The sequence below is a fragment of the Natrinema sp. CBA1119 genome (assembly GCF_002572525.1).
GTDB lineage: Archaea > Halobacteriota > Halobacteria > Halobacteriales > Natrialbaceae > Natrinema.
Map to the genome: position 1 here is coordinate 115,104 of NZ_PDBS01000002.1, position 53,791 is coordinate 168,894.

Below are 53,791 nucleotides of genomic sequence, written 5' to 3' on the forward strand. Positions count from 1 at the left end.
ATCGTAGTAGTTGGTCCGGCGATCCAGTTGCCCTTTCTCCACTAACTCCTTGTTGACGATGGTGTCAAGATTCGGGTAGAGCCGGCCATGGTTGATTTCTGAACTATAGTACTGCTCTACTTCATCTTTCACATCTTGGCCTGATGGCTGTTCGTTGCCTGCGATCACGTACAGCAGGTCGCGTTGAAACCCTGTCAGATCGTCCATAATCCGTTCTCACTGGCTAGAGTATTTGTTATCACCCTTGTACATGCCAGTGTATGACTTATAGATAGAACGTACTTCCCAAGGCTAATTACTGGTGTTCTCCCAATTTTGGGATTGCAGACTTTCTTGCTATTTCACTGTTTTTTCGACAAGAAAGCTTATACTGAGCTGCTCGAGTTCCTGGTGTATGTCCCATACCATTACGGAAAAGGATCAGACCGATGCTTCTGAGGATAGACAACTCCCAAATCTTGTAACGGTTGTTGGACGCGGTGTCCCCTCGAATTTTGAGATCTCGGTTTCTGGTGAGATCGAAATGGCTGCTGATAATCCTATTGCAGAAGCTATAGTTGTTTCTGGTGGGGTAGCAGAAGGCTTGATTGATGTCGGGGTCCAACGATTCCGGTTCTCCGGTGAGTGTGCAAATATCCGAGCCGTGGATTGGAATGGTGTTGAAGTCCCTGAGTCAGCGAGTACGCCGACCATTCACGTCAATTACGGCGTCCCTGACCGGTAGATAGGTAGAGAGTCGGTCCTTGAATCGTCAATAGCAACAGCTATGGAATTCCTTCAACTTATCACCTGTACAGGCCTTTAGCTTAGTCTGGTGAGAGCCCTCGGCTCATAACACATCCTGATAAAACTGAGGATGTGTAAGATACTGAGTGGTCCCGGTTTAAATCCGATAAGGCTCATCCACCACTCTTCTCTCTCATATTTCTCGCGACGGCTACCAGCAGCATCGCCTATTTTCTTCTTTCTGTCTCTTACCTACTGCACCCGGTTGTATAAATCGATAATATTATAATAGGCCGAGTAATGAGGGGGAATTGCATGATGGAGAATGTCACCCATGAAGATGAAGATAATCAACTTTCCAACGACGTTCTATTTGATGTTCTATCGCATGAACGGCGGCGATTCGCCCTGTATTGTCTTAAGCGATACCAAACCCCGATTTCACTCGTCGATCTGGCGGACGAAGTAGCACGGTTAGAGTATGATGCTGAAACACCCCTTCAGGTCTCAGGTGAAGACGTTAAGGAGATCTACTTGCACCTCTATCATTCGCATATCCCGAGGATGGAGGAAGCGAATCTCCTCAAATACTCCCAAGAAAATGACACGGTGTATCTCAAGAGTGATATCTCCGACCTAAAGCCGGGAAAATTCATATAGACTACTCATAGTGATCATGTCGTTCGACGACTTCGCCGAAGGCCACATTCGGGCTGACGTCTTGATCTCGATCGTCACTCTTTCATGGACTTCGGTATCAGGGACGATGACAATGTATCCTCGTTCGACGCGGGCGATGCCGTCTCCCTGTTCACCGATATCTTCGATCTCAACTGTTTGCTGTTCACCTACTTCGACTGGCGGCCCAGGATCAGTATGGTCCTGCTTCCGGGACTGCTCTTTATTCTCGGCCTGCTCTTCTGGCGGAGAAGTGTCGGACTGAATTAATGCCGCATGATACATCTCGTTTGTTTGTATCGAGGCAGTGGAACTGGACTGTTCGACCAGCTACGAGTGTGAACCCGGGTACGAATCGGCCAAGATCACTATTGCCTAAGTGACGGGGGAGGATGCCATCGATCTCTGGCTTTGCGTTCAGCTGTTCCAGTTGCTGTGTGTGGTCTGGTGACTTCCTCTCCACCCTACTCGCACACGGCTGACGCCGTTCGCTCCTTGAGGATGGGGCTTCCTGTTTCCACGACGCGCTTTGCAGGAACCGAACAGGTTCCCGTAGGGAGCGCAGTCTCCGCAGGCGTTGATTCGGGACAGCCCGTCCCTACTTGCTTCAGACCGCGTACCAAGATGTTGTAGGCCGCATTCCAGTCCCTGTCCGCCGTGAAGCCACAGGAGGGACAGGAGTGTTCGCGAACCCACAGCGGTTTGTCGGTCGAGACACCGCAGGCCGCACATTCTTTGGTCGTTCCGGCCGGATCGACGGCCACGAAGTGCGTGCCTTCGCGCTCGCACTTGCACTCGAGCATCCGCAGGAACGTTCCCCACGCTGCTCCGGCACGGTTCCGGCTGTTCGACGGGAGTTCCATCAGACCCTTCGCGTCGAGGTCTTCGACGGCGACGAGATCGTACTCTCGAGCGTAGTAGTTCGAGAGTTTGTGCAAGAAGTCGCGGCGCTTTCGTTGTCCTCGATTCCGATGGGTGGGGAAACCATTGGTTCCTGACAGGGAGGAAGAAGTCTTGAAAGCATCGCCGATAACAGAGAAAGCCATCACGCTACGGTTTTGATAGCCTTTCTAAGAAAGTAGCTTTCAGAACCATCTTTCATAATTAGAGAGTGCTAGTTTGATACTGGTCCGCTAGAGATACCTTTACAACATGACTGAACCAGTAGAGACTATTGAAATTCAGAACGTTGTTGCATCGACGGGTATCGAGCAAGAGCTGAATCTTGAACAGTTAGGGCTTGATCTTGGGGAAGCTGACTATGACCCTGAGAATTTTCCTGGACTTGTATACCGGACACAGGACCCGAAAGCTGCTGCCCTCATTTTTCGGTCGGGAAAGATTGTCTGTACAGGAGCAAACAGCGAAGAGACAGCACGCGGATCACTTAGCATAGTCTTCGATGAATTACGTGATCTCGGAATTGATGTCGCTGAGTCACCACCAATCGAGGTGCAGAATATTGTTGCAAGCGTCGACTTCGGTCACCGTCTCAACCTGACTGCGATCGCCATCGGTCTTGGACTCGAGAATATTGAGTATGAACCGGAACAGTTCCCTGGACTGGTGTACCGTCTTGATGAGCCATCAGTCGTCGTGCTGCTCTTTGGAAGTGGGAAAGCCGTCGTCACTGGGGCTAAGACCACTGACGATGTGACCGAGGCAACTAAGGCTGTTGAGACAAGGCTCACGGACTTAGGCCTATTTGAGTGATGTCAGCCGGAGACTGGGTTAGAAAACAGATTCTCCTTGTTTCACGACAGTATCACTCTGTCCCATCAATCAATTCCGTGGTGATATTAGCATTGCTATCAACATGTACGTTGTATCCGCAATAGGTGAAAGAAATACTCCCTTCACGTTCGAGACTTGCCGAAGCCGTCGACTGAAAAAGTGAATTCAATGCATCAGGATCAATTACAGAATGCAGAGGTGGCGATAGTTGAGTGGGACTTGTTCCTTCGCGATTAGCAATTTCTTCAACGATTTTCGTACCCAGATTCGGTGTAGACTGCTCTTGGTGATACGTCGCTTGAGGCATTAACAGGTGATATTTCGGCATCGTCACTCTCAAATCTACCGCAGCATTATGCGGTCGATTAAATAGGGGTAAAAAGAGAAGAAGTTCTACCAACTACTTACCATGAATTAAAGTGTTGCTTGAACATCTTTGCCTTAATTGTTCTCAGGTGCGAGGACAGGGTTGATGGTGTAATGCCAAGCTCCTCGGCAACCTCTTCAGCGTCGGCCCCCTCCGGGTCAAAATAACCCATCTCCGTTGCAGTTTGACCGACTTCGTGCTGACGGTCAGTTAGTTGAATATGAACACCTGTTCCTGCAGTTTTACTCTGATCATCGTCACCGTATATTTTATTTATTTCACACTCCACATCTTCTTGTTCACAATACGTCTGAAAGTTCGCAAGTTGGCTCCTATCTGCCGCATGTAATCGAAGCCGCCATCCGCTATCAGCATTTACAACATCAAGAATACGCAAACCACGTTCAGCCATTTCCGGCGTGATAACTTTCACCTCAGAACTAAGACGTACACGATAGATACGATGGTCATTGAATTTGGAGATAGATTCCCAATCAGTTACTGTAGAATCCGAGTCAAGCTCTGATTCAAATGTTTGATATGAGGGTGTCTTTACTGAGTAGAATAACACTGGCGAATCAGAGAATGTTGCTGGCTGAGATTCGATTTCGATATGGAGGTCTGGTACGGCATCAAGTGTCGAAGTTAATGTAAGGTCTGGATGTTTAACCGTAATTTCAGCGATATAACTTGCCACCATGCGTGTGACACGGCAACAAGGATCAGGAAAAGTATTTTGAAGTCGTATTGCTCTCGTATCTATCGGGAACAAAATACCGTGGAGGAAGATGATAACTCATGAGTTGTATTTTGTCTAGTTTGACACGAATATAACTGTGGCAGTTAATCTCATCACGTTATACAAGGGCCGACGCGGAAGGATAACATATGCCTCATTGTAGTGACTGTGACGCGTTTATCACCCGGGACTTTATCCGAGTATTCGGTATTGATGGCGAGGTCCACGGCTGTCCGAACTGTATGACTTATCGAGAGCTACAGGTTGGAAGTGGTGTGTCGTCAGAGCAGACGTAACCTTGTCTAATCACGAATCGATCACGCCATCTTATGCAAGTCGAAATAAGCAGCGTCGTACTGAACGAGGCCTCTCAGGGCTGTCGGATCCACGCTACATGTTCTTCTCTGGGTCGCGGCCAAGCACACTGGCCACAGATTTAACGCGATCCTCGGCGTGCTGATCACTTCCTTGGTCGTCAACTTCAACGGATGTGATAATTCGATCGGCCTCAACTGCATTGTGTGCCGCTTGGATTGCTTCGAATACCTCATCGACGTCGTTGGCTTCGATGACCGTGTCTGTTGCGGTCATTTTGTATGAGATATCGAACTCGTCTAGTGCGTCGATAGCCTGTGCGATGTCTTCGGACAGACTTCCGTCGTGGACTGGGATGACCTCGAATCTGGCGATGATAGTCATGAGTTTTCACCTCTAAATGTGCATGGTGGGGTCGACTACCCACGTAGCACGGTTGTAGTACGAGAACAGTGTCAATAGAGATTCGGAGCCATCAAAACTTCTGTCTGTATATTTGATTTAAGCCCTTTTAGAAACCTTGTTAAAAAACCGCATAGCTGTAGAGATACCCCGTCCACCGGCCGTGTTAGAGACATATTTTCCTATCTACCGTCCTCCCAGAACCTCTAAGCTCGAAAATTGAAGAGGATAGTCAGGAAATGGTCATTAGATCTAGCGGTTTGATGTATTTCAAGTACTCTATACGGGCTGCATCCCGGTCGACACGGGTGTAGAGATCCATCGTCTCTTGTTCAGCATCTCCACGAATATATTGCAGGAAGTGATTCTTCATACCCTGATTTCGCATCAGTGAGGTGAACACGGTTCGGAAGGTATGCGGTGTGAACCTCTTCTGGAACCGGGTTTCACCTTCCTCCATTACATCTGCTTTGACAGCTGCACGGCGGATGCTTCGCCGCATCCACTTCTTCCCCAGTTTGTTCCCATAGATCGATGGGAAGAGATACTCACCGTCTCGAGAGGATACGAACTGGTAGCGTTCGATCGCTTGCTTGAGTTCCTCATCGATCGGTATTACGGTCTGTTTCCCGCCTTTCCGTACACGGAGCCGGATGAATCCGTCCTCTAAGAGCAAGTCATCGTACTTGATTGAGATGGCTTCATCGATTCGACACCCGGTTTTCGCCAGTATTGTTGAGACCAGTTTGTCCCGCGGATCATCGATAGCGTGAATGATCTTTTTCGCGTTCTCCCATGTCGCACAGTCCGCTGGTCTTTGATCTGTTTCGACAGCTCCTCCAGAAGCACACCGGCAGGGTTTCCGGTGATGTCGTATCTGGGTCGTTTCATCACCCAGGAGAAGAACGCACTGAGGGATTCCAGGTATCGGCGTTTTGGATCTTGTTTCCGCGTATAGACGGTCGTGAAATCCGGCAGCTGATCCACAGAAAGTCCGAGTTTCGCGGCGATTCCGGGCATCTCGTACAGAATGTCAAGCAACCGGCGGTAAGGCTGGTTCAGATACTCTCGGAGGCAGTGGATCGAGATAATCACCCAGTCAGCATAGCCGCCGTCACTCTTCTTGATCGCCGGCGCTGGCTTGCCGATGACAGCGTTTTGGGACAAATCGACACATCGGTCGGTGAAGCGGGCGAGTTGAGACGGCATACTCGCCGCTTCCTCGCTCAACTCTACATAATCCCGGTGGAGGCGTCTACTGAGCGGCGTCTAAACACGGCCTGACTTTGTTTTGAATATCCGACCTAGGTGGTCAGTAAACTGATTGCTTTGATCAGCATTTTTGCCCAGTCGTGATCCGTTTTTGGTGCGACTATCTGTTTCCCGTGAACGCTTTCGACGGCATTCGCAACTACACGCCAGATTTAGATATAGCAGAATAGGGTTTACTCTTGAATCGCGTTATTTGCTGACTTCCATCGGCATTCACACAGACTCCAGCGGTCAGTAAGAACCCAAAACCTATATCATAACTGGGAGAAACTAGCTACTGCCCGAAGATGCCGGACTTAGAATCGGAAACACACTCAGCGAGGCCTCTACGCAGCTTCCCAGCGCACCGAATACTGGAAACGGTGGGGTGTCCCCTGTGAGTGACGCGACGACGCCGGCGTCACACGCCGACTGGGAGGAGGTCGACGACGTCTCCTGGACGCTGCTTGACCGCGAGGAACTCGTCGACGCCTACTGGGCGGTCATCGCCCCCGCAATGGAAGCTGACGGGCTCGATCCCGACCAGGAGAAGCCGACGCACAGTTGGCTCCGCGACCACGACTTCCGCCCGCTCCTCTACGCGCTGCGGGAGTACCACGACACGACGTTCGGGGAGTTCTGGTCGACCGACCTCGGGCTCGAACCCGAAGCGACGGGCTACGACTGGGCGACCGACCACGACCGAACCATCGAGGCGCTCGAATCGTTCCTTACCTCCCGTCGAGAGCGAAAGGGCCTCGCGGACTCGTCGATCGACACGCTCCGCTACCGATTGAACCGCTACGCCGCCGCCTACTGCGATGAGAACGACACGGACGACCTCGTGACAGCCGTCGCTCGCGATAGCGATGTTCCCGCTTATGAGACCGTTGATGCGTGCTGGGCAGCGTTCGACCGCCTGCACGAGGATCTCAATGGCGGGCAAACCAAACGCCGCATTCATCTTGCCGTTTCGAACTGGTACGCCCATCTCGTCCGGCGCAAATGGGCCGCCGTCAACCCGGCTGACGGCCTCGAGGAAGAATTCGACTGGTCGAACGACACCGATGACGATGCCGATACGCCATGTCTCGCCACCGAGCACGTCAGTTCACTCTACCAGGCGGCTGACGGACCGGAAGACCGCCTCCTGGTCCTCGCACTGTGTGCGTGGGGCCTTCGTCCGAACGAGGTCGCCCGCCTCCACACGCGCCAGTTCGTCCTCGACGTTTCCACCGACGAAGTCCCGTATATTGCGTTCGAGGAGCGAAAGAACGGTCCCGGACAGGTGTCGCTGCTCTACGGTCGGGATGTCCTCGAGGACCGACTCGCGACGTTCGCCGATCACGACGATTGGGACGGCTACCTGTTTCCGTCACCCCATGCCTCGGGCGATTCTATCTCACGATGGACGGTCTGGAATCGATTTACACAGCTCGCTGACCGGGCGGGCCTTCCCGACGAGATCGACGGAGTGACACCGGCGCCGAAGATGGGACGGCGGTACTGGTACGACGTGTACTCTGCGTCGCTCGACGTCGTCCTCGGCAGTCTCGATGAAATCGCTGCCGAACAGGGAAGCGCGAGCGCCGACATCGTCCTACAGAACTATCTCTCGGATACACGCGCCCGGACGCTCCGCCGGAAGTATATGCGCGACCAGCTGGCTGCTGCCTTCGAACCAAGCGAAGAGTGATACTTGGACACCTCCGACTTCGGTCACAACCCAAGTGTTATTACTCAGTACACGAATCATGTATTGTATGTCGAAAGCGACGGGGGACCCCGAACGCGCCATTAATGGCCTAATGTCAGTGGCACAGCTACTTGAAGAGCCACGGCTCGCTCGCCTCTACACGTATATTCTCCGTGAAGGCGAAGTGACGATTGATAAAATCGTCGCCGACATCGACACACCCCGCACGACCGCGTACGCGGATACGGGAACGCTCGTCGATCTCGGGGTACTCACGCGGGATGAAGCGCAGAAAACCCACACCTACACGGGCATCCCGATCACGCTCACTGCGAACCTCGATGGCGATACGTACACGATCACGCCCACGCTCGTCGAGGCAATCGGCCGGTCGCCCCAGGATCAGGATCTCGACCTGCTGATCGAGAAACATGGCATGGGCAAGCTCGCTGCAGCGCTCACGTACGCGATTCCGTATGTTGAGGGCGGCATGACCGAACGCCTCGCAGCACGCGAACTCAACCTTCAACCTGCGTTCGGGATTGCGGTACTCCAGGCACTCCGCGAGGTGATTCTCGATATGCGGGAGTGCGATCCATATTTCGACCAAATTCGGAATGCGCGTGACAAGCCGGTCGACGAGGAAGCGTAGGAATTTTCTCATACATGAAAGAGACGACCGAGTCGATACCTGAGAACGCGGTATGGATTGCTGATTCAGGCGTTTTCATTGCCTGTGGCCGCCAACAGCGGAACAAGTATACAGCGCTGGAACGGTTCGCCCAGCGGAACGAGATTACGTTCGTGATTCCACAGCGGGTGTATGAGGAACTTGGCGGTGCGCCAGACCGCAGTACGCCCGGTCAGACACCGATTAACAGTGCGATTGATACTGGATGGGTGACCGTCGCTGATGAATTAGATTACACGAATCCGACGGTATCTAGCGTTATGGACGGTGTGCGTGGCTTCATTGCACGTGAGTCGAATCGCTCCGAGGACAACATCGAGAAAGCGGATACCGCACTTGGTGGCGTCGCAGCCCACCTCTTAGAGAGCGGGAAGGCCGCGTCTATCTGTGTTCTCACGACGGATGACGATGCAGGGAACGGCGTCGTCACTGCAATCGAAGCTCATGGATTCGACGGGCAAATCACATTCAAAGATGGCTTTGAGCTGATTGCAGAGATCACGTAATATCGAGTCTCTTGACCGTCAGTGACGCCGTCTATTGAGTGAGGATGTATACATAGCTGAAGCACTAGATTAACCGACAAAAGGCATCATATAATCGGTTATGAGTTGGTCAAAATAAAGCCCATACTGCCTTAATCTACGCCAATTCAGATACATGTGCCCGGAAGCTCCGCCGGGAGTATATGCACGAGCAACTGGCTGCCGCCTTCGAAACGAATGAGGGGTAACACCAGGGCATCTACCCACCTCTAGCCCCTACGGTCCCCATGGCCCGCGTGTACACGTTCGGACACTCCTCGCGTTCGATCGAAGAGTTCGTCTCAGTGCTCCACAGCTACGACGTCACCATCGTAGTCGACGTCCGCCGGTTTCCCGGCTCGCGGCGGAACCCCCAGTTCGGTGCTGACGCGCTGGCCACGGCCCTCGACGAGCACGGGATCGGATACCGCCACTTCGAGGCGCTTGGGGGCCGGCGTTCGAGCCCCGAGGCGGACTCACCGAACGACGAGTGGGACAACGACTCGTTCCAGGCGTACGCCGACTACGCGCTCACCGACGAATTTCAAACTGCGCTCGACGAGCTGGTCGCGCTCGCCGAGACCGACGTGCCGGCGATTGTCTGCGCCGAAGCCGTCTATTGGCGCTGTCATCGGCGGATCATCGCCGACTGGCTCCTCGCCCGCGGCTGCGACATCGTCAATATCTATGACGTCGACCACGCTGACGAGCACGAATTGACTCGATTCGCGGAGGTGGCAAACGGGCGGGTTACCTATCCTGCGGGTGGAAAGTAGTGTCATCGAGCAATCCGACGCGCTGTCTCTCGCCAGTTCAGCGGAGTAATATTGATTATGTGAGGTAACCAGAGTTACCTTAGCATGGCAGACGAACGCCGACACGACCGGGACGAGAACGAAACCGACGAGCGGACGGCGTCGTCCGCCGGCGAGGCCCGGCTTCGGGACGACTTCTTTACGGGCCCGCGCATCGCCACGTTCGAGGATTACCTCGAACAGCTCGACGCGATCGCCAATTCGACCCGTTTCGTGATTTGCTACCTCCTCTACGAAGACGGCGACACGACGTACAAAGAGCTGAGCAACGCGACTGACAAGGCTGGCAACGCGCTCAATCACCACCTCGATACGCTCCAGTCCGCGGGGCTCATCACGCAGTCGAAGCAACGAGTCGACGGGCAAGAGCGGTCAGTCTATACACTCTCGATCCTCGGCCAGAAACTCATCGACCCCATGATCGATTTAATCGCCGAGGAAGGCGACCTCGCTGAACAGTACACGTAACCGCTCGTCCGTTCTCCGACAGGGCTTCGAGTATCTCCCTCCTCCTGGTGGGCGTTTTCGATACACAAATAGCCACACCAAGCCTCTAATCCGCTCTTCGATGATGTTTCCGATGTAACATCGCAATCGAGTACGTCAGATTAACCAACACATCCAGCACGATCGGCGTTGATGTTGGTTAATATTGAACGCTCTTATGTAGAATTGCGGAAGGCCCCGATAACGAGACAATCAATGGTTGACTCGACGGATTCGACAGCCAGAGAGAGTGGCCGAACGATGCCGAAGGTGTGAGCGGCCTGTTCCAAGCCCTGCTTGGACAGGCCGCGAAACTTCCGCAGCCACGGCTGGACAAGCGAAAACAGGCACTCAGCCTGGTTAATGTGGACACCGTCGGGCGAGACGTATCTTTCCTTGTGCACGACCGTTCGATGGTCACGCTCCATCTCTCGGTAGGCTTGGAGGCCGTCGGTCCAGACCTCTCCCAGCGACTGGAAGAGGTCTTCAGCCTCCTGTATCACTGGCTCAAGATCGCCGCTGTAGTCGATGCCGAGTTGGCCGCGGATCACGCGAAGCGAGTCGCGGCATGCCGCGACGAGCGTCAGTTGATCACCGTGACGCCCTCGCCAGCGTGAGCGTCCTCTCTGGGACGAGCCGCCGCGAGAACGACTGTTCCGCGGCGGCTCTTGCCCTTTGTAGCCCGAACAGACTTTGCCAGATTCGTCGACTTGCGTCGGGCCATCGATGGTCTGGTTGAGGAGGCTCCAGACGACGGGGAAGCCGCGATGGATCGCGACTTCCACCTCCCGAATCGCCGTGTGAACGGTTTTGTAGGCTCGACCGAGCAACGGCGCGATCTGGTTGATACTGAACAACGTATCGGCGTAGAGCGTGAACGTGAGAAGTACCTCGCCACAGGTGAGGTGCTTCTCGTGAAAGGGTGTTCCGTAGGTGCAAACCGGCTTGAAGTTGCAGTCTCGGCACCACACGCGGTCGAGATGCGGCCACGTTTGAACGGCGTTGTGCCCGCAGCGAGGACAGGACGTGTTCTCCCAGAAGTCCTTGAGTCGCCGCTCGATGCGGGCATCGAGCGGCTCCGTGTCGATCTCGACGACGCCCAGCTCGATCAGCTCTTGAAACATCGCGCCGAACGCCGGCTGAGCAGACGACATACTCCCAAATTAGCACCGGCTCAGTGTAACAACAGGGCCTTTCCGTAGCTCTACACAAGAGCGATATTGAAGGAGATCTCCGCTCCCCAGATCAGCAACGTTGCCACCATTTCTAATATTAGGAACGTGGATTATATCTCCACTGTTACTAACATCCCCAGCATAGAAAATATTTCTAATGGTGGAGATGCAAGTGATAGATGAAATTGAGTAAGCGTGTACTGTGTTTCTAATATTAGAATTATTATTTCTATAAGTACCATTAGAAACACCAGAAAGGATTTGCTTGTCAGTGCTAGAATTGCAGTATATGGGCAGTATCATGCGACGGAGCCTCATTTCTAACGTTAGAAACGCTGCCAATCGTCTGACGTGGATTTTTAACGTTAGAAACAGCAGTACTGTTCGAGGCGTTAGTAATGGCGTATTCAATCCCAGAGGTGATCGCGGTGTCGTTTCAGAAAGGAGGGACCGGAAAGACGTTTACAGCGATGAATCTCGCAGGCGGTCTCGCTGCCAGAGGTTTTGAGGTTCTCCTGGTCGATATGGACCCCCAGGGAACGCTTACTGCAAACCTCGGACATCGTGAGCTGTTTGATGATCTCGACAAGCTCTCACTCGACGAAGTGCTGCTTGACGTTAACAAGTGGGACCAGATCACCGATCTCGTAATCGAACACGACGAGTTCGATGTGATCCCCGCGAACTCGACATATACAGGTAACAAGACCCCACTAGATTCTGCTGACGCTGGAGAAAAGCGACTCGGGAAGATACTCACGCGACTGGAAACTGACTATCACTACGTAGTATGTGACTGTCCACCCGATTTCTCCGCCTTTGCAAAGAATGCCGTCACTGCCGGTGAAAACGTGGTCGTCCCGATGGTGCCACGGTCGGAGATGGTTCACTCGACGAACCTCCTGTTCGACATGTACGACACCCTCGGGATGATGCACGATCTCGACATCGAGTATCTCGCCTTCACGATGACGTACACCTCGACAAAGGAAACGAAGCAAATGCGCGAGGTACTGGACTGGTTCGACGATACCTTCGGTGAGAAAGGAGTGAAAATCGACGACCGCGCCGCGTTCGATCGCGCAAAATGGGAAGCTGGCTCCATCTATGTCCACGACGAATCACTCCAAAACGACCAGTTCCCACAGTTCGATACGGTGGTCAAGCGCGTGTTAGATCAAACGTCACCGCCTGATTTCAACGGCGACGTCGAGGCGATGCGTCAGAAATCCACCGATGAAATCCGATCACGAGAGATCGAAGCATGAGCGACCTCGAAGACGAAATGGAGCGAACAAAAGAGCGAGCAGCTGCGTTCGGCGTGGGTGGCGAGACGGACGACCAAGACGAGGAAGACGTTGATACCGAGGAAGACGCGAGCGAAAGCGTCGCCGAGCAATCCACTACCGAAGAAGGGGATGAGAGATCAGAAGCAGATGAAGCATTAGAAACGTCAGAAACATCCCCAACAGTAGAAGGAGACCGTACGCCAGAAATAGAAGAGAGAGACGGGTCAGCGGAACCAGAGCAGACTGGCGAAGATGTACCGGCAGATACTGAAGGGGAGTCCGAGTCAACTGAGGACAACGCTACCACGAGTAGCGAGGATTCGTCTCGTGGGCGTCTCGTCGACGAATACGACAATGTGAATATCTACATCCCGCCTGAACTGAAGCGAGATCTCAACGATCTCTTCAAACTCATGGACCTCGAGTACTCCCGATCGAAAAGCGATGATTTAGAGAAGCACTGGGATTTCTATCCGGCGGTCGTTCGAACAGTGCTTGAGAATGAAGAGGACCTCCGGGCTGAACTCGGAATTGACGAGTGAGTTATATTCCGATGCCTGGCCTACTTCAACATCGAAGTCCTATTCGCTCGATTGGACTGGTCCTTTATACTCCGATTTGATCGAATCTCCTTCACGCCACTGCCAGTAATAGTAGCGGTTGTCGTTGATCTCCTTCACTGTGATCGTGGCTTTAGAGGGGACATCGTCTGGGAGGTCCTCAAGTCGCTCCTCAACCTGGTCCTCCCCGTCCTCGTATTCAGCAAGGCGTGCTTCGCGCTCCCGATACTCGGCAAGTTCCTCGGCGTAACGTCCGATGTGCCGGAGTAGGTCGGGTGAATACTCATCTAGCGCCTCGACGACGTCGACGGGGAGTTCCTCCGGCGGGGTCGGTGGAGAGTAGGACATGGAACACGACCGTATTAACCAACACCGACGTTAATTACCATAGTGCTGTTGGTTAAGCCAGTAGAACGGAGCACACTCATAGGAAATCCTGCGGAAAACGGAGAATTCCTCGGCCTACATCGTGGCGAATTCTTCACCGGAATCGGGAAGATAGTCGACAATACTCCGGTGAGCACCGAATTCACTAATTGTAGTCTGGAGAGCGTCGACAACGGTCGCGATGTCGCGGTTGATCTCGTGTTCGCGGTACGTACCGCCGTCTTGGCCACGATGTTCCTTGTGGGAGAGTGTGAGATTGAGCATCTCGAAGTCGGAAAGGAAGCTCCGCATCCGACGGGCTGTACGGGGATCCCGAGCCTGAAACTCGCAGAGTTCCTTGTATCGCTGGTAGACGACACGTGACCGCGCCGGAGTTTCGTCCTCGGCGGCGAGCGTTGTGAGCGCGTACAGTGTAAGTTGTTCGTGTTCGGTGAGATCACGCATGATATCCATGCTTTGCTGGGCCTCAAGTTTCTCTTGGGCGCGTTCGACGAGATCAGTCGTGACTGTGGATGCGTTCTCTGTTCGGGCGAGATCGCCAGCTTTCCGGAGAAGCGTGATTGCCCGTCGAGCATCACCGCCATCCTGTCGGCCGAGTGCAGCACAGAGTGGAATTACATCTTCCTCAAGTGCGTTTTGGTGGAACGCGATTTCGGCCCGCTGTTCAAGCACCTTCTGGAGTTCTTCTGTTCCATATGGCGGGAACGAAATCTCGGTTTCACAGAGCGATGACTGAACCTTCGCATCGAGCTGCTCTCGGAATGTCGAATCATTGCTAATGCCGATGAGACCAAGCTGGATGTTGTCGATGTATCCGTTGTTGTCGGCACGCGTGATCTGATAGAGAAACGTATCGTCAGAGATGTGGTCGATCTCGTCGAGGACGATGATGACTGTCCCGGAGAGTTTGTTGAGTTCGTCCCAAAGAAGACGATAGACTTTGGACTGGGGATGCCCGGTCTCGGCGATGTGGTTTTCGGGGTCACGGAGATTGTTGACGAGATTGATTGCGGCCTGGTAACTCGTGCTGAGGCCGTCACAGTTGACGGTAACGAAGGCAGTGTCGACAGCGAAGTGTTCCGCGGAGTCCCGAAGTTCATTGAGAAGGAAGTTCGTGACGGCAGTTTTCCCGACACCAGTCTTCCCGTAGATGAAAATATTGTCGGGGTACTCCCCATTGATGATTGGCTGAAGGGCGGCTTCGTACTCTTCGATCTCGTTATCCCGGCCAACGATGTCATCCGGGATGTACTCTACCTTGAGCGTGTTGCGTCGTTTATAGAGCGTATCGTCGGGTTGGAACCGAGGACCCATGATGTCCTCAATGATTCATTGTGGCATGATAATGGTTACGACCATCGTTTCCGCTATTTCCAGTATAACCACCATGGGGGACGCGTCCCGGTATCGGATCAAGGCCCCGCTGTTTCCGATAAAGGAGGGCTATCACTGGGTTTGGCATTGAAGGGAAGGAGCGAAATGATCCAGATTCTGTTCTCGTGAAGAGACACACCCCACCGTTTCCACTAAACGACTAACAGAATAGAATCGGGGAAAGCGGATAGCAATAATGAAGAAGAGTATCGGAACACCCCCTCCCCACTATTTCCAGTAATAGGATGTAGAGGTATCCGACCAATTCAGAAAATAACACTAAACTAGTGGAAAAGTGGAAAGTTTTATCATCCTTATCTTCTAATTGGTCCGTAGCCTCGAAAACACAACAATTTACTAGAGGAGGAATCTAGTGAAATCAGCTTTAGCGGGTACCGCTTCCGCTCTAATTCTAGGTTTACTGGAAACGATGGGGGGAGAGTGTCGGGCCGTAACTCTTCATCCGAATCTTATCAGTGTATTAGTGGAAATGCTGGGGTCAGACGTGCGTCCGACCCAACTCTGTACTCCCAATGATGATTAACCAACATCCCTCGGGTATAATCACTTTCGTTGGTTAACCGCGTTTCTCCGTTCCTTAGTTCGAATACTCTTCGAGAACCTGCATTGCTGTCTGGAGCTCTCGACGTTTCGCTTCCCGCTCTTCTATCTCTCGGTCAAGATCGTGAACTGCTTCTGCGAGTTGTTCCGCCACGCCTACTCTCGCCGGAAGCCTACCATCTGGCCGTGGGACGCTTCCTCTCCGAATCTCGATGTCGACCCGACGCAGATGTTTACAGCCACCGCTCGGCTGGCGCTTCGTGAAGTCTGGACACGTACACGTCTTGCTCGCGACGTCGACCTCGTAGGTGTTCCCCGACGCCGACTGCACCTCGTACACACCACCTTTCCTGAGCAATGAGACGTCCATCTCCTCAGTTCGAGCACGCTCGGTACGGGGATCGCTATCCTCCTGGTGGTCTTCATCGCCAACCGACGGCTGTTGGATATCTCCACGGGGAGTCGCGGTCGTGGAGGTGGCAGCGACAACGCCGCCATCGGCGGCGAATCCATCTCGTTCGTCTCGATCCATCGCTTCAGTCTCGCTTGTCTCGTTTCGTCCGGACATGGATTATTCTGGGTCTATCCGACGTGACGAGTGCAGTCACGCCGCCGCCATTCGCGGCGAGAAAAACAACTCCTGAAATGCACTACCGCAGAAACCTCCGCTACTTCGTCTGCCGGAGAGACACAGACTCGTTACCCATCGACGGTTTCGATGAGTTCCTTAGCAGTCGATCCGATTCGACCAAGCCGTTCTTGAACTGCGTCTGCGTCGTCGTTCTGCCACGCGGCCAGGTAGAACGCGGACCTGCTCGTATCTAGCTCGAAATACCGCCCGACGATGTAGGCGACTGCCTCGGCCTCAACCTCGCGTTTCGCCCGCTCGGTCTCGTCGGTGACGTCTGCGTGGAGGAGCGCGTGAGCGTACTCGTGGATGAGTGTCACGGCGAGATCAGCCTGATTCGTACGGGCTTTCGCCTCGACGACTGGTTGGAGATCACGCTTACTCCGGTATTTGCAGACGCCCTTGGCGTCGCCATGCTCCCAGTCGACAGCGTCGACGATGCGGACCGTCACACCGATATCAGCGGCTGCATCCTCGAGTGCGGGTACTAGGTCGTCGGCGTCGCCAGTCGCCTCAGTCTCCAACTCGGGGAGCGGCTCACCCTCAGTCTGAGACACGTCGAAGACAGCAGTTGGCTTGAAGCCGACAAGCCCTTTCGACCACTCGTCGGGCGATGTCTCGTCGTACTCACAGTCGCTTTGTTCATGGTAGCTAGGCGAGTTCTCGCACTCGGGACACTGCTTGGTAATGATCGGGGCCCAAATCCAGATGGCTGACTCGCCTTCCTTGACGTGCCGGTCAAACTCATTCCGCCAGGTGTTGTAGCCGGCGACCTTCGTCGCCTCGGGACACTGGAGATTGATGAGGAGCGTGTTTCGATGGGAATAGTCGTGGAAGCGACTCTGGACGTCGAGCCACTCCTGGAACTCCTCGCTCGCCTGCGCATCATCAACGTGGTCGACGAGCTCGTCGATCCAGTCTTCGATGGTACTGTGCATCTCGTCATGTCGGGTGTCGGTCTTCTCGAATGAGACCGACGGGTCACTGGTCGTAGCCATAGTGTTCACCGAATCGAATTCACGGCGATTGCGTCAGTTCAGGACGCGCCGCACCCCTTGGGGGCGCACAAAAACTCGCGGCGGCGGTCACCGCAAGGCTGCTTTCTCGTCAGCGAAGCCGACCGCCACGAGGTACTCGAGGAACTCATCGAACTGTTCCACGTCGCTGGGGTGTCGGTCGCGAGGTGTCGCGCCCACTCGATAGCCCATCGGAACGCAGGGTCGGTCCCGCCCTTCCCGTGGATGTACCACCACCGAGCCGCTTTTAGGACGACGAGCGGATTCGTCGGCGGCTGGTCGCCGGCGAGCCCACGAGTAATCGACCGGATTTCCTCGGGCACCTCGTCGGGGGTAACCTCACCGGATTGCGTATTCGCGATATCGACTGGAATCTCATCAATCGAGACGTCGTTCGTACTCTGTTGTTGACTCACGAAGGTCACCTGTGTATGAAGGCTCTCCATCGAGCCCTCGCCCACTCCGGGGGCACGAAAAACCGTTCGTGGCGTCACGCGGGCGGGAGGTACACGCTCTGCTCGCCGGCGACCTCCTCAAGGTTGTTCCGGTGCCGGTGCGCGAAGTAGCAATCATAGCTGCAGTAGCCATAGATCTCGCCCGTATCGTACTCGACGATGTAGGGACCGCGCTCGGTTGTCCAGACGTTTTCCTCAGACTCAGTACACGCAGCACTCCCGAGATCGCCGAGTGACGGGCCGCGATATGTGAGTTCGGGCCCGTCCTCCTGGGGCGTCGACTCGGGCCAGACACCGTGTGCCTGCCAGAATTCACGAATCCGGGCAAGACCGTGGCGAACGGTCTTCCGAACTGTCATGTGCTCGGCGTCGCGACCGCTGTCGTCCCAGCCGTCCGGCGTCCAGAACTCGCCGAACTGCGCCCCACGATGGACACCGTTCCAATCAACGCCGACGATATCCGCGGGTGGGTCACCCGTCAGCGTCGGGCGGGTGAGCTGGTCGATCACGTCGAGCTGCTTGGGTGGACTACCGCCGAGAATGTGGACACGTCGCCCGCGCCAATCAGCAGGATCAGAGAACTCGTGCGCGAGTCGATCAGCGTAGCCGCGGGAGTACCCGACGACGATGTCATCGGGGATAGCTTGGATTGCTGCACGGCACTTCGGGACGATCACGAGGTCCGCGTCCGGGTAACTCCCCTGAATCTCGCGCGCAGCGGCAACGTACTCGTCGACCTCGTCGACGTCGTAGGCGTCACCGATCACGACGACCTGCGGTTTGTACTCGAAAAAGCGCTCGACATACCGATTCAGATCGGGATTACGAAAATCATTATCCAGCATTCCGACTGGTGACTCCAAGTCTGTGTACTGTTGCTGTTGGTATGTACAGTCCTCGCGAAAGCCCGTGAGAAAGCCGAGTCGGAATGCGTCAAGCGCAAATGGAACGCGGTGGAGGAACGCAATCTGGTCGGCCTGCCGGGCGTCCGTAATCTCGCCGGCGATGCTGCTGGTTGGACGTGCTGAAAGCGCCATCTTGAATCACCCAGAAAACGCGGGAGTGACCGCCCCGCGGCCGCTCTCGGGGCGAGAAAAAACCAGCAGCGGACGCCAATCTTAACCAACAACAGCACCTAGCCGCTCCTGATGTTGGTTAACTCACCGTTGATATCGTGCCTCGAGTGGTTCGATCTGACCTGCCCGGACGAGACTCGCTTGTGAGTCTGCCTCTTCGTGAAGGAGATCGACGAGTGCGAACTGCGCACAGGCTGTAAATGAACACTCCTCGTTTGAACACCAGACATCGGCGTAGGCGATATCGGTCTGCTCGCCTGCATAGACGGATTCCCCGATACCAAGCTGCGAGTCACAGTCGCCGCGAGGGCAGATCGGTTCGATACGCGTGAACGTGGGCGTGTCTTCCATTGAATTCATCAGTACGGGTCGTAACTCGGCGTGATATCGCCGGTCAGGACGCTGCTCTCGATGGCGTTGCTCTCGCCGCCTTCGAGATCGATGATGCGATAGACGGCGTCGCCGCTCCACTCGCAGTCCTCATCAGAACACCTCGCGCTCGCGTATGCACCGTTCTCGTTGTCCAGATGGACGCTCAGGAGGTCGAGTCGCTCGCCGCAGAGCGGACACTCCGCCGCGACCTGCACGTATCGGTAGCCCGTCGCGACGGTGACGTCGTCCTGGTCCACCTCGACACCGTGGTTCTTCACGAGCAGATCTCGGAACTCTGTGCGGAGATTCTCGAGGAGTACCTGGCGTACGTCCTCGTCGACGGGGAGGTCGACGCCGTCGACGGTGATTGTGAGCCGATGCGCTGCTGTTTCGTCTGTATTTTCCATCGTGGTCACCTCTAGGGGGCACGTTCGCTCGCGCCCGCGCCCCTCTCAGGGGCTCACAAAACGATCGTTGCTCGACGGCTCTCGAATCACGCTGTTACGCGTCACCCCAACGACTTATCTGGTGGCTCGGACCAGTATACAGATGTGACTGACACGAACGCCGACGGCTTCGACCATGACTCACATCTGCGCAAAACCTTCGACCTCGCTCGTGAGGCCGCCGATCGCGGCGACAAGCCGTTCGGCAGCGTGCTCGTCCGCGGCGATACGATCGTCATGACCGACTCGAACCGTGAGGTCACGGAGAACGACATCCGCCGGCATCCCGAACTGCATCTCGCCTACCGCGCGTGTCGCGAACTCGACCCGGACGAACGTTCCGAGACGGTGATGTACACGAGCACGGAGCCGTGCCCGATGTGTGCCGGGGGAATGGCCAAGGCCGGATTCGACCGCGTCGTCTACAGCGTCGGCAGCGACGAGATCGCGGAGTTCACGGGTGACGAGCCGTCGGTTCGGTCGGCAGAAATCCTCGACGGCGTCAGCGACGTCGTCGGGCCTGTTCTGAACGACGAGGGACGGCAGATCCACGAGGAATTCGACTGGTGACCCAGCGACGACCTGAGCCGCGACGGGGAAACATCTCTAGTTCGTCACCAGTGCGGTCGAAGACGAGTTAGCAGGTGTCGTTAGCCTCACCGTCCTCGAAGAGACATTGTCCGGCAGCCTGCTCGCCGGCGAGCGTCTGCAGATCCTTATCTGTATCGGCGAAGAGGGTCGACTGGTCGCCCTCGGCTGACCGTTCTACTTCGGGCCGGTCGTCGACGCCGAACTCACTTGCCGCTGGCCGATCGAGCCGTGAATCGCGGTCGCGGTGATCTACGTCCGCACCGAAGTCCTCGAGGGACGTTTCGACGCTCGCTTCGGTGACTTCGAGCTGGCCATCCTCGCCGAATGCAGTCTGCTGTTGAATCTCGATGTCCGGTCGATCGCTCATGTGAATCGAGCCTCCACCCATTGGAGGCTCCAAAAAACTGCCCTACGAGCATCGTCTCAATCCTCCTCAGCGCGGATTTCGTTGGCCCGGTGTTCGAGCCGCCGAAGGATCTGGACTCGCTTCAGATTCGCGTTCTCGTAGGCGACGCAGGCTCGCAACGTCTCCATATCGTTGATCGTCACGATACCGGCGTTGAGAAGCCCCGTATTTGGTGGCTCAAGCCGCTGCTCTGGTGATAGGCCGCTCGATACCGTGGATTGCTCTGACGAGTTACTCACTGAGTGTCGCCTCCGCTCCTGCTAAGGCGACGAAAAAACAGCGCCGAGTTACTCGTCTTCTTCCTCGGGTTGAATTTGGCGGGCGTCCTCGGCGAGGTCGTGGATATATGCTCGAAGTGTTTCCATGTCCTCGCGGGCGTCCTCGAGGGTCTTGCCCTTCGACTTCGCGACGATCTTGTCTTGGTCACGGGTGCCGGTTCCGCGAGTGAGCGTCACGGTGAGCGAGACACCGACGTCGCTGCGCTCGACGTACTCGGTTTCTGAAGTGTGTTCCGTGTTTTCCGACGATTCACCTTCCGAATGCGATTTTTGGTTGTGTCCCGACATATGGTACTCACGAGGACCTTCTTGAACGCCCTCGAACCCATCCCGAGGGTGGACAAAATCACCAACTCAGTAATGGTATTGAATGGGGTGGTCTAGCCTGCGAATTCATCCATGCGGATTATTCCAGAACTAGGGGAACAAGGCCAAATACACCAACTCATACAAACCCCTACAAACTCACCCAAAGTTATTAGTAGACATATGATAACGTGATGGGTACGAGGGAATCCAAGGTGAAAGTCGTCATCGAGGTGCCCGACTCGCTCGTGGAGCAGATCCGTCTCGCTGTTGAGAGCGGCGAGTACGACGATGCCCGCGAGTTCGTAACAACAGCCGTCGAGAACCAACTTGAGTCAGAAGAGGCCAGCCAACAGGAGGCCCAAACGCTTGAGGAAGCTATCGCTACAGTAGCAGAGGACCAGAGTCGTGAGATAGCTGTCGAGAACAACATTGAGGATAGTTCCGATAACGACTCCGGTCAAAAGCCACAGGTAGACGCCCAGAAGGAAGAACGAGAATCCAATCCAACAGATACCCCGATTGGACGCCGTCAGTACGACGAGATCGAGACGGTCTCTCAACCGAATACGGCTCAACTCGACGAGGGGCCGCTTTGGGGACAGTACAACCGTCTATTCCCGGTAAAACTAGTCGTACGTTGCCTGGCCAACGAACTCGAGCGTATCAAAGATGAGCGTGCGGAATCGTCCCAGTGGATCAATTTACCCCAGTTCGATAATCACACTGCGGACATCGCTCGAACTGTCGGCAAAAAGGTCGCATCTCACGATGAACGACAAGGCCGTAAACGGGGAGAGAAACTCGCGGCGGGGCTCCCTACCGGAGAAGATGCCGAGAAATCGATGGACCGGTTCCAGACGCATTTCGTTGGACGGGCAGAACACGGGGGCAACCTAACTGGGGCACCTCCTCATCTGCTGCTCGTCAATATGCAGCAAGAGGATGGTGGAACGATCGGGCTTACTGAAGCCGGCCGTGAATTCGCCTCACTGGAAAATCCACTGCTCGACGGAGGGTTCGATGCAAGTAATTCACTCTCGCGTGCGGAACGGCGTTTCTACGTCTCGCACGTCCGGGACGTTCGGCCCGAAGAGCACGAAGCGATGGAGAAGGTTGCTCAAGCCATCGAAGAGGGCGATGATCGTCCTACTTCGTTGACGGAGCGCGTGGCGTATCTGAACCCGAACTGGTCGAACTCCCAGGCCAAGACCATTCGATCTGGGCTTACCAGCCGGATGTACGAACTCGGGCTGGTCGATCGGCGCCGTGTTGGTCAACGAGGTACCGCCTACGAACTAACAGCCGAAGGTGACGCGTTCCTCAATAAGGGGGCCGCGTTTGCGACCGACAACTAGTAACCCCAACACTAATGTCAGGAAACGAGAATCTCACGAACGAATCGATGACAAGTAGTCTCTCTCCTGGAGACGAGTGGCCCTTCCACTACCGGGGCTATGGACTGAGTGCGAATCAAGACGGAGAGGTGTGGTGGCAGGTCTATAACGGCACTGATCGGCTGAAACTTGATCCCACTCCGACCGACTTCGTCGAGAATCTCCTCAGGGTCAAGCGCAATGGGGGTGCCGTGAGAGTCACGGAAGCTGGCACCGTCATTGCTCAACTCGAGATCGAGACGGATGGTCGTTCGAACGACTACGAAACCGTCTACATCGGAGAGCTGGATCTCGACGGAGAACTCGTCCCCCCAGAGAAACCGGAGCGCTCCGTGCCGATCAGCCCGAATGGCCTGGACCCCGGCGATCTGTGGACGAGCATCTACGATGGTGCCAAATACTCGTTCAGCGGCGACCGGTTTTGGTGGCAAAATGGTGAGACCAAGCTTCGGCACTCGTTCGCCGACACCCTCCCCCGCGGGATTGTCAATGAGCTAAAGCAACTCCGTCCGGAAGGCGGGTCGTTTCAGATAACGCCGGTAGGGGATGTGCTCACACAACTTCCTACGGCAAAGTCACCGCCGGACGTACGAGAACAGTTCCGGGATCTCCCCCGTCCGGTGAAGCGGATTCTCCAGCTCCGCCGTGACCGTGGAAACGTCGATAAGCTACCGGTCTACGTCGGCCATCTCGAGCCAAACGACCGTCCGATAGAGGTCGAAGAGCCGACCCGACTCACGGATCCGCTTAATGAGCAGGAAGAAGCATCTCTCGAAGCTTGGGCCGCTCACATGGGGTCGTACGAGGAGAGCGACCTCTCGGAAGAGGACCACCAGCTCGATGATACCGAGGAGGGACGCTAATGAGTACGCAAAGTACACAAGCGGCTCTCGAACGTGAGTCCACCGAAGTCCCCATGGACGGTGGCCGGCAGGTAACAGTCATGCCTGGGAACCCGTGGCCATCAGCGTATCGCGGCTCGGAGTACAGCATCGTCTCCTCGCGAAAGCACGGCGATGTCGCGCAGTGGAGCCATATGGGCGACATCCAGGCAATGACGGGAGTGCCACGCGGACTCAAAGACGCTCTGCAGAACCTCGAGAAAGCCGATGGTCGGGGGAGCTTCCGGTTGACGGCCTCGGGCGAGGTTCTCACAAAAGTCCCCGCCGACAAGTACCGGAAGGTCAGTGAAGCACCTGTCAGCCGTGGCCACATCCCGGTCTACGTCGGAAAGATCGACGGGACGTTTGACTTCCAGGCCTTCTCGAATGATCCAACGCCTCCTAGCGGTATCGGTGAGGTAAGCGTCTGGACGGGTTTGCCGTTTAAACACGGCGAGACGTGGGCAGTGTGCTCTGACGACGTCCTCCGATGGAGCTGGCAGGACTACTACTTCGAGTCAGCGTTTGACCATCCGGAATTAGCTGAGACCTACAAGCGATTCCGACCAGCGGGCGGGCTGATCTACCTCAACGAGCATGGCCACGTGTGGGGGAACATCAACCGTGAAGACGTCCCGGCAAGCGAACGGGATCGGATTGGAAACGCCTACGGAGAGTGGCAACAGACTGCCTCAAATGCAGAGCAACGACTCGTCACTCGGCGTCTGAAACGGATGGAAAGCGAGTCTGCGCCCGACGGTCTGCTCCCCGTATACTTCGGCCATCTCAGCCAGTATGATAGCGGTCTCGTGCCGAAGGCTGTCGTCAAAGACAAGACGTACTTTACTGACACTGCGATGGAGCTGGATTAACACCCCTTCGAAATGATCAGCCATAACCAAATTCGCTAATGGGACGACGCTTTACCACCCCGGTATTCGGCATTGAACGAGGCCCCGAATGGGTGCCAACACTCGTAGAGATAGCCAGACGACACGACGGAGAGCTAACACGCGACCAGTTTGAGGATCTCTGCCGCGAGGAGTGTCGGAAACCCGATGGAAGCCGCTACTCTTCAAGTTACATCGAACGGGCTCTCTCGACCTTCATCCAGCTTGGCGTCGTGCGTGAGAAGGACGGAACGATCACTGTGTGGGAGTTTGCCAAGGAATTTGACGACGACGAAATCGAATATTCAGAATTTCTCTGGCGTGGGATCAAACAGAGTTGGGTTCTTGCAGGGAACTTCCCGGAGGGAATCGAGGGACTGCGACAAACACACTATGTCGTGACTCACGCTGAGGCTCCGCTTTCGAGTACAGAGATTCGCGAGCAATTGACCGAACAGTTCGATTACGAATACAATGACGCCGGTATTCGGGGCTACCCGGAATTACTCACTCAACTCGAAGCCCTCCGTCAAACTGAGGATGGATACGTTCCCGGTCCTCGTTCGAGTACGTTCGAGGGTCGATGGCGAGGGCGTGCCAATGTTTTCTTCAAGCTTGAACGGTGGCTCCACCATCGTGGACCGACTGTTGACGTTCCCCGAGATACGATCAAGAAAGCCTTGATGAAGTACTACATGTATCGAGAGTCCGGTGGGTGGGGACGTCATCGGCGGCTCTATAACCGATTCCTCGAGGATTACATCCGGGAGACCTCTCGGAAGAGCGATGTTGCTAACCCCCAGATACATCTTTCGGAGGAATATCATAAGGACGAGGACCCCCGTGAAGACTTGAGAGACGATATTAAGGAGAAATTCCCTGGGATTGATGGGCAAGAACTTGGGGGTCTGTATCCGGACACACTCGAAGACATTCTGGCAGCTGATACTGAGCAAGAAGCCCGCGAAATTCGTGCAACAGCGAGTCCGGGTATATCTAGACGCGACCTCCAAAGCCTTGTAGATGAAACTCGCGATCCCTATACGCCGCCAGCTGATTTTTCGCTGTTTGACTGGCAGCAAGAGGCTATCGACCAGTGGTTCAATGATGACGATTCTACGGCTGAAAGTGGAATCGCACAGGTAGTTACCGGAGCGGGGAAGACTGTTATGGCACTCGGTGCCATCAATGAATGGCTCGAGAAGCATCCTGATGGGGCAGTTACCATCGTTGTTCCGACGAAGGTACTGATGCATCAGTGGCTTCGAGAATTTATTGAGAAGCTGAATGTTCCGCCCTCAGACATTGGGTGGGCAGGTAACGGGCATAAGGACTCTCACGGTGAATGTCGGATCATCGTCAGTATCGTTAACTCCGCCGTCAAAGACGACTATCTTAGGACATCACTCAGGGAAGCTAATACCGACGAACACCTCCTTGTCGCCGACGAGTGCCATCGCTACACCGGCGACGTACATTCTCAGGTGCTCAAGTATCCGAACTCGGCGACGATGGGACTGTCTGCAACCCCTCTCTCGACAATTAACCCTGAAGAGGACGAGCTCACAGAAGACGACGAACTACTACTTGACAATCTGGGAGCGCTGTTCTATCACCTGAACTACGAGGAGGGTGTCGAACGAGGGCTTGTCTCCGAGTTCACCATTAATTACGTCGGGTTCGAACTGACTCCAGCCGAACAACACACCTACGAACAGTTCTCGAAGAAGGTTTCCTCAGCCGTTCAGGACATCGAAGCCCGGTATAGCCACCGTTTAGGGGAACTCCATGGAAGTTATCCGCAAAAACTCCAGACAATCCTGCAGACCTCTGACACGCCTACGCCTGCAATCTCGGACTTCTTCGAGTACACGCAGCGCCGCCGTGAGTTGATCGCCGAGGCCGTCTCTCGGCAGGCGATCACGCATCGCCTCCTCGAATCCGCCATTGAGCAGGACAAGAAGTCGATTGTCTTCCAGGAGCGCATCAAGCAGCTTGAACAGATGGTCGCTCCGTACGATCACCGGGATGAAGAAACTCAAACTGGGAAGTACGGTTCTAAGGAAAGTGGACGCGCAGACCTCTACCGACAGTACGAAAACGAACTTGATGAGGTAAACCGAGATCTTGAGGATCTCTTCTTCAAGGGAAGTTACGCGCCTGTGATGTACCATTCCGGCCATCAGAATGACGAATGGAACGACTGGGCCATTGAGTGGTTCCGAGACGACGGATTCGCGAACGTCATGTTGAGCGTGCAAGCACTGAAAGAGGGGGTTGACGTCCCCTCAGCAGATGTTGGAATCATCCGCGTCTCGTCAGGCAACGTTCGGGAGCGAATCCAGACACTCGGGCGTATCCTTCGGACGGGTAATGATCCCGATATGCCCTCGACGCTCCATGTTCTCTATGCTCGGGATACAGTAGATGAACGAATCTTTGAAGAAGTTGACTGGGAAGCTGAAATCGGCGGCACTCACGAGTACTACAAATGGGAAACCGGCGAGGAAGTGATTAAGGGTGAACTCGTTGGGCCAAGCCCTGAATTCGAACCTGACGTCTCGCCATATCAGCCCCCTGAAATCCCCGATGTCTCTGACCTTGAGCGAGGCGATCCATATGAGGGCCCCCGACGTGGCCAAACTATTAGTGTCAACGCCGAGGGACGGCCATTCCGAGATACGGAAGATGGACGCAAATTCATCACAACTCCAAAAATTGAATCAGTGGCCGAGTATGTGTACCGGCTCCGAGGCGGAGGTCGCATCATAATCAACGATGCCGATCACATGATTACGGTCACCGAGGAGGGGCCTGTCTTCCTCGGGGTTCTGGAATCGAATTCATTCGAATATGAGGAACAGGAGGACGATGAAGTTCCAGAGAGCTTTGAGGATTTCGTGAGTTGAGTATCAATCCATTGATTAGGTCAAATGATCGACCTTAGGCAATAGCCACAACTTCCTCGTCGGTACTGGCGAGGAGAGTGGCTTCGATGTCGCTCCCGGAGAGTCGCCAGCACTCGTCGGAACTATCACAGTCCAGTTGGCTCACGACCTCGTTTTTGAACTCGGTGTAATGCGCCAGTGCGACCTCTTCATCATCCGTGTAGTCCAGTAGGAGCGCGAGTGCGAGCTGCGCTGGACCACTTCCACCGTATCCCCATTCGAAGCCCGAGGGACTGTGGTTCGCCAGTTCGAGACTCCGCTCTGGCGTGAGCTGTTCCTGGTCCGATTGTTTCTCGACGATGGCGCGGCCTCGACGACGGTAACCGACGTAGACGACGTCGCCGTCACCCGAGGCCCGTGACTGTACGTGCGAGTGTGGGTCGCTGATTCCACTCATAGGTCAGTTCGCGGGAGGCTTGTTCGATCACCCCCGCACCCCTCAGGGGGCGACAAACAGCTACCAGGACTCACTTACTACGAGGATGTCGTCGAACTGTCCCCGGGCTGGATTATCGTCGAAACTCGATGCATTATCAGCCGCCAAGGGGGCAGCAGGCCCTAGTAATCGACCCTTTGAGCTGGCGTAAGCGAAATAGACTCGATTGCCTCACGACGGACGTCTTTCTCAAGCCCGTTCTCACTCAATAGCCGTAATACCCCTTCAGGCCCACCACGAATCGCCTGGGCACTCGCCGCGAAGCACTTCGAGCGACCATCGTCACCCCATACTTCGACGCGCAACTCTGCGCCCTCAACGTCACTGTCCCACTGCCTTTTAACGTATGTCTCCCAGCACTCGCTACAGACTGCTTCGACCTGATCCTCTAGATTCCCGGTGAATGAGTCCGGTTCGAACGATAAAGAATGATGGAGTGCATCGCTGCAAACGCGCTCAGCCCACGTGATCTCTCCTCCCTCATCCCGTTCAACTCGAACCAGACAGCCGTTCACGCCAGCGATAGAATCGTCGTTGAGATCCACGTATGGCCGATCGAGTCGATCCCGACAGTGTCGACACGTAATGTCCTCTGCTGTCACGTCTTCATCTAGTTCGAAGTGCTCTCCCTCGATCGGTAAGCGCACGTCATCACAGAGACTCGACCATCCGAATCCGGTACTCGGGGGCATATGATTATTGTAGAAGACGTGTGTGAGCCCATCGTCAGTCGTCCAGCGGTAGGGCGTCGGGTACATAGAGTGAACCTCCTACCACAGAGACAATAAAACCGACTCTAAAGGAGGTTCGACAGCGCCACGATAGTGACAATCGGTTTCCCTACGCGAGGTGGGAGACGTCTGCAGGCTCGTCGACGTCGTCGAACTCGTCTCGCTCAACCGGCTCCCAATCGTCGCCAGGTTCCGGACTCCACCAATCGACGTCGAAGGCACCCGGCGCCCCGAGGATTTTCACCCGTGCCGAGCCATCGGGGAGGTCACGACGTAGCTTTGCGTCGACGTGAAGGTTCCAGGCCGTGTCCGTGTCGAAGCAGGCGAGCACAGCCTCCTCATGGCCTCGCTTCTCACGCGATTCCTGTAGTTCGACCTGCGTATTGCAGTGCTTGCAGAATACTCCCTCGAAGGGAATGTGGCTGAATACCTCGTGCCCGCAGACCGGACACCAGAGGAACTCGAACAACGCCTCGCTATGTCGGTCGATGACGTCAAGACTCATTGTCGAATCACGCCCGGTTGGACCGGGTCACTCTCTCCGGCCCAGAATAGACACCAGTACTAGCGCGCTCACCGGTCAGCGCTCGGCGCCGTAGACGATTTTCGACCGCCCTTCGTAGCCACAGTCAGGACAGTCGAACCATCGCTGTACCTTCGCACCATCAGCAGTTTTCTGGCCGACGAGGACGTCGTCGTTCGGACACTCGGGACAGGTGAGGTCGGGCACTGGCCTGTCTCGGAGTACGTCCCGAAACGCGGTCACATCCTTCGTCTCGAAGCCCCGCGACCACACGGGATACCCATCGACGAGAATTACCGCCCGCCATGTATGGCGGTACGAATCGAGCGCTCGATGCAGGACTGCTCTGGCTCCGGTTTCCGTATTCCGATACGCCAGTCTCGGTGTCCGGCTCTCTCGCGTCCAGTTCGGGATGGGTGGCATCGTGGCTACTCTAGTAGTGAACGTCCGCTGGCACAATCCAGAGGTCCTCGCTCTCGTCGAGAATCCGATTGAGCTGGCCGCGATGCCGAATGCCGCTGCCATGTTCATCGTACAGGCAAACCGATGGCCCGTCGTACGCGCCGACTTGATGGAAAGCGTGTCGGGCGAGGTCCTCGTCGCGCATGATTTCCTCGTCGCTGCGTTCGTCGAGCGCCTCCTTCACGCGGTCGAGATTCCGCTGGAACTCCTCCTTCGTGGCGTCCCATCCGCGTTCGAGCAGCTCTGTACCCTCCTCGGATTCCACAGCGGCTGCAACTGGCAGGTCACCCCAGCGCGCCGTACCAGCGACTGTCGTCTCGTCGTCGTCAAATGTGACGTAGTAGTCGAAGACAGCGCCGGCGTGTGGCACGGCGCCGACGAGTCGATCGAACACCGTCTTTCCGGTGGCGAGTGCTTCGTCTCGGGTCGATGCTTCTACCAGGGTGTAAATGACCATGTGCATCGGTTTTCACCTTAATCTGCCGACGCACGCGACTGCACTCCGCGTCACTGCTTGGTGCGCCGGCACCCATCGCCGGCGCACAATAAACACTGCCGGAATATGCGTTTACTAGGCTTCGTCTCTTTCCGACCCAGTGACCTCCTCGACGGTGATCGTCAGGTCACCGGATTCGTAGTCGGCCTGGAAATCGACCGCAAACGTCTCTGACTCGTAGGCGGCATGGTAGGCGCGATGCCGTTTGAGTGTCCCAGTCGCTTTGAAGTGGAAGAACGCCGCTGCGGTGTACGGTTTGCTGGCGGTTTCGACCTGTGCTTCGATCGACGCTTGCAGCGCGATCTGCGGGGTGTCGCTGTCGATTCCGGCGGCGAAGGCTCTGGCTTCGTCGACATTCGTCTTCGAATGCTCGGGCGTCTCGCCGGTCAAAATGTTCACCGGGGTTTCCGTCTCCTCGGTGAACAGAACGTCTTCGAACGTCTGCGTGCCGAGAATCGTCTCGGGGCCTAGCTCACAGTCCTCGAACGGGTCGTCGGGTGGTTGTTCGGACATGGAATCACGGAGCCCCACGAGGGGCTCAGTCCTACAGCCCCCGATAAACGACTCCTCTGCACCCGCCAAGGGGTTGGTCACCAGTCACTCGTCGATCGGGTCGAGTCCGCTGAGATCGGCGTGTAGGACTTCGCCGTCGCGAACGACGTATCGTGTGGCGAGGACCGGGAAGCGACACTTCGTGTACCCGGCCGTCTGGATATCGAGTTCCTCATCGCCATCGATGTACTCGGCGAGCTGCCGGAGGAACTCGTGGGTCACGATCCCACCCTCGTAGTCGGGGAGACCGTTTTCACGCGCTTCGTATACCTCGAAATCGTCGTAGCCCCAGATGATGAGTTCGCCTTCCTCGTCTACCTCCCAGTTGAGGGTCTCGAAGCAATAGCTCTCACAGAGCTGACGGACTGCTTGTGCGTCCGATACGATCGCGCCGGTCGACGTCGTCGCTGCTTGGAGTGTTGCCATCGGTTGTACTCGGGGGCGTTTTCCTGCCCCTCACCCTTCAGGGGATTACAAACTCTCCCTCTACGGTGAATCTGGAAGAAGCGCCGCTCGACGGTTTGTATAGTCAGGACTCTATCTGGATGTTGGCCTCTTCCGTGGCAGCTGGTCGAGTAAGGAGACTCACCTGCTCCAGGAGCGTCATCGCTGCGTCGATACTGCTGAGATTGCTGAGAGCGCGGTGCATCTGGTAGCCGGGTGTATTTCGTGGGTCCATGTGTACGCCTCCGCCGATTTGCGGCATAGAACAACTTATTGTACGTGCGCAGGCCGTCGTAGCTTGGGTGACCAGAGATAACCCGGCTGTACCTGAACCGATTTACGGTCTGGAGACACTAGGACGACTCCAGGCTGATACAGAGCGAAAGAAGCAACGGTACCGTTCTGGCTCTATTGTGACTATTTCCAGCGAAGGAATCGTTCTCGAACCACGAGGAGCGACGGTAACACGGTGACACAGCTCACGAACGCGAAGATGATACTCAACCCAGTCACGAGGCCGAAACGGTGGAGCGGCGGGGAGAGTGCGAGTGCGAGGACGCCAAAGCCCGCTGCCGTCGTCGCTGCACTCCCCAGCAGCGCACCGCCAGTCCCAGTGACTGCAGCTACCAGCGATTCGTTGAGCGACGTTCGGCGCTCACGCTCGTCGACGAATCGCTCACCGAGGTGGATGCTGTAGTCGACGCCGAGCCCGATGGCCAAACTCGTGATGACGACTGTCTCGCTGTTGAACGGGATGTTGAGCAGTGCCATTGTGCCGAGCAACCACGCGAGCGCGAGGAGGACGGGGACGAGCACCACGACCGCGAGCCCTGGTGCGCGGTACCGCCACCAGTACAGGCCAATAAGGAACGTCAGGATGACCCCCAGCGTCACGGCGAATCCCTCGACGAGCGTCTCGAACAGGGCGCTCTGGACGACAGCGGTGATGACCGGCCCACCTGTTGCAACGGCTGTTACCGGTGCATTCGATTCGATACCCGCCGCGACTTGTCGCACGTCGCTGGCGATCGATTGGGCTGCCGCGTCGGTCTGCACACCGACGAGCAACCTGGCTGTCGCATACGACCCGTTCTCGGTACGATAGAGGACTGTCGACGACCGGTCGGGGCGGCGTCGTACACGAGGTCGTAGACAGACGCGACATCCTCGTCCGGGAGGCCATCACTATCCGAGTCGCGCGCATCGATTGCGCTGGCGACGGTCTGATTCTCGGCCGCGACCGAACGGAGAACAGACGCCGGACTCTCGACCGCGGCCGTGCCGTCCGACTGCATGGCGATCGTTCCATCTCGACTCGTATACGAGGACGTATTGTCGGTTGCAGTGAGCACTGCCGGCGCGGTCACGTTCCCGCGTATCAGTATCTGGGCCTCCGATCCCTGTCCGCGTTGACGGAAGTTGTCGCTCAGATACTCGAGATTCTCTCGGACGTCGTACTCGGCTGGGGCGAACGGTTCCGGAAGCGACTCCATCCACCCTGGGGCATCCTCCGGCAGGAAGTCCGCCTGGTTGAACTCCGTATCGAGGCCAGTCGCACCGTAGGCACCTGCCGAAGCCAACAACAGTGAGACGACGAGAACGGCGATCGGTGCGCGTCGTGAGAGAGTCGCAGTACCCGAGAGCACACGTCGAATTGGCCCTGAGCCGACTCCAAACGCTGTCTGCTGGCGGTCACGGCCGAGTCGAGCGAGGAGTTGTTCGACTTCGAGTTTGACGGCCGGGACGAGTGCCGCGAAGACAACGAACATCGCGATGATACCGGTCGCGCTCAGGAGCGCGAAGTCCTGAATTGACCCGAGCGGGCTGACGTAGTTCGATAAGAAGCCAATCCCGGTCGTGAACGCAGCGGCGGCCAGCGCAACGACAACACCGGCGATCCCCGCCCGCATTGCAGTGGTCGGATTCCGTCGGCTATCGGAATCAGTATCGGTGCCGTGATCCCCCGTTCGCGCCTCGCGATAGCGCATAACGACGTGGAGCGAGTAGTCGATACTCAGTCCAATGAGCAGGAACGGGACGGCGATGAGTATCGAACTGGACGGGATTCCGAGCCAGCCCTGGATACCCTGGAGCCACACCATCACCGCGCCGATCCCGAACAGGCTGACGAGCACGTCGACCACGTCGCGGTAGGCGATACCGAGGACGACGAGCAGGAGGACGAGAGCGACGGGGGTGATGATGAGGAAGCTGTCGCCGATGGCCTGCGAGGACGCCTCGTCGATGATGCCCTGTCCGAAGACGAACGCGTCGGCATCGTCGAAGCGCTCGTCGACCAGGGAGGCGATAGCCACTTGCGCATCGTACGCCTCCTGGGGCGTTTCGCTAGCGCCGCCACTGTTGTCGGATTGGAAGACGAGTGTCAGTCTCGCGTCGGCGCTCGTTGCGCCGGGTTCGTAGTCCGACGGCAGGAATGTGGTCGGGTCACGGTCAGGGGCGGTCGAATCCGAATTGAGTAGTCGAGTGAGTAGTGCATCAACCTCCTCGTCTGAGCGTGATTCGAGCGCCTCGATCTGTTGGTCGAGTGTCGGCGCTGGTGGCTGCCCGTTCCGACCGGCGGAGGTTGTGTCGTTTGTCCCGTTCCCAGCCGTTCGGGCTTCGAAGTAGGCCGCAGTCGCCACGATGTTCTCGAGACCGCGGAGCCCCGACTCCGCTCGGAGCGTCGTATTGATGGCTTCGTTCTCACGCATCTCCTGCTGGAGTCGGAGGCTCTGCAGTAACGACTCGCGGGTGAGCACGTCTCCACCCTTGTCTCTGACGACGATCTGTGTGACCACCGCATCGTCCGTTCCGTACGTCGATTCGATCTCCTCAAGCGCTGCCTGTTCCTCGGAGTCGATGCCCGCCCGTCCGATACTGCCGTCTTCACTGGTGCCGACCACCGCGCCAGCGCCGACGATCGCCGTGAGGACGAGCAACAGGACGATGATGAGTTTGCTCCGCGAGACGAGCGCGTCCGCGTATCGAGACGGCAAATTCCGTTTCATTGGTCACCGACACCGCTTCGTATTCGCGTGGGCTGTGGCGTTGAGGTTGGCTGACGGACTGGTGTATTCGACTCGTTCATTGTCACACTCTCCGTGTGTGCCTCATATGGAACGATGGAGGTCTCCCACAACGTGGGACAACCGCGAAGTTCGGTTACTCTCTGGAAACGATTTCGTAACTAGACAACTGAACAGGCCACTCTGAATGAAACAGACGGCGTGGGTGGGCTGGATGGAATAGTCTCTGAGTGGTTCCAACCGATCGAGTAGCCGCGGCTACTGACCGTAGAGTCCGTATATCATGACGAGGAAACCGCCACAAGCGATGAGGCTCTCAAAGAGCATTCCCTGGACGCTCGGAATGCCGAAGATGTGGTGGAGGATCCCGACCAGAAACGTCCCGATGGTGATGACCATGAGACCCACTGCGAAGTACTGGAGTCCCTCGATCTGCGTTCGTTGATAGGCTCGATACGCTAACAGGGAGACGATACCCCCGAGGACTAATGCAGCGATTTTGACGATGCCGAGCAGGATGATAATACTGTCCGTCATGATTCTTTCTTCATCTCGGACCAGAACGTCGCCATACGGTCCTCGGCATCCTCGTCTGGTCGTTCGACGGAGACGGTGAATTCGTCGTCGTCGATGCTGATCGAGATATCCGCGAAATCCCGTTCGTACAACGTGGCGTTCGGTCCGTCACGGCGGACTTCAGTGTACTCTTTGACGAGAGCGGCCTCACGGAGTCGCTCAAGTTTGCGATACACTGTCGAACTCGGCAACTCGCATTCGTTGCAGAGTGTGGTTGCGGATTTCGGCTCGGTCAATGTCGTGAGTATCGCTCTGCATTTACTGTCTTCGAGCGATTGAAGGACTGCTGAAACGGGCGGATCGTCGTCATCCGTCGAGGGATCCTGCACCATATTGGTGGCTGTCTGAGTCGCGTTCGACCGTGATGGGATGAGCGAGAGCCGGTTTGGGTCGATGAATTCCTCAGTCATTCGAATATCGCATTCTCCAGGTCGTCTCGACTCCGAGACGAGTACGCTGTCAGTTAGCTCTGTCTTACGACTATGGGTGTATAGGGGTATCGGGTGTTCCCAGATCCTTGGACTAGCAGAACGTCCGATACGTAGTTGGGTAGAGTCGATGCCAAATACTGGTCTGATCTCCGCCGCTCGGTCTCCAATCCCACATTCTGGGACACTTCCATCGTTGTTTATCTACTGCTGTCACAGATTTGGGTGAATGATGACTAGATACCGTTACTGGCCGAAAGAACGAACCGAACTCATGATCCTCGAAGCTGGCGAATCTGTTGATGACAACGCGGCTACTGGACAAGGATCGTGCCTGAGTATGGAGGGTCAGTAATGGCGACGATGCTTGACGTTGTTATGACTATCCACACTATTTTTGCTGCATTGTGGACCGGTGGTACACTCTTGGTTGCAGGCACTGTGCTCCCTGCAGCTCGTAGAGACTTGCTCGGAGGGGAGGCGTTGGCTCTTATCGGCCGTCGATTCTCGTATCTCACGATCGTTTCGGTGCTGCTACTGCTGTTCACTGGTGGGCATCTTGCAGGAACGCTCTACACCGCCGAATCCCTCCAATCGACCGGGCGGGGGCATCTCGTCCTGACGATGGTCGGCCTGTGGCTCGTCCTTCCAATAGTGCTCTACGGTGGCTTCCGTCAGCTAACCGGTCTTCCACCGGAACAATCGGCGGCAACTGCAGCGACGGAGGCGCGACCGTGGTTTCTGACTGCGAGTGTTGTTTCGATAGCACTCCTCATCGTCGCTGGGCTTCTATGAACTGATTTCACCGTTTGCTATCGAGAGTCCATCTGAACGGGCAGACCTGGACGTATCTGGCATCACTAGCCCGATTAAGTCTTCTCGGCAGAGTGTGGACCGTATCGAGGCGTTCCGCATACCTGGCACTCCCACATCGGCTGCCTAGCCCACTCGTCGTCAGGCACATCTTCACACTTGAGAAATCGATGCTCGGTCTCTCGAGTACACTCCCGACACTCGAGGGACTCTCTATTCGGGCTCTCGTGTCGCGGGTTCCCGGTACTGGCGTCGGTGACGGATCGCTGAAGTGCAATCGCCGGCACCAGCCAGATGTCGTCATCTGCGTCCTCGAGAAGGGTCTCAAGACGTTCCTCGTCGTGAATCCCACTCCCGGTTTCGTCGTAGAGGAACGTCGCGTGCTCGCCGTCGTGACGCGACTGCGTCGTGTCTGTCCACGTCGTCCGCTCACGCGCCGCCGTGAGCAACTGTGCACCGCTCTCGGACGTGATTCGCGCCGCCGAGGGGAGTGAGGGCCATCGGCCGGCAAGTTGCGTTGCAGGCTCCTCGTCGAGGTCGTAGATGAGCTGGCAGTCGTCGGCCGCGGGGTTAGAACCCGATTTTGCGAGGAGAGAGGCCGCAGCAGAGCCCTTTGCCACGGCGCCGTAGAACGTCCGCGACTCGACGAGCGCGTGGATGACATGGAGGATATCACACTCCGAATCAGGGGTGTCCTGGTCATCGGTGGGTGCATCGAGATGATTCGTGAGACAGAACCGGCACTTCGTCTGGCCAGCGGGAATCGACGTCCCACAGGAAGTACACTCGGCCGTCGTTGCTGTCGTGTCGTCTGGATAGCCTGTGTGGGCTTCGCCTGTTCGTTGACGTCGGGGCTCCCTGTCGGTACTGCCGGAAAGTTTGTCGTCGGGAATATGCGTCGCTTCGCCAAGCGGCCGGAGCTCTTCGTGATCAGCATTCTGTCTGGTCATCTGTGGTCGTGAACTGCGTTGCTTCGGTTTCGCATGTAAATATTCGCTGCACATCATCATTCCGGTTGTGTATATAAGCACCAAGAATTACCGGATGTTCCGGTAACGCCAGAGCTTATAAGTGCTGCCGGATTCCGGTTAGGTATATAAGCATGGCGAGCTACCTAGGTAGTATGCTCCTCGAACCGCCCGCTCGCGAACGCGGATTCAAGAAGGAGCGACTGCATCGAGTTCTCCTCAATCACCCGACGGACGATTTGAGTACTTACGAAGTAGCCAAGCGCGCAGACGTCTCCCAGTCGTGGGGCTACGACTATATCGATCAGCTCGAAGCGGCTGGTCTCGTCGACGATACGAGGGTTGTCGATCCCACGGGCCTCTACGAGCACTGGCGCGAGACACGGATTCACCCGAACGAACTCAGCGTGTCGCTCCAGCAGCCACGCGACCGAATTCAAGAAACCGAGTGTGAGTACGCCCTCACGACGTACGAGGCCGAGAACATCCACCAGGGATTTCTCTTCGTTTCCGAGACGGCCCTGTACGTAGATCCCGACGACATCGAACACTGGCTTGAGTTCATCGAAGAGCGAGGACTCATCGGTGGCGGGAACACGGAGTTCCGGGTAACCGACGAGCACGTCTTCTACAACGCCCAGACTATCGACGGCGTCCGGACGGTATCGATTCCACAATTGATCGTCGACCTCCTCGACGAGGATGGCCCTGCAGTCGAGGCTGCTCATCGCCTGATCGAGATGTATCACAATGAGTAGCGGCGACCGAAGTCAGTACGTCGACGCGGTGACCACGCTCTCCGAGCGGGAACTACAGGATATCATGGCGGCTGCGAGCCCACCAGTATGCTTACTCGGGGGCTGGGCCGTTCACCTGCACGTCACCGAGGGCTTTCGGGCCGCGTATGACCGGCCCTACATCGGGTCACGTGACATCGACCTCGGCATCCATATCGAGACGGACTGGACGACCGAGGAGATGCCCACGACATCGGTCGCGATGACGCTCCAGGAGATCGAGGAGGAACTCGGCTATACCCGGGGTCGGTTCGGCTTCTATCAGCAGTTCCATCGGGACACCGGGGAGCGACTGAGTGACGATGAGGCGACAGACCACCCGCCGCATAACATCTTTCGCGTCGATATCGACATTATCCCCGACACCACCGCACTTGATGCGTTTCACGAGGCTTTCGGATTCCGCCCACCCGCAGAACCACTGCTCGAACCCGCATTTACGGCCGGACGTGCTGAGGCGCTCGACGACTACGTTTCGTGGGACGCGCCTGCGGAGGTTCTTATTGCAGCACCGGAGCTGCTCGCGGCGATGAAGGTCCGTGCTCTCCCCCAGCGAGATAAGAGCCACAAGCGCCTGAAAGACCTCGCTGATCTGCACGCACTCCTCTGGTACGTCACCGAGTATGACGAGATAACGGAGGCCGTCCACACGCATCTGAATGACGACGATATCACGACCTTTCGGGACGCGACGACTGATGTGGTATACGACCGCGCAGCGCGGCTCATCGGCGTCGATGCATCCCTTCTCAGTCAGTCGATTGAACGCCTATTCGTGTAGGTAGCGGGTTGTTACCACTGGCTGCAGGCGGAGTACTGCTTTGATCTGTTTGTTCGAGTAGCTCGTTGAGTGTGTTCCAGTGGGTCCGCAGCGTCACCGGCGACGTGTTCGCGACGTCGGCGATTGTCGACTGGGTGAGCACCAGCCCGTGTTCTTGGCCAGCTTTGTAGAAACACGCCCCGGCGAACCCCGATGGTTGTACGCCGGTGGTGACGCCAGCCTCCTCCGCGTGGTCTGCGAGTTCACGTGCCCGTTGCCGAATCTGATCGGGAACATCGAGTTCCGAGGCCAACCGCGGGACGAACGCACTGGGCGTCACGGGCTGGGCCGGGAGGCCGAGTTCCGTGTTCAGCGTCTTGTACGCGTTCGTCACGCGCGACTGCTCGACGCGTGCCGGGTCGGTGACGTCGTCGAGGGTTCGCGAGAGCCCGTTGCACCGACAGGCGCCGTAGACGCTTGCCGCGGCCATCGCTTCGATCGACCGGCCCGGCAGGAGACCCTCGTTCTGGGCGCTCCGAAAGAGCTGGCACGCCTGGTCACGAATCGTCTCGGCCAGCTCGAGCGCGCTCACGATCCGGCGGACCTCACCCAGACCGTGTGCGAGGTTGCGCTCGGCTTTCGACTGAAACCGCCCACGAGTCTGCTCCCGGCGCATCCGGGCGACCCGACGACGCTTCCGCCCGGAGAGCGTGTTCCCGTTCGCATCGGTCCCACGGCCGATCTCGGTCGATAGGCCCCGGTCGTGCCGCGCTGCCGTGAGCGGCGCACCTGTCCGTTCGCGCTCGTCCTCGTCGAATGCTCGCCATTCGGGCCCGTGGTCGATCTGGTGCTCGTCGACGACGAGGCCACAGTCCTCACAGACGGTTTCGACCGCATTGGTGGTGACCCGACCGTCACATTCGGGGCACTGCTTTGCACTTGAGTCAGTCTGGACATCTTCGTCGAACGTCGTCTCGTAGATCTCTTTGGTTGCCATGATTCTCACGAGGGACATTACAATGAATCGCACCTCTTAGAGCGCCCCTCACCCGTTAGGGGCAGATAAACACCTAGCGGTACGGAGCCGGCGCAGTGCGATGCTGTGGCGAAAGCCCGGCGGCTCTGTGACCGCCCGGAACGTGGAGGTTGGGTGGGGCGGCGGGAAGCGGGTGAACGGGCATTAGCAAAAAAGAGAGCCGCGTTAGCCGACTACTCCCACCACTGACCGCGCTCGGGGAACAGCACGGTGCTCCACCCGGTCAGGGCCACTGAGACGCGCCCCTGATACCAGTTCCGCGCCGCCCCGTGAATCCGCACACGTTCTCCTTCTTCCATCCACGGTGCGTCCGACGCTTTCCAACTCGTGAATTTCGTGCGTCCGCTCTCATCCTCGATGAGTCCCACTTGGGCAATGGCTGGACTCGACGGCTCCCACAGTTGTGTAATCGTTCCTTCGATGCTCACCTCCTTTCGGTTCACGTCCTCGACCGTCCCTATCGGGATCACCTGGCCCGGCGCCGTCTGTAGCTCCTCGAACACGCCGACGACCGCACTCATCATGTCTTTCCCCGTGACGACCGCCTCGGCCAGCCGCCGACTGATCGCCGCCCGCGACCACCCATCCAGCTTCTCGGCCAACCGCATCGACTGTTCGTTCACAGCCGCCAACTGCTCCTGCTCGAGCTCTGCACGGGGATCTTGACGCTCCGGGTCCGCCATCGGATCCACGCTCGCTCTCCGCTTCTGGAACTCCGTCCGCCGCTTCGCACTTCGTTTCGCCGCGATATCTCGCGTCCGCGCCTCCCGACCCTCCTGCGTCCCGAGTTCGGCTTGGGCACTGATGCGCTCCAGCTCAGCTTCCCGCGCCTTGATGCGCTCTTCTTGTTTGAGGGTCTTCCCGAACATGTGATCCGGTCCTTCCTCGACGCGCGCGTCCGGATGGTTTGAATCGACTTTCGCCTGCACTTCCATATCGACCGTCGCCTGGAACTCCGGGGTCTCATCGACGACCTCGAAGCCATCCTCATCGACCGCCGCTTCATCGTGTTTCTCGAATGCCTGTTCATCGACCGAAACTACTTCACTGGAGACGTTCTTACTCGACATTGCAGTTAATCCTGAAGGCGCTCACTCGGCGTCTTCTTCCGACACCACGACTCTCCAGCCGTGGCTGTCCACAACGACCAACTCATCCATCGCGCGCTCTCGCTCGCGCCTTCGCGAGCGCCCCTGGGCGCGAGCGAGAGCGCGCCCGAGGAGGCCACCCATCCAGAACCGCGCGCCGATCCGCCCGGAGCGAGCGTCCAGCGGGATATGCCCGCTCGTGTCCGGCCCGATGCGCAGGATCGTGTCCAGGGCGATTGTCGGGAGCATGGCGAGCCCGCGGGGTGGCTCGCCGCGCGCAGCGGCACCAAGCCCTGGAACGCGAAAGCCCGCGAGGGGCGCAACCGACGGGGATACCCGCTGGCGTCGAGGGCACATGCATTTTAGCCCGGAACGGGCGCTCGTGGTGTGGGGAGCGCCCGCACGCCCGGAATGGTCGGTCGCGAGCGACGCGGAGGGCGGAACGCGGCGAGCGGGGCGTGCCGTTACGAACCACCCGTCCAACTGAAGTCGACGCTCGGTGACCCATCCAGCCGACGTCCTGGTGGACTTAGAAAGGGCGAGGCCGTCTCGGTTGTCCCCCGACCCCGCTAGCACCGCAGGCACGAGGAGCGCAGCGGTTGTCGTGGGATGCCGAGCGGCCGCGGGCTTTCAGCGCTGGTCCCGGTCGACAAACGTGATTCCGCTACTGATCCGTAGAATTGGCTTCGTCGTCGATCAGGACGTCGACGCTGTCTGGCGTCACCACAAGGCGAATTCCTTCTACGGTGAACTGTACTTCTACGTCCCTACTCGACGAGTGTAGGATCTGCTCGAGCGCCTCGACGTCGACAGCATCGTACAGTTGATACTCGTCCCGGTCCAACCCACACGCTTCGAGCGTCTCGATGATGTCGACGACGAGGTCAGGCGAGGCTCCAGGCCCAGTCCTTGATGAGTAATTCATCTTAACACTCGGCGCTTAGGATGGCTGGCGTTTAAAGGATTGGGAGTCAACCACAGTTGCTTGAAGCTTCTACAATTGACTTAGCGCGTGTGGAATAGTGTCGGCGCAACCACGGATGATTATGCGCTTTGACGCCGACTGGATGTCTCGCGCTGATGATCGGATTCTGGAGCATCTCTCTGAAGCCGGCCCTGATACCCCAAGGAAATGGCTGACAGCGACCGCGTCCGGTTCTCACGACAACACATCAACGCCCGCTGCAAGACGCTCGTTAAGTACGGCCTCGTCATCCACCTCGGAAACGGCGTCTACGACATCACCCGTGAGGGGGAGCAGTATCTTACCGGTGAACTCGACGCTCGCGATCTCGAGGGCGAATAAACTCAGCTGGTGGCAAATCCAGGGCATCGAATGACCAGTAGTCAGTCACGAACGATTCCGTACACGGGAACTGAAAGGAGGAGTTCTTACTCGTTCTCGAGTGCTGCGTAAATCTCCGCGTGGCGGCGTCCGTCGAGCGTCCCCATCTCGAGGGCGATCGCGCGGCGTTCGGCGTCGCTCTCGGCCGCCTGATACCGCTCATACAGCTGGCGGACCTCGTCGTCGACCGCCGTCGAGGAATCGGTGCTGGACGCCATCGTTCTGTTGAACATACTCAGTGTGTCCCTTTATCAGTTGCGACGAGCGCACGCCCGGAAGTAGATGGCCGCAGTATCTGTGTCGACCGCGGCTTCGTCGGTTGCGAAGCGGTGCAAGAGGGCGCGAATTTCATCACCGTAGTCGAACGTGTACCCATTCAGCATATAGAAGACGACCACCGTTCGGAGTGCTGTTCGCTTGTTCCCGTCGACGAACGGATGCTCCGCCACGAGTAACCGCATCAGATGGACTGCTTTGTGATGGATCGTCTTGGGCACCTCTCCGAAGAACCCCTCCGAGATATACTGCAATGCGGAGGCAATCGCGTCCTCTGACCGAACGCCTGACTCCGTGGTATCGCCTTCTGCCACGATCTGTTGGTGGAGATCGAGGATAAGTTCGACAGAGGGATACGCGAGATCGTCAGTCACGTATCCGACTTTCTCACGCCGCCCGTTAACCGTTTCTCAACCGTCGAAATCAGGTCTCCCCCGTCGTCGACAGCGTAGGGTGCCCAATCACCGATCGTCGTCTGTGGTGTCTACCGTCGTCGCGTCGCCGTCGTAGACGTCGATGTTGTCGGGCGCGTCGAGATCGAGTGGCTCGTCTCCTTTCGTCGTCTCGATCGACTCGACACGTAGCTGGCGTTCCTCGTGCCACCCGCAGTCCCAACAATCTCGTGTAATCCCGATGCGATCGGCTTCACCAGCTGCCAGGAGGGCATCGGTGAGAGATGTCGATATCGGGTTTTCTGGACCGATTTCGAGAGTAACAGGCCCGCTGTACATCGGGCAGTCCATATCCATCTGAAGGGATGTTCTCGTGTTGAATATATTGGTTCGAGGTATTGTTGAAACCCTATTAGTTCGCCACTCTCATCGCTGGAACAGCCGTCAAGTAGGTGTGCTCATTGATCGATAAGCTCGGCCTGTTCGTCAAGCACATCTTTGTGTTCTTCAATCGCGTCTTCGTGAGCATCCACATCGCCTTCGACACGGTCAGAGAGTTCCTGCAACCGACCTTCCTTTCCGTACAGGACGACAGTGTCGCCAGGATGTATCTCCGTATCTGATCCTGGGGCACCGATGTAGTCGCCATTTCGCCGAATGCCGAGCAAGAGCACACCCTCTTCAGCGAGGTTCATCGCGTCCGCGCTATTGTTCGAAAGCCAGTCGTCCTGGTTCACGTCTACTTCAGCGACCCGATACTCACGTTGGAGTCCGAGCATCCGGGTATAGTCTTGGATCGCCAGGTCTGTCGTCTGTTCGAGAGCCCGTTCAATGAGTGGTGTAACAGCTTCATTCAGCAACTGACTCTTCGCGGATGCAATAATTAGAAGCACGCCACCAAGAACGTAGAGGAGCGTAAGCGAATTTTCGCCACCAGAGTTGATGAACGACAGGAGAAGTGACGCGAGTGCACCCACGACACCGATACTCCCGATGCGAATTAACCATAAGACCGTGGATCGTCTGCTGGGCTCGGAAACCGCAAATTCGGCCTCTTCAGTCGTAAACCCGGCCCCAGAGAACGCCGATGCGGCCTGAAATGTGGAGATCTCGGGCGACAGTCCGGTCATCCGAAGCGCGATTGAGCCAATCCGAATGACAAGTAGAGAGAGTGCGAAGATGATGAAGACCGAGAAAATTTGGGTTGTTGCAACCATGTGCGTGTCTACCACGGAGCTGTAAAAGAGTCCTCGCACGTTACACAGTGCAAAGTTAGTACCCTGTATCTACCAGTTAGAGTGATCGGTCGAGGTTGTGAGTGAGGCGGGTGATGGTAAGTTCTCGAAACTGTTTCCACCAGTGCTGTGAGCCAATGAAACGGTAACGAATGTTTGAGCTCACTCCGCCGGCGTCGCGACAAGGTGTTCCTCGAGGTCGCGCGTCCAGTATGTGGCTGGCCCACCGGGGCTACAGCGGGCACAGATCTGGAGGGGTCCTTCGAGGTGACCGAGTTCCACCCGGAACCGCGTGAGCGCTGCGAGTGCGTCGACGACGAGTCCGCAGCCGTCGCAGGTGTGATGATCGCGTTCGTCGGGATCCGGCCGCGTCTGGATGGCACAGTCGACACAGATCGGGTGGGTGATTCGCTCTTCTTTCCCCCAGGTATGGGCTTCACCGGCCTCGGTGCCGGGCGGGGCGTCGCAGAAGGCACAGCCGACGAGTGTCTGCTGCATCACTCCTCCTCGTCGGCGTCGCGGGCAGCCGTCCAGCCACGATGGAAGACGGCCAACTGCGTGATTGAGTCGAACGCCTCGCCACTTGGTTCGTGAACGAGAACTCGTTGTTCGGCGACCGGGATGACCACATCGTCCTCGAGAAGATCGCCAACGAGGTGTCTGGCAGATGTTTCGTCAACATCCGCCGTTGTGACGCGGGCCGCATCCCGGTCCTGTGCGACTAAATCTGCTTCAAGCCGTTTGTGATCGTCAGCCGTATCATTGAATGCATTTGGGCCTGTCATGGGAAATCATGCTGGGAACGCTCTCAAACGCGCCTCGGGCCTCCTGGCGCCGACAGACCCATACGTCGGTAGCAGGTGGGGTAGTGAAGCAGGGCCCAGGCAATGGGAGTATTAACCAACGGTTTGGGATCACTCTCGGAATTGTTGGTTAAAGTCAGTCACTCTTCCGCAGAACTGCAGAAGAGGACACAGACCCCCGAGGGAGAGACAGGGATCTACCTCCAACGAGCGGCTGCGCTACGTACAATAACTTAGTCTCCACCGTTGCGGTGCTCAGGATCGAGCCGAGCATACGCGTCTGCAGTAGTGCGTAGTTCAGTGAGTGACCTGTTGAGCGTCAGTGGCTCGGGAAGTTGTTCGTCTATCTTTCTTAGAGTCTGTTCGACCTCGAGGAGTGCCTCATGCAGATCGTCGACGGGAATCTGCCCGCTATCCACGGCGCCACGTTCTGGGTGATACACCTGATCACCGTACTCCGAGTCGGGAACCGGATCGTCGACACCGAGAGCGTGGTCGAACTCAGGGACGTCCTGTGGATCGGGCTCGTCTGGCGTCATCGGTCGAGCACCTCGACGTCGGGATTCGCACCGGCTGGACCAGCGACCGCTTTCGCACGCTCGAGTTCACGGCGCTTTCTCTGGGCCTGCTGTTCGAGGGCGTCTGCTCGACGACAGCGGTCGATTCTCCCATCGTCGACGACATCGTCGTCATCGATCGTGAAGCGCTTGCCACGGTGGTCGATCTGCTCGAGCATCAGGGTACAGCCTCCTGAACCGCGTCTCGAGCGTCCGCCTGCAGGTGGCCGTATCGGACCTCACAGCTGTCCGAACAGAACCGTCTGACGTACCCTGCTCGATCGCGGGCAAGTCTCGTACAGGTCGGCAGTCGGCACTCGTTGTGGTCGGTCATCTGTCGATACCTCGCTTTAGAAAACGAGTCGCCTCAGCGTCTGACGACGATATTGCTATGTCGTTTACTCTCATAAATCTCTACAGGGAGTTTCATTCGAGCCCTGTACCCCTTCTGGGGCGATAAACTACCTCGAGAGGCGACTCGGTCACCCGAAGTTAATGATCGAATGTTCCGTCCGGGGCAGGGACCAGCCCCGTGCGGATCTTGAGGTCGACATGCCGAAGATGCTTACAACCGTCGTCGGGCTGGCACTGCTGGAAATCTGGACAGCTACCCGTCTCTCCCTCGATATTGACCTCGTATGTATTTCCGCTCTCGCTGACAACCTCGTAGAGAGTGTCCACTGTGGCGAAGCGGACGTCCATGTCCTCGCTCGGTACACAGCGTGCTCGCGAGTCGTCGATCGAGTAGCCACTGGCCTCGAGTGGAGTCGGTGGTGCTGTATCTCGCGCTCATCGTCGCGCCTCACCCGTCAGATGCGAAAAAACAGCTTTCAGATGGTCGGTGGTGGAGATATTTTCTGTATAAGGATCACAGTTTCAGTTTGTTCGAAGTAACACCCGAGCTCGTTCAGTCCCTCACGAAGTCGGTTCCGTATCTCACTGAGGGATATTCTTAAGCAGGACGTTAGCAAAGATTGGGAGTACGAAGTCGAGATGAACGATCTCTCTGATCCACGGCCACCGCTTCCGGAGTGGATAGTGGACGCGTACGATGTCCTTTGCACTCATAGTCTCAACTCGGCTGAGCATGAAGACGTCCAGTCGATCCCTCGAGAGCAAGCGCTCGAGGTCCTTTGCAGTACCGATGAACTGGCCCTCGAACCCGAGGACGCAAACCATGCACTCACTCGGTTGCTCGAACGAGGATACTTCTACGAGGTTGGCGGTGAGCTTCGTGTGACAATACCAGATGAGTAATTCGCGGGTACGGTTCAAGACTCGACTGTACACTACAGATGCTTACTTTCAGCGTAAGTGTGTCACCTCTAGTTGGTTTAATCTCGTCATCATTCCCTCGTTCTGAGTCTCCGTGTATACTTCTCCAATGGAAATGTATACATGATAATTGGGTTTCATATCCTGGCGTGACGTGTGTTCCCATATGGATCAAACCCAGATCCTCACTGTAGGACTTGTCGTGTTGGTCGCTGTCTCGTTTTCAGTCACCCCTGCCCTTGCACAAGAGGAGGACGAAGAAGCAGAAGGAGAGGGAGGGATCGAGGGCCTCATCGAGGGATTCGTTGAAGGACAGGGGTTGATCGGTGCGGTACTCGTCCTTATTGGCGGCGGTATTTTGTTAACATTCTGTGTTGAGAAATTAATCAGCTATCTCACAAGAACGGCGTTCGGCTTGAAAATTTCGCTGTTCGCACTCGCGATTGTTTTCACGGGATTCGAATTCGACGATACGATCCTCGCGCTCGCGCTATCTGCTGGCGGCCTTGAGGGAGCCGCACTTGGGACGGCACTTGGAACTGGCTTGGCGATTATCGGCGTGACGCTCGCGCTCGCGGCAATTATCAAGCCGTTTCCGGTCGATATCCCGTCTGATTATGTTGTCCTATTCGCGCTAGCACCGCTGCTGTTGATCCCATTCGTTCTCGCCAGGACGCTGACGTTCGTTCACGGGATCTTGCTGCTCGGCGCGTTCGTCGTGATGTTCGGCTACATTATTGTGCGTGAGTACCAGCGAGACACACCTGTTTTCCGGAATACCGAACTTGGCAAGGAGATACAGGCCGACGGCGGTGTCACCCTCCCGTCATCAGTCACGCAGATCCCTGAGGACCGCCTCGTCGGCAGGCGTCCTGCCGCCGGATGGATCTGGCTGTTCCTTTCGGTCCTTGCGTTGGTGGGTATCGTCTTCGCATCAATGCTTCTGGAGGCAGGGTCAGAAGTCATCATCGACGGTTTCGGCATTGACGAGACCGTCTTCGGCGCGACTGTGCTGACGGTGATCCTCACCTTCGAGGATCTCATGTTGACGATCGAACCGGTTCGGCGTGGCGTTCCCGAAATTGGTGTTGGAAACGTCATCGGAAGTGTCCTGTTCTCGGTCACCGGCAACGTCGGCGTGATCATGCTGCTGAGCGATCTCGAAATCTCTCAGTCTGTGCTGACGTTTCATCTCCCATCGGTGATCGTCGTGACGGCTCTCGCCGCGTACTTCCTCTACGAGGGTGAACTGAAGCGGTGGCAAGGAGTGTTGCTCGGCGGGCTGTATATTGCCTACTGGCTGATCGCTATCCTCGTGTTCGGTGGGGTGCCGATTGGCGGATAGTACACAGTCAGCGGTGGCAGCCAACTCGAGTTCTCCCGCCACTATCGTTTCTCGCTCTTGGTCAACGTGAATACGTCTCTACCCTGTGCTTACCGCTAAGTCAAATTCGACTGATCCGATTCTCATCGAACTCTTGGACACAATGCTAGCGGTAACTACAGATGCGAACTGATCACTGAGATTTCGGAGAAGGCGCTATTTCGTTGATATCGGATATGCCCCTCACTCGAATTAGGGAGGCAAGACTGAGGGACGCGATTTAAGGCGTATGACCTCATCTATGTCTATCATGAATGCCCAGTTCGTAATCGCCAGCCATACATTAGTCCACTTGGATCTAACGGAAAATACTCGTTTGAGTTCTGAAGAGATCGCTACGAGCGTAGATACAAATGCTGCATTCATTAGACAGATCATCGGGAAGCTTCGGGATGAAGGGCTTGTTACCGCCAAGCGTGGCCCTAATGGCGGATTTTCGCTATCAAAGGAGTCGGCAGATATCTCGCTGCTTGATGTCCATCAGGCCCTTGATGCCGATCGTATCATCCAGATACCAGAATATGATCCGCACCCCCAATGTCCGATTGGAAATAACCACCGGTCGGTCATGTACGATGCGTTGTCATCGGTTGAGAAGGCCCTTGCCGAGGAACTCGCGGATGTTACTATTAAGCAACTCTCTTTAGAGATTCGGAGTCGTGAAATGAACCGTGCACTGAATAGCGTCGCCTCGTCCGAGGATACTAACGAGTGAGTAGGAACGGGCACAACCATTTGTAATTATGTAAATTACAAATCCTGGGGATTTAATACGGACTCTCGACTCTCATAGAGTACATGAAAGATGTTGGAACAGGCCTGAATAAGGCCTATATCGACAGAGAATGGGGCGGAACTATATTTGTCCAGCCTATAGATTGTAATTACTTGAATAACGAATCAATTGTAGGCTTGATGACGACCTTCGAAGTGATTGAGCACCGACCTCCCGAATTCAAGAGGCAGTAGCAACGACAATGAATTACTTTGAGGACTATGAGATCGGAGATTCAAAGACCGTTGGTTCATTCAGCCTCACGAAGTCGGAGATCATTGACTTCGCTGAGCAATTTGATCCACTTTGGCTTCACACTGACGAGGAACGAGTCAAACAAGAGTCGCCATTCGGTGAGATAATCGCAAGCGGATGGCATACACTCTGTTCATGTCACGGTCTAGTTGTTCAAGACACTGGGGATAACTCGGCAGCAATCGGATCCCCCGGTGTTGAGGGTGTTTCGTGGGAGCGGCCGGTATATCCTGATGATACGATCACAGTTACTCGCACAGTAGCTGAAAAACGGCCCTCTAAGAAGGATCTCAGTCGCGGACTGTTGACTGTCGAGATCTTGGGATCTAACCAACGAGATGAAGAGGTCATCACCTATCGGCCTAGGATGTATTATTTGAAACGAGAAGCAAGCGCGGATTCATAGATCCCCTCAAAGGATCCAACATTTCCAATAATGGATGTAGTGTGCCAATAGGTATACAATATGAAAATATGGACTATCACGCACAGACGACGGTGGATCGGCTGGGGACTACTTGCGGCGTCGTTCCTCCTCGTTAGCTTCCACCGTAACGCAACGGCCGTACTTTCCGAAGAATTGGTCGATACATTCACGACCACAGGCGCCCAACTGGGCCTACTTCACGCCTCTTTCTTTTATATATACGCCGCTCTGCAACTTCCGTCCGGATTTATCGTCGACTGGCTGGGCACGCGTAAGGTCGGAGCGCTCGGGACAGCAGTCATGGGGATTGGCGCGATTGGGTTTGGTTTGAGTGAAACCTACTTGCTAGCGGTCGTCAGTCGCGCACTCATGGGGTTCGGTGGGAGCGTCATGTATATCGCCGCCCTCCGATTCGCTGTGAGTTGGTATCGACCGGACGAGTTCGCTACGATGAGCGGCATGACCCTTGCAGTGTTGAGCCTCGGCGCCTTGCTGGCGACGACCCCGCTAGCAGTAGCTGTCACGACCGTTGGATGGCGGCCGACTCACATTGTCATCGGTCTATTCAGCTTCACTTTGGCGGCCGGCATCTATCTGGCCTCGCATTCTACCCCAACCAAGGCTGGACTTTCCCCCGTTGAGGGCGCTATCGAGTCACGACCGCAGACGCTACGAGCGCTCCGTGAGGATACGAAGAAAATCTTTAGAGACGCCGATATCTGGCTAATCGGGATCTATCTCTTCTTCATATTGGGTGTGAGTATCACTCTGTTCGGACTTTGGGCAATCCCCTATTTAACACAGGTATACACGCTGTCGGTGACAAGTGCGTCACTCTATCTCTTGGTGCCGAGTTTCGGCGCACTGTTCGGGGGCCCAGTTCTGGGCTGGCTGTCTGATAGGCTCGGCAGACGAAGCGAGATATTGGTCGTCGGGAGCCTTCTCCTGACCCTCGCTTTCGGGGTGATTGCCGCGATTGGATCACCGCCACTGTTAGTCGTCGGAGCGCTCTTCTTGTTCATCCGAGTTATTTCCGGGATCATCGCGCTTACCTATACTATCGTTAAGGAGCGTCACCCCGAATCAAGCGGAATTGCCATCGGAGCGGTCAATAGTCTCGGATTCATCGGCGCGGCGATTTTTCCGGGACTCATAGGTGCTGTTCTGGATGCGTTCTCGACAGGAGAGGCGGTTGACGGCACGCGGATCTACACGACCCTCGGTTACCGGATCGCATTTGCTATTGCAGCTATGAGTATGCTGATCGGAACCTGTTGTGTTATCATGGTTTATATTCGTGAACGACGCACTGAGTCACAATCCGCGGACGACGATTTGTCCGTCGCTAGTTCTGCACCACAGGAATAGACATTCATTGTTAGTAGCGCTGCTACGAACTTTTCCGCTTCGGGGTTCACCGGTGGCGAACCTCTCGCCGCAAAACTTCGATGAAAGAAGCCAATGGCCTGGCATTCAGCCTTACCGTCGGAGAACTGCTCGCTTCGTTCGCTGATGTTGGTCGCAGTAACTCTTTGGCCTATACTTACCGAGAGAATCAATCTGAGATCAGCTGCAACGAAGAGTGGCAATTTGCTAAGTACGTGTGCATCTATTGGAGGTTCAAATGATTGTTTCACCAAAAGCCGTTAGTATAGATGCGATGTGAGATTTAATATGAGACGTCGAGGTTATGTTGCCACGCTCGGAGCGGGTATGACCTTGCTCATCGGCTTCGTAGCAGTTGGAAAGCCTAACTGGCTTCTGGAGTTGGGGAAAGGGAAGAGTGGAAAAGGAGAGCAAGTGTCGGTGGAAAAAACAATCACTGACGACGCAATAACATACCTTGAAAAGTCGGATGAAGTACGGTATCCTATCGTATATGCTGAGGGAGAACCACAGGAGTACACTACAAATAAATTCAGACACTGGGCAAAACGTAAATCTGCATTTGTTAGTTCAACAGCAGTGCTATCGGCTATTGAAGAACGTTTGACTATCCCTGTCGACGGAATAGGGAAAAGTGTTGGAAGCCGATTATTTAACACAGTGATTTTTGCCGAGTACATAACCCCACGTGAGGCAAACAATTATCCGCCAGAATTGACTTTTCAGAAGGTTATTGACGTAACTCCACGGTCGGTAGAGGCAACAGTAGTCCTGGAAGGGGAAAAATATACGAGGTCTGTTCCAGTAATTGTTCGAAAGAGTAACGACGGACAGCCCGATTGATAGAGCATATCAGATACGGCCTTCTCTACCGATAGTTCCCTTCCCTATACTTCCGATTCAGGAGAGCAAAGCAGTGATCCAGATCGCTTCCGATCTCGATTAGTCGATGTACTGTGATTCCCACTCATAACGATCCTCAATTGCTTGTTCTCCCTCGTCTGTAACTACATAATAGTTCGTTCGTCTGTCGAGTTGCCCTTTCTCGACAAGGTCCTTATTCACAATTGTATCAAGATTCGGATACAGCCGGCCATGATTAATATCTGAACTGTAGTACTGTTCGATCTCGTCTTTGACGTCCTGTCCAGATGGCTGGTCAGCGCCCGCGATCACGTACAGCAGGTCTCGTTGGAATCCTGTGAGGTCGTCCATGGATCAGTCATTCAGGCGAGAGGATATTTACTATTCCATACGTACGTAGATGTAAGCTGATCCAACTAGTCGGTTCTTTATACCGCTAGCTGACTCTCTTATCATTCACGACATTCTGAGACTGTGGTCGTGATGGAACGCTTGAGGGTCTACCCCGGCGCGCACGCTCAGTGGTCATAATCGTCTCACTCCGAACTCGAGAGGACGTCTCCGACGTACTGATATTCCCACTCCCGACGGGCCTCGAGTTCGCGTTGACTACGCGCTGTGATCGTGTAGTAGTTGGTCCGACGATCGGCCTGGCCTTTCTCGACGAGCCCTTTGCTATTGAGACGATCAGCAGGGAAGGTCTCGTCTGTCATCGATCACGGGTCTCGCCATCAGTTGCTGTCACAGCAGACCCATTAAGATGTCTATCAATTCTGGCTACAGCCGCATCAAATCGTTCTCGCGGTGACTGAGTCTGCTTCTCAGTTGCGGAGAGTTGGCTTTGGATATCAGCCACATGCTCTGGATCACCGATGAGAAGGATGCCGTGATCGAAGGTCGTCTCCGCTAGCTCCGGTGACGTTGTCCGGAGATCAACATTATCAGTCTCGAGCGCTTCGCTGAGATCAGCACTCAACCCAAGAAGGCTTCGTTGTAGGCCGGATCACTCGGGCGGACAGTGTCGAATTCAACTGCGATATCGATGTCGCTTCGAGAGTGAGACTCCCCAGTCGCGTGAGAACCGAAGAGAATGGCCAGCTGTACCGGATGCTCTTGCAATACCTGTTGAAGAACCTCGAGAGAGGGGGATCCATCGATAGCAGCGTTCACACTGGTTCTCATCGAGCAAAAATCCGGTCTCATGGCACATAAACACTCAGGAGCCCACTGTATGCGCGCACTCGTTCTGTCTCAGAGCCTCGTATAGCTGTACTCTACTCGACTGCCACAACGTGCTCCTCGAGATTGCGCGTCCAGTACATGGCTGGCCCACCCGGACTACATCGCGCACACAGTTGTATCGTCCCTTCGAGATGGCCGAGTTGGACGCGAAACCGCGTGAGTGCTGCGAGCGTGTTAACGATGAGTCCGCAGCCGTCGTAAGCGGAGTGATCGTGCTTATCGGGATCTGGCCGTGACTGGATTGCACAGTCGACGCAGATCAGGTGACTGACCCGCTCGTCTTTCACCCAAGTGTATGCAGTGCCAGTTTCCGTTCCGGGTGACGCCTCACAGAACGAACATCCCGCGAGTGTCTGCTGTGTCACGACTCCTCCCCCGTGACATCATCTTGGGCAGCCGTCCAGCCTTGATGGAAGACGGCAAGCTGGGCACTCGAGTCAAAGGCAATCCCACTTGGCTCGTGGATGAACACCCGCTTGCCAGGAACCGGCGTCACCACTCCCTTATCGATAAGTTCAGTAACGAGCTGGAGTACCGACGGCTGATGATCACCTCTTGCCGATCCGTGGACCTGTTCGCAGTTGCCACGTTGGCTTCACCCGGAACGTGTCTCGTTTCCCAACAGGGTGAGTATGGCTCCGATTCGTCGCCAGTGATGCGGGCCGTGCGAGTCGGTTGATCAGTTCAGTGCGCACGTCCTGTCGGGGTATCGTCTGTTCGTGCCAGCCGAGCCGTTCGTCGTAATAGCGCTTCCTGAATAGCTGGCCGGTCGTCTCGGCTGCGATGTACTGCGTCAGTTTAACTCCCCAAACGTTCGACGATCGATACTCGGCACCGACGTCTGCATGCGTGAGTTCCACGAGGACACACTCGACGAACGCGACGATGGACGCACTGCTCCGGTTGTTCGGGACTGGGAGATGGAGGTCAGACCACGGCGATACTGAAGCGTTCGGATCGGCTAATGCTCGGTTGATAC

The 53,791-nt window shown here is 56.2% G+C and carries 66 protein-coding genes, 1 tRNA gene and 10 pseudogenes (2 of these 77 only partly in view); 27 read left to right on the forward strand and 50 right to left on the reverse strand.

The window, feature by feature from the left end:
• On the reverse strand, positions 1-207 hold the 5' portion of the coding sequence (locus tag CP556_RS20680) for a PadR family transcriptional regulator (RefSeq protein WP_098727582.1). The gene continues 69 nt to the left of window position 1, outside the view; only the first 207 of its 276 coding nucleotides appear in the window; the start codon lies at positions 205-207; its stop codon lies off the left edge, out of view.
• Positions 208-394: 187 nt separating this feature from the next.
• On the opposite strand from CP556_RS20680, the gene CP556_RS20685 reads away from it, so the two are divergent.
• From CP556_RS20685 to CP556_RS20690, 3 genes are all read left to right on the forward strand, one after another.
• The gene (locus tag CP556_RS20685; RefSeq protein ID WP_098727583.1) at positions 395-724 is read left to right on the forward strand and encodes a hypothetical protein; all 330 of its coding nucleotides are present in this window, start codon (positions 395-397) and stop codon (positions 722-724) included.
• A 72-nt stretch (positions 725-796) separates the two neighbouring features.
• Positions 797-909 (forward strand) — tRNA-Ile (locus tag CP556_RS26150).
• Between the two features lie 132 nt (positions 910-1,041).
• Positions 1,042-1,386, forward strand: coding sequence for a DUF7344 domain-containing protein (locus CP556_RS20690; RefSeq protein WP_098727700.1), 345 nt, complete (start codon positions 1,042-1,044; stop codon positions 1,384-1,386).
• 1 nt (position 1,387) lies between these two features.
• Here CP556_RS20690 and CP556_RS27355 read toward each other — a convergent pair.
• Both CP556_RS27355 and CP556_RS20700 read right to left on the reverse strand, forming a co-directional pair.
• Positions 1,388-1,734: pseudogene (locus CP556_RS27355) on the reverse strand (TRAM domain-containing protein).
• Positions 1,735-1,868: 134 nt separating this feature from the next.
• Positions 1,869-2,363, reverse strand: a pseudogene (locus tag CP556_RS20700) (RNA-guided endonuclease InsQ/TnpB family protein); the annotation flags it as partial.
• Between the two features lie 193 nt (positions 2,364-2,556).
• Here CP556_RS20700 and CP556_RS20705 point away from each other — a divergent pair.
• Positions 2,557-3,117 carry a TATA-box-binding protein gene (locus CP556_RS20705; RefSeq protein WP_098727584.1) on the forward strand — a complete coding sequence of 187 codons (561 nt, stop codon included), beginning with the start codon at positions 2,557-2,559 and terminating at the stop codon, positions 3,115-3,117.
• Positions 3,118-3,169: 52 nt separating this feature from the next.
• On the opposite strand, the gene ddfA is transcribed toward CP556_RS20705, so the two are convergent.
• Together ddfA and CP556_RS20715 are read right to left on the reverse strand one after the other, a co-directional pair.
• On the reverse strand, positions 3,170-3,538 hold the full coding sequence (gene ddfA / locus CP556_RS20710) for a DdfA family disk-determining factor (protein WP_255291538.1): 369 nt from the start codon (positions 3,536-3,538) through the stop codon (positions 3,170-3,172).
• Between the two features lie 4 nt (positions 3,539-3,542).
• Positions 3,543-4,205, reverse strand: coding sequence for a helix-turn-helix domain-containing protein (locus CP556_RS20715; protein ID WP_098727585.1), 663 nt, complete (start codon positions 4,203-4,205; stop codon positions 3,543-3,545).
• 188 nt (positions 4,206-4,393) lie between these two features.
• On the opposite strand from CP556_RS20715, the gene CP556_RS27610 reads away from it, so the two are divergent.
• Entirely contained in the window at positions 4,394-4,540 is a 147-nt protein-coding gene (locus tag CP556_RS27610) for a DUF7563 family protein (RefSeq protein ID WP_486187784.1), read from the forward strand.
• Between the two features lie 94 nt (positions 4,541-4,634).
• Here CP556_RS27610 and CP556_RS20720 read toward each other — a convergent pair whose 3' ends face one another.
• Entirely contained in the window at positions 4,635-4,943 is a 309-nt protein-coding gene (locus tag CP556_RS20720) for a thiamine-binding protein (protein ID WP_098727586.1), read from the reverse strand.
• A gap of 250 nt (positions 4,944-5,193) precedes the next feature.
• Positions 5,194-6,170, reverse strand: a pseudogene (locus tag CP556_RS26440) (tyrosine-type recombinase/integrase).
• Between the two features lie 439 nt (positions 6,171-6,609).
• Between CP556_RS26440 and CP556_RS20735 the strand changes: the two are divergent.
• From CP556_RS20735 to CP556_RS20755, 5 genes are all read left to right on the forward strand, one after another.
• The gene (locus CP556_RS20735) at positions 6,610-7,908 is read left to right on the forward strand and encodes a tyrosine-type recombinase/integrase (RefSeq protein ID WP_098727588.1); all 1,299 of its coding nucleotides are present in this window, start codon (positions 6,610-6,612) and stop codon (positions 7,906-7,908) included.
• Positions 7,909-7,975: 67 nt separating this feature from the next.
• On the forward strand, positions 7,976-8,560 hold the full coding sequence (locus CP556_RS20740) for a DUF7437 domain-containing protein (RefSeq protein WP_176548273.1): 585 nt from the start codon (positions 7,976-7,978) through the stop codon (positions 8,558-8,560).
• Positions 8,561-8,574: 14 nt separating this feature from the next.
• Positions 8,575-9,105 (forward strand): PIN domain-containing protein, encoded by a 531-nt coding sequence (locus CP556_RS26930; RefSeq protein WP_098727590.1) that lies wholly within the window; start codon positions 8,575-8,577, stop codon positions 9,103-9,105.
• Between the two features lie 266 nt (positions 9,106-9,371).
• The gene (locus CP556_RS20750) at positions 9,372-9,899 is read left to right on the forward strand and encodes a DUF488 domain-containing protein (protein ID WP_098727591.1); all 528 of its coding nucleotides are present in this window, start codon (positions 9,372-9,374) and stop codon (positions 9,897-9,899) included.
• 84 nt (positions 9,900-9,983) lie between these two features.
• Complete coding sequence (locus CP556_RS20755; RefSeq protein WP_098727592.1) at positions 9,984-10,406, forward strand: winged helix-turn-helix domain-containing protein; 423 nt, start codon at positions 9,984-9,986, stop codon at positions 10,404-10,406.
• Positions 10,407-10,600: 194 nt separating this feature from the next.
• On the opposite strand, the gene CP556_RS20760 is transcribed toward CP556_RS20755, so the two are convergent.
• Positions 10,601-11,578: an IS1595 family transposase gene (locus CP556_RS20760; RefSeq protein WP_098727593.1), complete on the reverse strand. Its 978-nt coding sequence runs from the start codon at positions 11,576-11,578 to the stop codon at positions 10,601-10,603.
• Positions 11,579-11,997: 419 nt separating this feature from the next.
• Between CP556_RS20760 and CP556_RS20765 the strand changes: the two genes are divergently transcribed.
• Together CP556_RS20765 and CP556_RS20770 are read left to right on the forward strand one after the other, a co-directional pair.
• A complete protein-coding gene (locus tag CP556_RS20765; protein WP_098727594.1) occupies positions 11,998-12,867 on the forward strand; it encodes a ParA family protein in 870 nt (289 codons plus the stop codon).
• On the forward strand, positions 12,864-13,430 hold the full coding sequence (locus CP556_RS20770; RefSeq protein WP_098727595.1) for a DUF8160 family protein: 567 nt from the start codon (positions 12,864-12,866) through the stop codon (positions 13,428-13,430). Before CP556_RS20765 ends, CP556_RS20770 begins: the two co-directional genes overlap by 4 nt.
• A 39-nt stretch (positions 13,431-13,469) precedes the next feature.
• On the opposite strand, the gene CP556_RS20775 is transcribed toward CP556_RS20770, so the two are convergent.
• From CP556_RS20775 to CP556_RS20810, 8 genes and pseudogenes are all read right to left on the reverse strand, one after another.
• Positions 13,470-13,796 (reverse strand): DUF6788 family protein, encoded by a 327-nt coding sequence (locus CP556_RS20775; protein WP_098727596.1) that lies wholly within the window; start codon positions 13,794-13,796, stop codon positions 13,470-13,472.
• 114 nt (positions 13,797-13,910) lie between these two features.
• Positions 13,911-15,149: an orc1/cdc6 family replication initiation protein gene (locus CP556_RS20780; protein WP_098727597.1), complete on the reverse strand. Its 1,239-nt coding sequence runs from the start codon at positions 15,147-15,149 to the stop codon at positions 13,911-13,913.
• Between the two features lie 658 nt (positions 15,150-15,807).
• Positions 15,808-16,302 (reverse strand): hypothetical protein, encoded by a 495-nt coding sequence (locus CP556_RS26935; RefSeq protein WP_176548274.1) that lies wholly within the window; start codon positions 16,300-16,302, stop codon positions 15,808-15,810.
• Between the two features lie 167 nt (positions 16,303-16,469).
• The gene (locus CP556_RS20790) at positions 16,470-17,396 is read right to left on the reverse strand and encodes an ArdC-like ssDNA-binding domain-containing protein (protein ID WP_098727599.1); all 927 of its coding nucleotides are present in this window, start codon (positions 17,394-17,396) and stop codon (positions 16,470-16,472) included.
• A gap of 87 nt (positions 17,397-17,483) precedes the next feature.
• Positions 17,484-17,830, reverse strand: a pseudogene (locus CP556_RS20795) (DUF8013 domain-containing protein).
• A gap of 74 nt (positions 17,831-17,904) precedes the next feature.
• Positions 17,905-18,906, reverse strand: coding sequence for a DUF6610 family protein (locus tag CP556_RS20800; RefSeq protein WP_098727600.1), 1,002 nt, complete (start codon positions 18,904-18,906; stop codon positions 17,905-17,907).
• Between the two features lie 123 nt (positions 18,907-19,029).
• Positions 19,030-19,305 carry a hypothetical protein gene (locus CP556_RS20805; protein WP_098727601.1) on the reverse strand — a complete coding sequence of 92 codons (276 nt, stop codon included), beginning with the start codon at positions 19,303-19,305 and terminating at the stop codon, positions 19,030-19,032.
• Positions 19,305-19,724 (reverse strand): hypothetical protein, encoded by a 420-nt coding sequence (locus tag CP556_RS20810; RefSeq protein ID WP_098727602.1) that lies wholly within the window; start codon positions 19,722-19,724, stop codon positions 19,305-19,307. Before CP556_RS20810 ends, CP556_RS20805 begins: the two co-directional genes overlap by 1 nt.
• 144 nt (positions 19,725-19,868) lie before the next feature.
• Between CP556_RS20810 and CP556_RS20815 the strand changes: the two genes are divergently transcribed.
• Complete coding sequence (locus tag CP556_RS20815; RefSeq protein WP_098727603.1) at positions 19,869-20,333, forward strand: nucleoside deaminase; 465 nt, start codon at positions 19,869-19,871, stop codon at positions 20,331-20,333.
• Positions 20,334-20,400: 67 nt separating this feature from the next.
• On the opposite strand, the gene CP556_RS20820 is transcribed toward CP556_RS20815, so the two are convergent.
• From CP556_RS20820 to CP556_RS20830, 3 genes are read right to left on the reverse strand one after another with little or no spacing between them, the layout of a single operon-like run.
• A complete protein-coding gene (locus tag CP556_RS20820; protein ID WP_098727604.1) occupies positions 20,401-20,721 on the reverse strand; it encodes a hypothetical protein in 321 nt (106 codons plus the stop codon).
• A gap of 56 nt (positions 20,722-20,777) precedes the next feature.
• Positions 20,778-20,999 (reverse strand): DUF8129 domain-containing protein, encoded by a 222-nt coding sequence (locus CP556_RS20825; RefSeq protein WP_098727605.1) that lies wholly within the window; start codon positions 20,997-20,999, stop codon positions 20,778-20,780.
• A gap of 48 nt (positions 21,000-21,047) precedes the next feature.
• A complete protein-coding gene (locus CP556_RS20830; protein ID WP_098727606.1) occupies positions 21,048-21,326 on the reverse strand; it encodes a DUF7389 domain-containing protein in 279 nt (92 codons plus the stop codon).
• Positions 21,327-21,559: 233 nt separating this feature from the next.
• Between CP556_RS20830 and CP556_RS20835 the strand changes: the two genes are divergently transcribed.
• From CP556_RS20835 to CP556_RS20850, 4 genes are all read left to right on the forward strand, one after another.
• Entirely contained in the window at positions 21,560-22,702 is a 1,143-nt protein-coding gene (locus tag CP556_RS20835; RefSeq protein ID WP_141551731.1) for a ribbon-helix-helix domain-containing protein, read from the forward strand.
• Between the two features lie 14 nt (positions 22,703-22,716).
• Entirely contained in the window at positions 22,717-23,604 is an 888-nt protein-coding gene (locus CP556_RS20840) for a hypothetical protein (RefSeq protein WP_255291539.1), read from the forward strand.
• The gene (locus CP556_RS20845) at positions 23,604-24,494 is read left to right on the forward strand and encodes a hypothetical protein (RefSeq protein ID WP_098727608.1); all 891 of its coding nucleotides are present in this window, start codon (positions 23,604-23,606) and stop codon (positions 24,492-24,494) included. The genes CP556_RS20840 and CP556_RS20845 overlap by 1 nt, the downstream gene beginning before the upstream one ends.
• Before the next feature lie 92 nt (positions 24,495-24,586).
• Positions 24,587-27,421 carry a DEAD/DEAH box helicase gene (locus CP556_RS20850; RefSeq protein ID WP_255291540.1) on the forward strand — a complete coding sequence of 945 codons (2,835 nt, stop codon included), beginning with the start codon at positions 24,587-24,589 and terminating at the stop codon, positions 27,419-27,421.
• 34 nt (positions 27,422-27,455) lie between these two features.
• On the opposite strand, the gene CP556_RS20855 is transcribed toward CP556_RS20850, so the two are convergent.
• The 10 genes and pseudogenes from CP556_RS20855 to CP556_RS26455 form a co-directional block, all read right to left on the reverse strand.
• Entirely contained in the window at positions 27,456-27,857 is a 402-nt protein-coding gene (locus CP556_RS20855; RefSeq protein WP_098727609.1) for a DUF6166 domain-containing protein, read from the reverse strand.
• Positions 27,858-28,736: 879 nt separating this feature from the next.
• Positions 28,737-29,132: a DUF7567 family protein gene (locus CP556_RS20865; RefSeq protein ID WP_098727611.1), complete on the reverse strand. Its 396-nt coding sequence runs from the start codon at positions 29,130-29,132 to the stop codon at positions 28,737-28,739.
• Positions 29,133-29,207: 75 nt separating this feature from the next.
• On the reverse strand, positions 29,208-29,573 hold the full coding sequence (locus CP556_RS20870) for a DUF7568 family protein (RefSeq protein WP_098727612.1): 366 nt from the start codon (positions 29,571-29,573) through the stop codon (positions 29,208-29,210).
• A 10-nt stretch (positions 29,574-29,583) separates the two neighbouring features.
• Positions 29,584-30,075, reverse strand: a complete 492-nt coding sequence (locus CP556_RS20875; RefSeq protein ID WP_098727613.1) for a DUF7995 family protein — start codon at positions 30,073-30,075, stop codon at positions 29,584-29,586.
• A 108-nt stretch (positions 30,076-30,183) separates the two neighbouring features.
• Positions 30,184-30,621, reverse strand: coding sequence for a DUF8025 family protein (locus tag CP556_RS20880; RefSeq protein ID WP_098727614.1), 438 nt, complete (start codon positions 30,619-30,621; stop codon positions 30,184-30,186).
• An 84-nt stretch (positions 30,622-30,705) separates the two neighbouring features.
• Entirely contained in the window at positions 30,706-31,086 is a 381-nt protein-coding gene (locus CP556_RS20885) for a hypothetical protein (protein WP_098727615.1), read from the reverse strand.
• A gap of 103 nt (positions 31,087-31,189) precedes the next feature.
• Positions 31,190-31,339 carry a DUF8012 family protein gene (locus tag CP556_RS26160; protein ID WP_176548275.1) on the reverse strand — a complete coding sequence of 50 codons (150 nt, stop codon included), beginning with the start codon at positions 31,337-31,339 and terminating at the stop codon, positions 31,190-31,192.
• A gap of 182 nt (positions 31,340-31,521) precedes the next feature.
• Positions 31,522-34,112 (reverse strand): annotated as a pseudogene (locus CP556_RS20890) (efflux RND transporter permease subunit).
• A gap of 276 nt (positions 34,113-34,388) precedes the next feature.
• Positions 34,389-34,667, reverse strand: a complete 279-nt coding sequence (locus CP556_RS20895; protein WP_098727616.1) for a DUF7521 family protein — start codon at positions 34,665-34,667, stop codon at positions 34,389-34,391.
• The gene (locus tag CP556_RS26455; protein ID WP_098727617.1) at positions 34,664-35,116 is read right to left on the reverse strand and encodes a winged helix-turn-helix domain-containing protein; all 453 of its coding nucleotides are present in this window, start codon (positions 35,114-35,116) and stop codon (positions 34,664-34,666) included. The genes CP556_RS20895 and CP556_RS26455 overlap by 4 nt, the downstream gene beginning before the upstream one ends.
• A gap of 372 nt (positions 35,117-35,488) precedes the next feature.
• Here CP556_RS26455 and CP556_RS20905 point away from each other — a divergent pair, with 372 nt between their 5' ends.
• Complete coding sequence (locus tag CP556_RS20905) at positions 35,489-35,929, forward strand: CopD family protein (RefSeq protein ID WP_098727618.1); 441 nt, start codon at positions 35,489-35,491, stop codon at positions 35,927-35,929.
• Positions 35,930-36,003: 74 nt separating this feature from the next.
• Here the strand turns inward: CP556_RS20905 and CP556_RS20910 are convergent, their stop codons facing one another.
• Positions 36,004-36,897, reverse strand: a complete 894-nt coding sequence (locus tag CP556_RS20910; RefSeq protein WP_098727619.1) for a biosurfactant protein 1 — start codon at positions 36,895-36,897, stop codon at positions 36,004-36,006.
• A gap of 173 nt (positions 36,898-37,070) precedes the next feature.
• On the opposite strand from CP556_RS20910, the gene CP556_RS20915 reads away from it, so the two are divergent.
• A complete protein-coding gene (locus CP556_RS20915; RefSeq protein WP_098727620.1) occupies positions 37,071-37,673 on the forward strand; it encodes a hypothetical protein in 603 nt (200 codons plus the stop codon).
• Entirely contained in the window at positions 37,666-38,493 is an 828-nt protein-coding gene (locus CP556_RS20920) for a nucleotidyl transferase AbiEii/AbiGii toxin family protein (RefSeq protein ID WP_098727621.1), read from the forward strand. Before CP556_RS20915 ends, CP556_RS20920 begins: the two co-directional genes overlap by 8 nt.
• Positions 38,494-38,554: 61 nt before the next feature.
• Here the strand turns inward: CP556_RS20920 and CP556_RS20925 are convergent.
• The 4 genes and pseudogenes from CP556_RS20925 to CP556_RS20940 form a co-directional block, all read right to left on the reverse strand.
• Positions 38,555-39,469, reverse strand: a pseudogene (locus CP556_RS20925) (transcription initiation factor IIB); the annotation flags it as partial.
• Between the two features lie 212 nt (positions 39,470-39,681).
• Positions 39,682-40,578 carry a DNA-binding protein gene (locus CP556_RS20930; protein ID WP_098727622.1) on the reverse strand — a complete coding sequence of 299 codons (897 nt, stop codon included), beginning with the start codon at positions 40,576-40,578 and terminating at the stop codon, positions 39,682-39,684.
• 21 nt (positions 40,579-40,599) lie between these two features.
• Positions 40,600-40,953 (reverse strand): hypothetical protein, encoded by a 354-nt coding sequence (locus CP556_RS26165; protein WP_176548276.1) that lies wholly within the window; start codon positions 40,951-40,953, stop codon positions 40,600-40,602.
• 307 nt (positions 40,954-41,260) lie between these two features.
• Positions 41,261-41,521: a HalOD1 output domain-containing protein gene (locus tag CP556_RS20940; RefSeq protein ID WP_098727623.1), complete on the reverse strand. Its 261-nt coding sequence runs from the start codon at positions 41,519-41,521 to the stop codon at positions 41,261-41,263.
• 121 nt (positions 41,522-41,642) lie between these two features.
• On the opposite strand from CP556_RS20940, the pseudogene CP556_RS20945 reads away from it, so the two are divergent.
• Positions 41,643-41,902, forward strand: a pseudogene (locus CP556_RS20945) (MarR family transcriptional regulator).
• 86 nt (positions 41,903-41,988) lie between these two features.
• On the opposite strand, the gene CP556_RS26170 reads toward CP556_RS20945, so the two are convergent.
• The 10 genes and pseudogenes from CP556_RS26170 to CP556_RS20990 all read right to left on the reverse strand — a co-directional run.
• On the reverse strand, positions 41,989-42,174 hold the full coding sequence (locus CP556_RS26170) for a hypothetical protein (protein ID WP_098727624.1): 186 nt from the start codon (positions 42,172-42,174) through the stop codon (positions 41,989-41,991).
• An 18-nt stretch (positions 42,175-42,192) separates the two neighbouring features.
• Positions 42,193-42,591 (reverse strand): type II toxin-antitoxin system death-on-curing family toxin, encoded by a 399-nt coding sequence (locus tag CP556_RS20955; protein ID WP_098727625.1) that lies wholly within the window; start codon positions 42,589-42,591, stop codon positions 42,193-42,195.
• Positions 42,592-42,678: 87 nt separating this feature from the next.
• Positions 42,679-42,960, reverse strand: a complete 282-nt coding sequence (locus CP556_RS20960; RefSeq protein ID WP_394340751.1) for a DUF8105 family protein — start codon at positions 42,958-42,960, stop codon at positions 42,679-42,681.
• 107 nt (positions 42,961-43,067) lie between these two features.
• A complete protein-coding gene (locus CP556_RS20965) occupies positions 43,068-43,826 on the reverse strand; it encodes a TrkA C-terminal domain-containing protein (RefSeq protein WP_098727626.1) in 759 nt (252 codons plus the stop codon).
• A gap of 180 nt (positions 43,827-44,006) precedes the next feature.
• Entirely contained in the window at positions 44,007-44,342 is a 336-nt protein-coding gene (locus CP556_RS20970; RefSeq protein ID WP_098727627.1) for a DUF7558 family protein, read from the reverse strand.
• Positions 44,342-44,629, reverse strand: a complete 288-nt coding sequence (locus tag CP556_RS20975; RefSeq protein ID WP_098727628.1) for a DUF8069 family protein — start codon at positions 44,627-44,629, stop codon at positions 44,342-44,344. The genes CP556_RS20970 and CP556_RS20975 overlap by 1 nt, the downstream gene beginning before the upstream one ends.
• A 251-nt stretch (positions 44,630-44,880) precedes the next feature.
• Positions 44,881-45,186 carry a hypothetical protein gene (locus tag CP556_RS20980; RefSeq protein WP_098727629.1) on the reverse strand — a complete coding sequence of 102 codons (306 nt, stop codon included), beginning with the start codon at positions 45,184-45,186 and terminating at the stop codon, positions 44,881-44,883.
• Positions 45,183-45,383 carry a hypothetical protein gene (locus tag CP556_RS20985; protein WP_098727630.1) on the reverse strand — a complete coding sequence of 67 codons (201 nt, stop codon included), beginning with the start codon at positions 45,381-45,383 and terminating at the stop codon, positions 45,183-45,185. The genes CP556_RS20980 and CP556_RS20985 overlap by 4 nt, the downstream gene beginning before the upstream one ends.
• Positions 45,383-45,538 (reverse strand): hypothetical protein, encoded by a 156-nt coding sequence (locus CP556_RS26175; RefSeq protein ID WP_176548279.1) that lies wholly within the window; start codon positions 45,536-45,538, stop codon positions 45,383-45,385. The genes CP556_RS20985 and CP556_RS26175 overlap by 1 nt, the downstream gene beginning before the upstream one ends.
• A gap of 158 nt (positions 45,539-45,696) precedes the next feature.
• A pseudogene (locus CP556_RS20990) lies at positions 45,697-45,978 on the reverse strand (hypothetical protein); the annotation flags it as partial.
• A 219-nt stretch (positions 45,979-46,197) separates the two neighbouring features.
• Between CP556_RS20990 and CP556_RS26940 the strand changes: the two are divergent.
• The 6 genes from CP556_RS26940 (at position 46,198) to CP556_RS25530 (ending at position 51,549) form a co-directional block, all read left to right on the forward strand.
• Positions 46,198-46,461 (forward strand): hypothetical protein, encoded by a 264-nt coding sequence (locus tag CP556_RS26940; protein WP_098727631.1) that lies wholly within the window; start codon positions 46,198-46,200, stop codon positions 46,459-46,461.
• Positions 46,462-46,645: 184 nt separating this feature from the next.
• Positions 46,646-47,824 carry a sodium:calcium antiporter gene (locus CP556_RS21000; RefSeq protein WP_098727632.1) on the forward strand — a complete coding sequence of 393 codons (1,179 nt, stop codon included), beginning with the start codon at positions 46,646-46,648 and terminating at the stop codon, positions 47,822-47,824.
• A 289-nt stretch (positions 47,825-48,113) separates the two neighbouring features.
• The gene (locus CP556_RS21005; protein WP_176548281.1) at positions 48,114-48,578 is read left to right on the forward strand and encodes an Rrf2 family transcriptional regulator; all 465 of its coding nucleotides are present in this window, start codon (positions 48,114-48,116) and stop codon (positions 48,576-48,578) included.
• 262 nt (positions 48,579-48,840) lie between these two features.
• Positions 48,841-49,299 (forward strand): MaoC/PaaZ C-terminal domain-containing protein, encoded by a 459-nt coding sequence (locus CP556_RS27360; RefSeq protein ID WP_098727634.1) that lies wholly within the window; start codon positions 48,841-48,843, stop codon positions 49,297-49,299.
• A gap of 60 nt (positions 49,300-49,359) precedes the next feature.
• A complete protein-coding gene (locus CP556_RS21015; RefSeq protein WP_098727635.1) occupies positions 49,360-50,688 on the forward strand; it encodes an MFS transporter in 1,329 nt (442 codons plus the stop codon).
• A 345-nt stretch (positions 50,689-51,033) separates the two neighbouring features.
• Positions 51,034-51,549 (forward strand): hypothetical protein, encoded by a 516-nt coding sequence (locus CP556_RS25530; protein ID WP_141551732.1) that lies wholly within the window; start codon positions 51,034-51,036, stop codon positions 51,547-51,549.
• A 99-nt stretch (positions 51,550-51,648) separates the two neighbouring features.
• Here CP556_RS25530 and CP556_RS21020 read toward each other — a convergent pair whose 3' ends face one another.
• The 6 genes and pseudogenes from CP556_RS21020 to CP556_RS27620 all read right to left on the reverse strand — a co-directional run.
• Positions 51,649-51,921 (reverse strand): PadR family transcriptional regulator, encoded by a 273-nt coding sequence (locus CP556_RS21020; protein ID WP_098727636.1) that lies wholly within the window; start codon positions 51,919-51,921, stop codon positions 51,649-51,651.
• A gap of 185 nt (positions 51,922-52,106) precedes the next feature.
• Positions 52,107-52,259: pseudogene (locus tag CP556_RS21025) on the reverse strand (PadR family transcriptional regulator); the annotation flags it as partial.
• 283 nt (positions 52,260-52,542) lie between these two features.
• Positions 52,543-52,773, reverse strand: a complete 231-nt coding sequence (locus tag CP556_RS26945) for a nucleotidyltransferase family protein (protein WP_343124888.1) — start codon at positions 52,771-52,773, stop codon at positions 52,543-52,545.
• A 71-nt stretch (positions 52,774-52,844) separates the two neighbouring features.
• A complete protein-coding gene (locus CP556_RS26950; RefSeq protein WP_098727637.1) occupies positions 52,845-53,177 on the reverse strand; it encodes a DUF7558 family protein in 333 nt (110 codons plus the stop codon).
• Positions 53,174-53,341, reverse strand: a pseudogene (locus tag CP556_RS27615) (DUF8069 family protein); the annotation flags it as partial. The pseudogene CP556_RS27615 and the gene CP556_RS26950, both read right to left, overlap by 4 nt.
• Before the next feature lie 19 nt (positions 53,342-53,360).
• Positions 53,361-53,791: the 3' portion of a DUF8030 family protein gene (locus CP556_RS27620; protein ID WP_098727638.1), read on the reverse strand. It continues 34 nt past the right edge of the window; the window shows 431 of its 465 coding nt (coding positions 35-465); its start codon lies beyond the right edge, outside the window; the stop codon is at positions 53,361-53,363.

Coding starts and splice junctions, on each gene's coding strand:
- CP556_RS20980 (WP_098727629.1), bottom strand. CDS start 45,186: ATGACGCCAGACGAGCCCGATCCACAGGACGTCCCTGAGTTCGACCAC.
- CP556_RS26930 (WP_098727590.1), top strand. CDS start 8,575: ATGAAAGAGACGACCGAGTCGATACCTGAGAACGCGGTATGGATTGCT.
- CP556_RS20705 (WP_098727584.1), top strand. CDS start 2,557: ATGACTGAACCAGTAGAGACTATTGAAATTCAGAACGTTGTTGCATCG.
- CP556_RS20690 (WP_098727700.1), top strand. CDS start 1,042: ATGATGGAGAATGTCACCCATGAAGATGAAGATAATCAACTTTCCAAC.
- CP556_RS21000 (WP_098727632.1), top strand. CDS start 46,646: ATGGATCAAACCCAGATCCTCACTGTAGGACTTGTCGTGTTGGTCGCT.
- CP556_RS25530 (WP_141551732.1), top strand. CDS start 51,034: ATGACCTTGCTCATCGGCTTCGTAGCAGTTGGAAAGCCTAACTGGCTT.
- CP556_RS20740 (WP_176548273.1), top strand. CDS start 7,976: ATGTCGAAAGCGACGGGGGACCCCGAACGCGCCATTAATGGCCTAATG.
- CP556_RS20845 (WP_098727608.1), top strand. CDS start 23,604: ATGAGTACGCAAAGTACACAAGCGGCTCTCGAACGTGAGTCCACCGAA.
- CP556_RS20685 (WP_098727583.1), top strand. CDS start 395: ATGTCCCATACCATTACGGAAAAGGATCAGACCGATGCTTCTGAGGAT.
- CP556_RS20830 (WP_098727606.1), bottom strand. CDS start 21,326: ATGTCGGGACACAACCAAAAATCGCATTCGGAAGGTGAATCGTCGGAA.
- CP556_RS20755 (WP_098727592.1), top strand. CDS start 9,984: ATGGCAGACGAACGCCGACACGACCGGGACGAGAACGAAACCGACGAG.
- CP556_RS26160 (WP_176548275.1), bottom strand. CDS start 31,339: ATGGACCCACGAAATACACCCGGCTACCAGATGCACCGCGCTCTCAGC.
- CP556_RS26935 (WP_176548274.1), bottom strand. CDS start 16,302: ATGGATCGAGACGAACGAGATGGATTCGCCGCCGATGGCGGCGTTGTC.
- CP556_RS20960 (WP_394340751.1), bottom strand. CDS start 42,960: ATGGACTGCCCGATGTACAGCGGGCCTGTTACTCTCGAAATCGGTCCA.
- CP556_RS20985 (WP_098727630.1), bottom strand. CDS start 45,383: ATGCTCGAGCAGATCGACCACCGTGGCAAGCGCTTCACGATCGATGAC.
- CP556_RS20810 (WP_098727602.1), bottom strand. CDS start 19,724: ATGGAAAATACAGACGAAACAGCAGCGCATCGGCTCACAATCACCGTC.
- CP556_RS20865 (WP_098727611.1), bottom strand. CDS start 29,132: ATGAGTCTTGACGTCATCGACCGACATAGCGAGGCGTTGTTCGAGTTC.
- CP556_RS26945 (WP_343124888.1), bottom strand. CDS start 52,773: ATGAGACCGGATTTTTGCTCGATGAGAACCAGTGTGAACGCTGCTATC.
- CP556_RS20870 (WP_098727612.1), bottom strand. CDS start 29,573: ATGCCACCCATCCCGAACTGGACGCGAGAGAGCCGGACACCGAGACTG.
- CP556_RS20765 (WP_098727594.1), top strand. CDS start 11,998: ATGGCGTATTCAATCCCAGAGGTGATCGCGGTGTCGTTTCAGAAAGGA.
- CP556_RS20715 (WP_098727585.1), bottom strand. CDS start 4,205: ATGGTGGCAAGTTATATCGCTGAAATTACGGTTAAACATCCAGACCTT.
- CP556_RS20840 (WP_255291539.1), top strand. CDS start 22,717: ATGTCAGGAAACGAGAATCTCACGAACGAATCGATGACAAGTAGTCTC.
- CP556_RS26170 (WP_098727624.1), bottom strand. CDS start 42,174: ATGTTCAACAGAACGATGGCGTCCAGCACCGATTCCTCGACGGCGGTC.
- CP556_RS27610 (WP_486187784.1), top strand. CDS start 4,394: ATGCCTCATTGTAGTGACTGTGACGCGTTTATCACCCGGGACTTTATC.
- CP556_RS20820 (WP_098727604.1), bottom strand. CDS start 20,721: ATGAGCGATCGACCGGACATCGAGATTCAACAGCAGACTGCATTCGGC.
- CP556_RS26165 (WP_176548276.1), bottom strand. CDS start 40,953: ATGTGCCCTCGACGCCAGCGGGTATCCCCGTCGGTTGCGCCCCTCGCG.
- CP556_RS20910 (WP_098727619.1), bottom strand. CDS start 36,897: ATGACCAGACAGAATGCTGATCACGAAGAGCTCCGGCCGCTTGGCGAA.
- CP556_RS21020 (WP_098727636.1), bottom strand. CDS start 51,921: ATGGACGACCTCACAGGATTCCAACGAGACCTGCTGTACGTGATCGCG.
- CP556_RS20965 (WP_098727626.1), bottom strand. CDS start 43,826: ATGGTTGCAACAACCCAAATTTTCTCGGTCTTCATCATCTTCGCACTC.
- CP556_RS20940 (WP_098727623.1), bottom strand. CDS start 41,521: ATGAATTACTCATCAAGGACTGGGCCTGGAGCCTCGCCTGACCTCGTC.
- CP556_RS26940 (WP_098727631.1), top strand. CDS start 46,198: ATGAACGATCTCTCTGATCCACGGCCACCGCTTCCGGAGTGGATAGTG.
- CP556_RS20880 (WP_098727614.1), bottom strand. CDS start 30,621: ATGTCCGAACAACCACCCGACGACCCGTTCGAGGACTGTGAGCTAGGC.
- CP556_RS20975 (WP_098727628.1), bottom strand. CDS start 44,629: ATGACAGGCCCAAATGCATTCAATGATACGGCTGACGATCACAAACGG.
- CP556_RS20780 (WP_098727597.1), bottom strand. CDS start 15,149: ATGGGTCCTCGGTTCCAACCCGACGATACGCTCTATAAACGACGCAAC.
- CP556_RS20970 (WP_098727627.1), bottom strand. CDS start 44,342: ATGCAGCAGACACTCGTCGGCTGTGCCTTCTGCGACGCCCCGCCCGGC.
- CP556_RS26175 (WP_176548279.1), bottom strand. CDS start 45,538: ATGACCGACCACAACGAGTGCCGACTGCCGACCTGTACGAGACTTGCC.
- CP556_RS20920 (WP_098727621.1), top strand. CDS start 37,666: ATGAGTAGCGGCGACCGAAGTCAGTACGTCGACGCGGTGACCACGCTC.
- CP556_RS20915 (WP_098727620.1), top strand. CDS start 37,071: ATGCTCCTCGAACCGCCCGCTCGCGAACGCGGATTCAAGAAGGAGCGA.
- CP556_RS20750 (WP_098727591.1), top strand. CDS start 9,372: ATGGCCCGCGTGTACACGTTCGGACACTCCTCGCGTTCGATCGAAGAG.
- CP556_RS20885 (WP_098727615.1), bottom strand. CDS start 31,086: ATGGCAACACTCCAAGCAGCGACGACGTCGACCGGCGCGATCGTATCG.
- CP556_RS20760 (WP_098727593.1), bottom strand. CDS start 11,578: ATGTCGTCTGCTCAGCCGGCGTTCGGCGCGATGTTTCAAGAGCTGATC.
- CP556_RS20855 (WP_098727609.1), bottom strand. CDS start 27,857: ATGAGTGGAATCAGCGACCCACACTCGCACGTACAGTCACGGGCCTCG.
- CP556_RS26455 (WP_098727617.1), bottom strand. CDS start 35,116: ATGACTGAGGAATTCATCGACCCAAACCGGCTCTCGCTCATCCCATCA.
- CP556_RS20875 (WP_098727613.1), bottom strand. CDS start 30,075: ATGCACATGGTCATTTACACCCTGGTAGAAGCATCGACCCGAGACGAA.
- CP556_RS20800 (WP_098727600.1), bottom strand. CDS start 18,906: ATGGCGCTTTCAGCACGTCCAACCAGCAGCATCGCCGGCGAGATTACG.
- CP556_RS20905 (WP_098727618.1), top strand. CDS start 35,489: ATGGCGACGATGCTTGACGTTGTTATGACTATCCACACTATTTTTGCT.
- CP556_RS21015 (WP_098727635.1), top strand. CDS start 49,360: ATGAAAATATGGACTATCACGCACAGACGACGGTGGATCGGCTGGGGA.
- CP556_RS20930 (WP_098727622.1), bottom strand. CDS start 40,578: ATGTCGAGTAAGAACGTCTCCAGTGAAGTAGTTTCGGTCGATGAACAG.
- CP556_RS20770 (WP_098727595.1), top strand. CDS start 12,864: ATGAGCGACCTCGAAGACGAAATGGAGCGAACAAAAGAGCGAGCAGCT.
- CP556_RS20775 (WP_098727596.1), bottom strand. CDS start 13,796: ATGTCCTACTCTCCACCGACCCCGCCGGAGGAACTCCCCGTCGACGTC.
- CP556_RS20790 (WP_098727599.1), bottom strand. CDS start 17,396: ATGGCTACGACCAGTGACCCGTCGGTCTCATTCGAGAAGACCGACACC.
- CP556_RS20720 (WP_098727586.1), bottom strand. CDS start 4,943: ATGACTATCATCGCCAGATTCGAGGTCATCCCAGTCCACGACGGAAGT.
- CP556_RS20805 (WP_098727601.1), bottom strand. CDS start 19,305: ATGAATTCAATGGAAGACACGCCCACGTTCACGCGTATCGAACCGATC.
- CP556_RS27360 (WP_098727634.1), top strand. CDS start 48,841: ATGAATTACTTTGAGGACTATGAGATCGGAGATTCAAAGACCGTTGGT.
- CP556_RS20895 (WP_098727616.1), bottom strand. CDS start 34,667: ATGACGGACAGTATTATCATCCTGCTCGGCATCGTCAAAATCGCTGCA.
- CP556_RS21005 (WP_176548281.1), top strand. CDS start 48,114: ATGAATGCCCAGTTCGTAATCGCCAGCCATACATTAGTCCACTTGGAT.